Below are 56,944 nucleotides of genomic sequence, written 5' to 3'. Positions count from 1 at the left end.
CCTGCCGCTCGCGTCGACGCAGGCCGACGAGGACGTCGCGGGCGAGGAGGAGCCGGAGGACGTGCCGGACGCGCTGGTGGCGCTGCTGCCGGACGTCCCGACGGTGTGGTGGCGGCACGACGAGCTGCGCGTGGGCGGTGCGCAGGTCGGCTGGTGGGTGGTCGGTGCGGGCGCCGACGCGCACGTCCACGCCGAGCACGTCGCCGGGCTGGCCGCGGGGCTGGCCTGGGCGGCGGGCCGGTGGGGTGCGCGCGGCGCGGTCGAGGCGCTGCTCACGGACCCGGACGACGGCGACGCGGCGCTGGGCCTCGTGCTGGGATGAATCGCCCAGGAGGGCATGAACTACCGATAAAGGTCACGCTCGGGTAACGTCCGCGTGTGCCCGTCGCCCGTCGCCGCGAGATCCGCCGCTGGCGGCAGCGTCGAGCCCACCGACGTCGCCGGGTGCGGCTGGTCGGGTCAGCGGGAGTCCTCGTCGTCGCGCTGGCGCTGATCCTGCTCGCCGCGCCCGGCGCGTACGCGCCCGGCGTCGAGGTCACGGCGGCGTCGGCGCCGGGCGACCTCGTCGACCGGCTGCAGGACGCGGCCTCGCGCCTCGCGGAGCGCAGCCCGGAGCCCGAGCCGACGACGCCGCTGCCGGCCACGAGCTCGGCGGTGCCCGAGACCGCACCCGAGGCCGCGCCCACGACGCCGGCGGACGCCGCGCCCGCCGACCCCGACCCCGCACCCGCCGCCGCCCCGGCGCCCCAGCCGCAGGCGGCACCGGCCCAGCCCGCCGCGGCACCGTCCGACGCGGGTGCGGCCATGTCCGCCGAGATCGTCGCGCTCACCAACGCCGAGCGTGCGGCGGCCGGGCTCCCCGAGCTCGCCGGCTCGGCGTGCGCGACGCAGCAGGCGGCGGCGCGGGCGGGCCTGCTGGTGGCCGAGGGGCGCTTCGAGCACGACCCGCTGGGCCCCGTCCTCGAGGCGTGCGCGGCGCGCACGGTGGGGGAGAACCTGTCGCTCGGCTACGCGTCGGCGCAGGCCGCGGTCACCGGGTGGATGAAGTCGCCTGGGCACCGCGAGAACATCCTGCGCACGTCGTTCTCGCAGATCGGCGTCGCGTGCGAGCAGGGCGGCCGCGGCTGGCTCTGCGCCCAGGTGTTCGTGGGCTGAGGCGGCCTCAGCCGCTGATGTCCTCCTGGCCCGGGCGGATCATCGCACCCGTGCCGTCGGCGGACAGGTGCCCGTTCCTGCGGGCCCACAGCACGCCGATGAGCCCCAGCACGGCACCTGCTGCGCACATGGACGGCCACCTGCCGGGGACCACGCCGGTCAGCCACAGCACGCCCGTGACCAGCAGCGCGACGGTCCACACGGCCGTGCCGACGCCCATGACCCGCGCAAGGTCCACGTCGATCGGCGGGGGCGGCGTGCGCTGCGGGTGCATCAGGGTGGACAGGACGGTGGGCACGGCCCCGATCGTAGTGCGCGGCGGCCGGTGTCCTCGGTGGGGCGACGTGCTGGGTGCGGCACCGCGCTCAGTGCAGCAGCGCGGACGCCAGCGTCTCGACGGCGGGCGCGAGCTCGTCGTACGACGCCCGGTAGACGGCGTCGGAGCCGCCGATGGGGTCGGCGACGTCGGTCGGCCCGGAGCCGGCGACGTGCCGCACGCCGGCGGCCAGGGCCGGCAGCGCGCGGACCCGGGCGCCGGGCGTGTCACCCGCGTCGTGCAGGGCCTGCGGGTCGACGTGCGCGACGAGCCGCGCGAGCTCGAGCAGCGTGAACGTGCGGCGCACCGCGCCCGGCACCAGCTCGACGATCTCGGAGCGGTGCGTGCGCGTCAGCGCGATGACGAGGTCGGCCTCACGGATCAGGTCCGCGGTGAGCTGCCGCGCGGCGAACCCGTCGGTCTCGGCGCCCGCGGCTGCGACCAGCGGGACCATCGGCGCCGACACCGCGTGCCCCACGACCGCACGCGTCCCGGCGGAGGAGACCTGCACGTCCGTCCCCGCGAGGCGGGCTGCGAGCAGCCGCTCGACGGCGGGGGAGCGGCAGATGTTGCCGGTGCAGACCGTGAGGATCCGTGCGGGGGGCTCGGTGGAGGTCATGGGGCCCGATGATGCCTGATGTCGAACGTCGGACCCGCACGCGCCAGGCGTTCGGGTGACCGCCGTTACGATCGCCTGCAGAACGACCGGTTGCCGAGCGACGGCCGCCGGGCGACGGAGGGGGAGGGACGCGCGTGGCTCATCCCGGTTGGGGACCGGAGTGGACGACGCAGCAGATCCCGATCGTGCCCGAATCGTCCGTCAAGCCGCGATCGTCCACGGGGCGGTCGTCGAAGCGGCGGCTGTTCGGCAAAGGTCCGGGCAAGGGCCGTGGCCGACGCCCCGCCCGCACGCCGTCACGTCGACGCAGGGGGCCCCAGCAGATGTCGACGGTCGAGATGGTGCGCGCCGCGCACCCGCACCGCCGTGCCGTGTGGCTGACGGTGATCGGGCTCGCGTTCGTGCTGGGCGGGTCGGTCGCATGGCTCGGGTGGTCGGCGATGGAGGCGCGGGACGCGCTGTTCGCGGCCCGCGCGGAGGTGGGCCAGCTGCAGGAGCAGGCACGGCTGGGGCGGATCGACGAGGCGCGGACGACGCTCGAGGACGTGCAGCGCCACGCGTCGCTCGCGCGTGAGCGGACGTCGGGGCCGCTGTGGGCGGTCGCGGGGGCGCTGCCCTGGGCGGGGCCGAACGTCCAGGCGGTGCGCGCCGTGGCGGGTGCCGTCGACGAGCTCGCGACGCATGCGCTGCCCCCGCTGGTCGAGGCGACAGCCCTGGTCGACCCCGCTGCCCTGCAGCCGGTGGGCGGTCGGATCGACGTGCAGCCGCTCGCCGACGTCGCGCCGCAGATCGCCGGCGCGGACACCGCCATCACTGCGTCGCTCCAGCGGATCGAGGACGTGGACACCACCGGGCTGATCGACGCCGTCGCCGACCCGGTCACCCAGCTGCGCGGGCAGCTCGCCGACGTCGCCGCCGACACCGCTACCGCGTCGCGAGCCGCGGCGCTGCTGCCGGCGATGCTGGGTGTCGACGGGCCACGCACCTACCTGGTCCTCGTGCAGAACAACGCCGAGCCGCGCGCGACCGGCGGCATCGCCGGGGCGGTGCTGCTGCTGCGGGCGACCGACGGGCACCTGGAGGTGCTGGAGCAGCGTCGCGGGGGTGAGCTCGCGGGGCTCCCGGAGCCGGTGGTGGCGCTGAGCGACGCAGAGAAGGACCTGTTCGGTCCGCTGCTGGGCACGGACATGCGCGACGTGAACTTCACACCCGACTTCCCGAGGTCGGGGCGCATCGCCAAGGGCGTGTGGGAGTCGCAGGTCGGCGGCGTCATCGACGGGGTCCTGTCGGTGGACCCCGGTGCGCTGGCGCTGGTGCTCGACGCGACAGGACCGGTGCCCCTGCCTGACGGCAGCCAGCTGACGGGCGACAACGTGGTGCCGATGCTGCTCAACCAGGTGTACCTGGAGCTGGAAGACCCGGCCGAGCAGGACGCGTTCTTCGCGCTGACGGCCGCAGCGGTGTTCGGTGCGGTCGCAGGTGGTCAGGGCGACGCGACGGGTGTCGTCGACGCGCTCGCCGAGGCGGCGCGGCGCGGCCGGCTCATGGTGTGGTCGGCTGACGAGGACGAGCAGGCGCGCCTGAGCGGCACCGTGCTCTCCGGTGAGCTCCAGGGGCGTCGTGGCAACGAGGCCGTGGTCGGGCTGTACCTGAACGACGGCACCCAGGCGAAGCTCGGCTACTACCTGCAGGCAGACGCGTCGGTCGAGGTGACCGAGTGCCTGCCCGACGGGAGCCAGCGCGTGCGTGTCGAGGCGACCTTCATCTACGAGCCACCGGCCGACGTGCTCGACCTGCCGCCCTACCTGCTGGGGTTGGACGGCATCGTGCCGCTGGGTGAATTCCGGACGAACGTCCTGCTCTACGTTCCCGCCAACGGCAAATTGGACGCCGTTCGGGTGAATACTGAGGCAGCGTCCTTGCACGCCCAGGTCCACGACGGCCTGTCGGTCGGCGCTCTGACCTGGGACTTTACCCCCGGAGCGACATACAGGCTCGAAGCGGACATCACGACCGGTCCCGGACAAGATGGGGCGGTCCTGCTCCGGACGTCGCCGTTGGCGGCAGGTTTCGATCATGTTGCCGCTGTTTCCAAGTGTGAAGGGGCGCGATAGCCTCGTCGTGCTGCTAGAAGGCCGTATGTCACACTGGCGGCACACCACGCAAGACTTTCTGGGGGAGATCATCCGTATGAAGATCAGCCGTACGGTCGCCACGGCCGCCATCGCAGGAGCGCTCGCGCTCGCTCCGACCGCCGCGTTCGCCTACGGCGCGTCGGACTACACGAACACCGGCACCGCGTCGGACACGACGCCGGCCGTCGGCCAGAGCTTCACCATCACGGTCCAGGGCCCGGGCAACACGCCCGTCGTGCTGACCATCACGAGCAACCCTGCGTCGATCCCGGACTCGGCGATCAGCATCGCGGGAACGCGCTCGGCCACGAAGACCACGAACGCCGCCGGCTCGGCCGTGTTCACGGTCACGCTCGCGCAGGCCGGCACCTACACCGCCGTCGTCACCGACGGTGTGTCGGGTGAGGTGCTGAGCACGCAGACGTTCACCGTGGCCGCTGCCACGGGTGGTACCGCCACGGCGAGCGGGAGCGGTCTGGCTGTCACCGGCTCGAGCACCCTGCCGATCGCGCTGGGCGCGGGCGCGCTGGTCCTCGTCGGTGCTGGCGGCGTCGCGTACGCCAGCAAGCGCCGGAAGAGCGCTGAGATCTGACAACACGGCACGGGAGGCTCCCGCAGCGTAGCGCTGCGGGAGCCTCCTCACGTTGGGGGCACACTGCCTGCACTCGCGGTTGGGTTTCGTCACCGCGCGGCTCGGGCGCGAAGGCGTAAGGAAATGGCGGGAGCTGGGATGGAACTGCGGGACTACTGGGCTCTCCTGCGGAGGTCGTGGCCAGCAATTGTGGTTGTTGCGGTCCTCGGCGGCCTCGGCGGACTTGGCGTGAGCGCCCTGACGACGCCGACATACGCCGCCTCGGCTCAGATTTACGTGTCGGTCGCTACAGGCGATTCGACGAGCGACCTGCTGCAAGGGTCGAGCTTTACTCGGCAGCAGGTCGTCTCCTACGCCAACCTCGTCGACAGCCCGCTGGTTTTGCGCCCGGTCATCGACGACCTTGCCCTCGATACGCGAGTCGACACTCTTGGCGAGAGCATTGTTGCTGAGTCCCCCCTCAACTCGTCGTTGATCAATATCACGGTCAGAAACGAATCGCCTGCGATTGCGGCAGCGATCGCAAATGCGGTCGCGAGCGAGTTCAGCACCGTTGTCTCGGAGCTTGACAGGCCGGAAGGCAGCGAGAGTTCGAGCGTCAAGATGACGACGGTGCGGGAGGCGGTCTCACCAGAGTCACCGGCTACCCCGCGCACCAAGATAAATGCTGCGCTCGGCGTGATTCTGGGGGCCGCTCTCGTGGTGGTCATTGGTGTGCTGCGGCAGGTGCTCAACACGAGGGTACGCAACGAATCTGATATCGCGAAGGTCACGGACATCGCCGTCGTCGGGGCTATTCCGCTGGACGAGGACGCTGTGAAGCGGCCACTCATCCTTCAGGCGGATCCTCGCAGCCCGCGGTCTGAGGCTTTTCGCAGATTGCGAACAAATGTGCAGTTCTTGGGTGCGGGAGGTGGGCCGGCGCTTTTTGCTGTCACGTCCTCCGTGCCCGGGGAGGGTAAGACGTCGACGATTGTCAACCTCGGTATTGCTCTCGCAGACGCAGGGCAGCGGGTCATGCTGATCGACTGTGACCTCCGGCGCCCGGCCGTGGCGAGGTACTTGGGTATCGAGGGCTCCGTCGGCCTGACCACGGTCCTGATCGGACAGGCCACAGCGCGTGAAGTCGTCCAGCCATGGGGCAATGGCCGACTGGATGTTCTTCCATCCGGCGAGATCCCACCGAACCCGAGCGAGCTGCTCGGCAGTCCACGAATGCAGGCGCTGCTGCGTGAACTGTCGTCTGCGTACGACGTGGTGCTACTTGACACCCCTCCGCTCCTGCCGGTCACCGATGCGGCAATCCTCTCGAGGCTCGTGGGAGGCGTGCTCATGGTTGCCCGAGCCGGACGAGTTCATCGAAATGAACTACAGCAGGCCCTGACGAGTTTGGCAGCGGTTGACGCTTCCGTGCGGGGTGTGGTGCTCAATGGTCAATCGATCAAGGACAGCGGCGCTTACGTCTACTACGGTTACCGAGCCTCGGACTCGGTCCCTATTAGGGCAGCAGCCACGCCTGGCGGCCAGGCCCCCCGTAAGGGAACCGGCGAGTGGCCGCGTGTGGGGCCACCGGGAGCAGATTCGGACGCTCTAGGTAGCTCAGGCGAGACAAATCCATTCTCGGACCGTGCGCCAGATCCAGTCGGCACCTTTGCCTCCCCGCACCACCTTCGACGAGGTTCGAGGGGAAAGTAGGATGCTCGCGATAGCAGCCTCTGAAGCCGCTCGTTCTGCAGTCACGCGGCTCGTCCCTAACTCTGCAGCCTCGCATAGTAGATCCGCGCGGATGCCGGGGAGTGTCAACGGTGACGTCGTCAACTGAGCGGGCAGGGCGGGCGGCGGAGGCCGACAGAAACAACCGGGCATCTGACTTCGACACGGTCAGGTTTCGAGTTCTGTTTGGGGCCCTCGGTGGATTACCCACGTTGGCGCCGGCCCTGCCGGCTTCGGCTGTGGTGGCGCTAATCTCGCTACCGTTGCGACGCATTGCCCGTCCGCCACGCCAACTCAGGTACCTTGTGCTGCTCGCGTTGATCGGAGTAGCTGCATTCGTTACGAGCGCGGTGTTGAACAGCACCGCTGTGTCGTCGAGTGGTGTCGGTAACTTCTTCGTCGTAGCATTGTTTCTGGCTTCTGGCTCGGTTGTGCTAAAAGGGCAGTCGGAAGCAGTGCAGTATGTCACATCGCTGGCGTGCGGAACAAGTGCATACTACATTTTGGCGTATGTTTTCGGTTTTGGTCCGGTTAACATCCAGTCGGGATTCGCCGAACTGTGGAAGTATGGACTGGCATATCCTATGGCGATTCTGGCCACCGCGTTGGCGTGCAGGAGTCGGCGAAGGCTCGTGCTGGCTCCAGCGGTCCTAGTTTTTCTAGGTTGTGTCGGGCTGATTCTCGACTACCGTTCGTTCGGTGTCGTTTGCTTAGTCAGCGCCGCGGGGACGTTGGCCAACTCCATGTCCCCGAAGGCTGCCGTCAGGCTCGTGGTGGTAGGCGCGCTTGCGGCTTGCCTCGCTATCGTTGTGCCGGCGATGATCGCGGCCGGCATCTTCGGTGATGCCGTGCGCGAGCGCACGTTAGCCCAGGGCAATATCAGCGGACCAATGCTGCTGGCAGGACGGACAGAGCCCCCGCTCTCGCTCGCGGCGATCAGTGAGAGGCCGGTCATCGGGTGGGGAGACGCTCAGCAGATCGGTAACAACACCGTGTCGCGCGGCGCGGCGCTTGCTTGGTCTCTTGGCATGCAGGATCCCAAAGCGTACCTTCCGTTCTGGATTAGGAATGGAGGTGCAATTTCCCTTCATTCTGTTCTTTTTGGATCGTGGGTGGAGGGCGGAGTGCTTGCGGCGGCTCTGCCGATAGCCCTTCTTTGCCTCTTCGCGACGGCGCTCGTGCGAGCGCGTGGTCGATGGGGCGCGGTTGTTATGCTCGTGGCGTCCTCGGGCATTTGGAACGTAATCTTCTCTCCGTGGTCTGGAAATCTGTCGGTACAATTGGCCGGCCATGCGATCGTCGCGGCTTATGCCTGCGCGCCTTCGAAGCCTCGCGTCCAGCAGCGCGGCGGCGTCGGTGACTTCTCTGTCGACGGGGTGGCCGGGGAACCAGGGGCATAAGGCGTCGGGTGAAAGGCAGTCGGTGCGGACATGTTGATCGACGTGACGTGTCCATTGCTACGCAAGGGGCGCCTAAGCGGCACCCGCGCCTGACGGCGACCGCCACGGGTCTTCAGTGGGCGGCCCGGTCTACGCTTAGTGCGAGATGTTTCGACGAAGTAGTAGATAGGTTGCAAGGATGATTGCTTGACTCAGAATTGGTGCAAGCCAGATCAGCGAATGGTCGAGGCGGATGATTGTGGCAAGGACGCCGAGGTGCGTAGCGCTCCCGACTCCTGCGGCAATAGCCAGACGCCGACTGCGCCCGGCCGCCACGAACTCTGCCTGGTATCCCTGAGAGACTGCGGAAAGACTGGCTCCAATGCACACGCCGATGATGAGGGACTGAGCCTCGTAGTATTGCGGGCCGAGGACCCGGGTAAGAATCCAGGCCAGGGCCGGCGATGAAGCTGCAATAAGCAGACCGAAACCGATGGATAGGCGACGCACGACGGCGAGCTGGCGTACCCGGTCGTGCTCAACCCGCGTGTGGGCGATGGCAGGTGCGAATACGGCCACCATCGAGGACACCAGGATCCCCAGAGGGCCGCCGACCCGAGAGGCAACGCCGTAGATCGCAGCGGAAGGCGCGCCGCCGATGAGGCGCACTATCGTCACGTCGAGTTGTTGCAGGCCCACCAGTGCCGACGACAGCCAGTACCCCCTGCTCTGGCGGATGTAGCCCATCGTGATAGGTGTGCGCGTGAGGTACAGATCGCGGTCAATGACGATGTACCCGGTGATCAGCAACGCTGACGCCAGGCCGACGCCCGTGGAGGGGCTCTGTGAGAGAGCGAGCGATCCGAGGGCTGCGCAGAACGGGAGCGCGCGTTGCGTGACGATCACGGCGGCCGACGAGGAGAACCGCATGCGGCCTGCGCGATAGTTCTGAGCCATGTCCGCCGCCGCGTCGCTTGCCGCCAGTGCGACCGCCGCCAAGGCCGCATTCGACGAGACGGTGGACGACAGGACTGTGGCCAGTGCGCCCCCGGTCAGGAGAGTTGCGAGAAGTCGGATCCGCATCATGGAGCTTGCCGCTTGGACCGGTTCCGCAAGTGCGCCGATACGCAGGATGACGGTCGAGAATCCGAAACCTGCGAGCACGAAGACGGCGGTCGACAGCGTGAAGCCCAGCAGGTAGGCAGAGGTCTCCGCCTTCGTGGTCTCGCGCGCGATGAGCACGAGGAGACCAGCCTGGAGGAGAGCGCCAAAGACCCGGGCACCTACACGGCTGGCAAGTCGGCTGACGACGGACCGCCACCCGGGGTTCGATGCCGAGTCGGGCACGGTCGTCACGGCCGGACGCCGCCGGGTGCGTCATCGAGTGCCAACATGGCTCTCGCGAAGTCCGCTGATCCGGCGAGAAGCGCCGGCGTCGGTCGCATACGCTCTGCCGCCTGGATGCCTTCGGCCAGGGACAGTTCGTCCAGGCGGGACCAGGTGCCGCAACGCAGCCGGCGGACGTCGCCCCTGAGTGACCGCGCACCCGCCGCCGCGACCGGGGTCCCGATGGCAGCGCACATCCCCAGGATCCCGCTTGGCCCCTCGCTCGAGTGCGCGACGACGACCACGGCCGTCCGCTCGATCAGCCATGCGAGCTCCGAGTCCTCGAGCGACCGGTCGACGATGTGGACGGTCGTCCCGGAGTCCGAGAGCTGGGCCAGGGACTCCTGGCAGCGTTCGAGCTCACCCGGCTCGAACTTGCCGCCGACGACAAGTGCCGTCACCGAAGGCGTGAGACACAGTGCGCGCGCGATCAGGTCGAGGTTCTTGCGGCGGGTGATGTGCCCAACAACGCCGACCACTTTCCCGCCCTCGGGGAGCACTTCCAGCTCTGGGGGCATCGACATCGGCTGCAGCTCGGAGTCGATCGGATCGGGAACCGCCGGGAACATGCCCATCCGATACCGAGATGTCCTGGTCCTGGGGCAGGCAGGCGCCAGGACCCGCGTCCGGATGCCCAGTGCTTGGCAGAGCAGGATGAGGGCGCCTTTGGCCGCGCGGCGTGCAGGGCCGCCGGCCGATACGGACGGTGCTCGCATGACGAGGACCGTAAGTCGGCGTCGGGCGCGCCGGGGGACCAGCGACATGTAGCGGGGCAGGTGTGAGAGCAGTTTGTCCCCTTCGAGCACCAGAACGTGGTCGTGCTCGTCGGAGATCGCTGCGTCGCGGACTGCTCGTGCACGTGCGGACCAGTGGTCGGGCTGGAGAGGATCACCGAGTGGTCCCAGGTCGATCTGCTCGTAGGGCGCATCCGACCCGACCCCTCGCACGAGTTCCTCCGACGCGAGAGCCTCGCTCGACGTAGCGAGGGTCCCTGGCGCACCGGTGGCGGCTAGATAGTGGAGGAGGTGACCGCAGTAGTGCATCCGGTGGCCCCGGAAGTTCGGCTCGTATATCAGGACGCGTGACGGTGTCGTGCTCATCCGACGGCCTGTCGATCATGTGACTGGCGGGGACTGAGCGTTGACCGGCAGCCGGCGAGCAGACCGCGCGCACCAGCTATCGCCAGGTGGGGTGACCGGGGCAGCCGCAGCACTGTGAGGCCGGTGCGTGCGACCAGCGCGATCGGCAGCCGCCACGGGAGCCAACGTCTGAAGAAGATGATGGCGCTTCGGTTGGCATGGAGCGCCGTGGTGGCCGAGCGTGAGCTCCCTCTGCGTGAGCCGGTACTTCCGCCGCCATCGTGGCGGATGGCCGCGGAGGTCAGGACCGGGACAACTGTCGATCGACCGTTCAGCCGCATACTCACGTCGGGCTCTTCGAAGTAGAGGAAGTAGTCGGAGGCGAAGCCGCCGATCTTGGTGAAGCGGTCGATGTGGACGACTACCGAGTTCCCGTTCGCGAAGGACACGGTGCGGGGTCCAGGACGCGGCCGGACACGCCCCGTCCAGAGGCTGAGGTGCGACACGCCGTCACGCACCGAGTCGCCGGCCTGGACTCGCGTGGCCCAGAGCACCGCGTCGCGGGCGGAATCCACATCGCGCCAGAACTGCGGGAAGTCCAGCTCCATGACCTCGGCATCGGGGTTCAGGAGCCACGCGTATCGGTGGCCGTCCCGCTGGGCGCACCGGATGCCCTCGTTGCAGCCCGCGCCGAACCCGAGGTTTCTACCCGGCTCGACCACGACGGTGGACACATTGCGCGCCACCGGCAGGCTCGACAGCCAAGCATCGAGGTCCTCGGACGGCGAGTTGTTGACGACGTACATGCGGAACGTGCCTCTTGTCGCGGCGAGGGACCGGTGCAGGTTGCTCACCAGGCCCGCACTGTTGTAGTTCACGACTACGACCGCCAGCGTGCGCTCAGGTGTCATGAAGTCAGCTCCTCTAGCAGGTCGCGTGCCTCGCGGCCGCGACGGGTCCAGGAGTTGGCTGTCGCCAGCGCGTGTCGTCGCTGGACATCCTCGCTGCGAAGCTCCGTGTCGACGATCTGTGACACGACGGTCGAGGCGAAGTCGTGGGGGTCGGAAAGCAACACATCGGGAGGGGTGGTTGTGCTCATGCTCGGCAGGCGGGTCGACACGACGCTCATGCCGGAAGCCAGGTACTCGAAGACTTTCAGAGGGAACACCCCGGCCGTGTAGTCATTGATCTGGTACGGGATGAGACCGACCTGGCACGTGCTGAACAGATCGGCCAGGCTCCCCGTGGCGAGGTTCCCGACGTAGTCGACGTGCCGGTGGGCGAGAAGCTGGTCGATGTCGCGGCGGGCGTTCGTTCCATCGATCGACAGCGGGCCGGCGAGCACGACGTCAACTCCTGCGTCGGCAACGGCACGGATAAGTGAAAAGTCGACCTTGCTGGGCGTGAGATTCCCCGCGAAGACCGCTCGAGGGGTGCGTTCGGTGCCGTCGCGGAGGAACACGGTGACGTCGGCGACGTTCTGCCAGAGTTGCGTGTCGACTCGACCCAGCCGCACCAGGTGATCGCGAACGCCGATGCTGCTCGCGATGACCACGTCGGCCCGGTCCAGCATCCGTCGCTCGGCATCGAGGATCGCTGAGCGCGGCATGAGCGGTTGCTCGTGGATGAGGTCCACCGAGTGGTAGACGACATGGTCGAAGCCCTCGTCCAGCCCGTAGGTGAGGGGCGAGAACGTCCAGAGCACCTGAGCTTGGTGGGGAATCCCGATCCTGGCGACGAGTCGCCTGTTCAACTGCCTGGCCAGAGCGTTGTCATGGTACGGAACGATGATGGGCTTGACGACGCTGATGCCGTCGGGAGTCGTCGACTCCGTGTTGCTGTCTCGCCGCCTGAACCGGTTGATGATTCGCCGGACGTCCGAAACATGGGCCTGGGGCCTGCGGAGCCCGAACGACTCGATGTAGGTGACTGGCATGTGCGGCGCGAGCTCGGCGGCCAGGTACTGCTTGTTGGTCCACACTGCGCTGTGGAAGTCCGCCGTGGACAGGATCACCACTGGTGCTGCGGTCACTCGCTACGCCAATCTGGAGGCGACGAAGGTCCGGATCTCGTCGACGAACCGTTCCGACGAGAAGCGTTCGGCGCTCTGTGCAACGGCTTCACGGTCCAGGGACACTACACGCTCGAACTGACTTCTCACGTCGGATGCACTTGAGAAGTCGACGAACGCGCCGGAGACGCCATCGATGACCGTCTCAAGGCTTCCCCCTACGGCGCGGGCCATGACAGGCGTTCCCAGCGCCATCGCTTCTACCGGCATGATGCCGAAGTCCTCGACGGGCGGAAACACCAGTGCCAGCGCGCGCGTGTACAGCGCGAGCAGAAGGTTGTCTGAAGGGTTGCGGACGACGTGCGTCGGCACCGTCGCCGCCGAGGCGCGCGCCTGCAGGCGCTCGCGGTCCGGTCCGTCGCCGGCGATGACGACGGGAGTGGAGAGCATCTCACCGACGCCGATCACAGTGTCGAGCTGCTTGTAGGGCACCATTCGCGACGCACCCAAGATGAAGTCCTGAGGGAGTTGTGCCAGCACCTCTCGGTCGACCGCGGAGAGCTGCTCATCAAGGTCGAACGACTGCAGCTCCCGTATGCGCACGGGCGGGTAGACGACGTCGGCCTCTAGCCCCCAAGACCTGCCGATCCTCTCGCGAACGTACGACGAGTTCGCGATGTGCGCCGTCGTCTCACGTGCGCGACGGGCGTCGAGGCGCTTGAGGTAGTTCACGACTGCGTCGGGGACGCGCGCGGCACGTTCGTCGTGCTCGCTCGCCCAGAGGTACCGGGCCGGGCTGTGGACGTAGACGAACTTGGGGATCGACACGCTCGGGTGCGACACGTGGTGCGCGAAGGCGTGAGAGCTCACGAGCGCCCAGTCGGCCTGCTTCATCGCGGCGACTCGACGCCACGTGAGAGCCATAGCGGGGAGTGCCAGGCCCTTGTGCTCGCGCAAAGGTGTCCTGGCGAGCCAGGACTCTGTTGCCGGCCCCACGGTCGCCCCGCCGGTGTCGTCCCAGAGGCAGTAGCGGGCGGCCGCAGGAAAAGCCCGTGCCATGGCCGCGAACACCGCCTCCGAGCCCCCACGCCGTGCGATCCATTCGTGGACAAGCAGACCGTTCTTCACCGGTGAGTCAACCTCTGTCACTGGATTTAGCGCGCCTCTCCCTGGCGGAGGATCGCGGTGAGGGTTCTGGCAAGGATGACGATGTCACCAAAGAGCGTCCAGTTCTCGACGTATGCCACGTCGAGTCTCATCGACGTTCGAGCGTCGAGGTTGGACCTGCCTGATACCTGCCACAGGCCGGTGAGGCCAGGCTTGACGAGAAGTCGCCGGTGCGCGGCACGGTCGTAGGTTGCCACCTCGGCTTCGATCTGCGGGCGCGGTCCGACGAGGCTCATCTCTCCACGCAGCACGTTGATGAGCTGGGGAAGCTCGTCGAGTGAGTAGCGCCGCAGCACGCGTCCGACCTTGGTGATGCGTGGGTCGTTCTTCGGCTTGTAGAAAACGCCGACCTGATCGACGCCTTCCGCAGCAAGAACCTCTGCCAGGCGCGCGTGCGCCCCCATCTGCATCGATCGGAACTTCAACATCCGGAAAGTCCTGCCGTCTTTCCCGATGCGCTCCTGCACATAGAAAACCGGCCCGCGGCTGGTGGTCTTGACGAGGACGGCGAGTGCGAGGAGGACGGGGGAGATCAACACAGCAATCAGTGCTGCCCCGATCCAGTCGAAAAGGAACTTGACGATGTATTTCGAGCCGCGGAACTGAGGTGCATCCACGTACATCAGGGGCAACCCGTTGACGGGCTGCATGAGGACGCGGGGCCCCGCCACGTCGGTGAGTGCGAGCGTCAGGGCGAGATCGACGCCGGTGCCCTCAAGGTCCCAACCGAGCTGGCGGACGGCCTCGCCTGTCATGGCGTCGGAACCGGCGACAGCGACCGCTGCGACTCCGTACTGCTTCGCAAGAGAAGCCGCTTGCTTGTGGTTCCCCACGACCGGTACGCCGTTGACGTCCTTGACCGAAGGTTCCGCACCTTCAGGTACGCACACGCCCACGACCTTGTACCCCGCGCGTGGGTTCCGGTGGAAGTCCTCGATCAGCGAGGCTGCCTTGTGCCACGGGCCGATGACGAGCACGGGGTACCGGTCCAGCCCGGCGTCGCGTCGGCGGTGCAGGAGCCGACGCCAGCCGGCGCGCGTGGCGAGCAGCAGGAGAAGGCCCAGCGGGGCTGCGATGCCCAGGTAGCCGCGGCCGATGTCCATGCGGAACAGGAACCCGATCACGGCGACCGCCGCGAACAGGTGCCACGTCACCTCGAACACGCGTGAGAACTCACCCGGCCCGGAGCCGAGCAGCCGACGGTCGCGCGTCCGCCCGACCGTCAGAACGGCGAACCAGGCGAGGAAGAGGGTCACGGAGACCGCCAGGTAGCTCGGGGAGAACTCACCTGACACCTTGACGTGGCCGTCCAGCGGGAACCTCACCGCATACGCGAGAGCCACGGCGAGCCCGATCGACAGGGCGTCGGTGACCGCCACGCGGTAGGCGTGGGCGGTGGACCAGGTGGGCGAAGCGACGTGGGCTGCCGCGGACACCGACTGCTCACGTTGGTGCGTGTGTGCGCGTGCGTGAGTCGTCGGCGTCATGCGATGGATCCCCCGGGTTTCGCAGCCAGCATGACCTGCGTCTCGGACGCGGGCCGTCAAGACTTGACAATGCCGCGTCCACGTCACCCTGTCGAATGTGGACATTCAACCTATGTAGTGCATCGTCGCAGGTCACGCGGGTGCAAGCGATTGCGGAGCGGCCGCAAATTTAACCTATCGGACACATGTTCAGCATTCTCGGCGGTCAGGACGTCCGGCCCCTGTCGCTCGCTGCCTCACCTGGCGAACAACGCTGCCTCGGAGCCCCTCGCCTCTGCCACACTGCGCCTCATGTCGACAACTCCTTCCCCCCAGGAGACGCGCGACGACGCACCCGCGGCCCCCCGCAGCGCCGTCGACCGGTTCTTCAAGATCACGGAGCGTGGCTCCACCGTCGGGTCCGAGATCCGCGGTGGTCTCGTCACCTTCTTCACGATGAGCTACATCATCGTGCTCAACCCGCTCATCATCGGGACCCTGCCGGACAGCACGGGGGAGTTCCTCGGCGGCGGTGACGCCCCGAACCTCGCGATGATCGCCGCGGCGACCGCGCTGGTCGCGGGCGTCCTGTCGATCCTCATGGGTGTGGTGGCGAACTTCCCCATGGCGCTGGCCGCGGGCCTCGGCCTCAACGCCGTCGTCGCGTACACGGTCGCGCAGCTGCCCGGCATGACGTGGGCGGACGCGATGGGCATCGTGGTGCTCGAGGGTCTGGTCATCCTCGTCCTGGTGCTCACGGGCTTCCGCGGTGCGGTGTTCCGTGCCGTCCCGCGTGAGCTCAAGGTCGCGATCGGCGTCGGCATCGGCCTGTTCATCGCGCTCATCGGGTTCGTCAACGCGGGCTTCGTGCGTCAGGGGCAGGGCACGCCGCTCGAGCTGGGGTCCGGCGGCTCGCTCGCCGGCTGGCCCGTCGCGGTCTTCGTCATCGGCCTCATCGCCGCGATCGTCCTCATGGTGCGCAAGGTGCGCGGCGGCCTGCTGATCGCCGTCATCGGCACCACGGTGCTCGCGCTGATCGTCGAGGCGATCGCGAAGGTCGGCGGCGCGGGCGAGGAGAACCCGGGAGGCTGGCACCAGAACGTGCCCAGCGTTCCCGACTCCCTGGTCGACCTGCCGGACCTGTCGCTCATCGGCCAGTTCTCGCTGTTCGGCGCGGTCGGCAAGATCGGCGTCCTCGCGGTCGTCGTCCTGGTGTTCTCGATCCTGCTCGCGGACTTCTTCGACACGATGGGCACGATGGTCGCCGTCGGCCAGGAGGCCAAGCTGCTGGACGAGGAGGGCAACCCCCCGCGCAGCCAGCAGATCCTCGTCGTCGACTCGCTCGGTGCCGTCGCCGGTGGCATGGGCTCCGTCTCGTCGAACACCGCCTACGTGGAGTCCACGTCCGGTGTCGCCGACGGCGCCCGCACGGGCCTCGCGTCCGTCGTCACCGGCATCGCGTTCCTGCTCGCGACGTTCCTGTCGCCGCTGGTCGCGATGGTCCCGTCCGAGGCGGCCGCGCCCGTCCTCGTCGTCGTCGGGTTCCTCATGGTGTCGCAGGTCGCCGACCTGGACTGGAAGTCGCCCGAGGTCGCCATCCCGGCGTTCCTCACGCTGGCGCTCATGCCGTTCACGTACTCGATCAGCGTCGGCATCGGCGCGGGCTTCATCGCGTTCGTCGTCGTGAAGATCGCGCTCGGCAAGATCCGCGCGATCCACCCGCTCATGTGGGTCGCCGCGCTCGCGTTCGTCGTGTACTTCGCGCTCGGGCCGATCCGGGACCTGCTCGGCGTCTGACACCCCACGTCACGGGGCCGCGGTGCAGACGCACCGCGGCCCCGTGTCTGTCCCACCGGCGGCCCGGTGGGCACGAGCACGCGAAGGCGCGCGTCCCTCTGCGCCTAGCATGGACGCGCCCACGCGAGACGTGGGCGTCAGACCAGTGGTCCGCCCCGCGTCGTGCGGCGTCAGGGGGGCGACACGACGGACGGGGGAGAACGTGGCGCGAAAGGCGCTCATCACAGGCATCACCGGGCAGGACGGGTCGTACCTCGCCGAGCTGCTGCTGGCGAAGGGCTACGAGGTGCACGGCCTGATCCGACGGGCCTCGACGTTCAACACCTCACGCATCGACCACCTCTACGTCGACGCGCACGATCCTTCCGCTCGCCTGTTCCTGCACTACGGCGACCTGAGCGACGGCTCGCGGCTCGTCACCCTCATCTCGGACATCCGCCCCGACGAGGTCTACAACCTGGCTGCGCAGTCGCACGTGCGGGTGTCGTTCGACGAGCCCGAGCACACGGCGGACACCACAGGGACCGGGACCGTCCGGCTGCTGGAGGCGGTCCGCCTCTCAGGCATCACCACCCGCTTCTACCAGGCGTCGACCTCGGAGCTGTACGGCGCGACCCCCCCGCCGCAGAACGAGGACACCCCGTTCTACCCGCGCTCGCCCTACGGTGCGGCCAAGCTCTACAGCTACTGGATCACCAAGAACTACCGCGAGGCCTACGGGATGTTCGCGGTCAACGGGATCCTCTTCAACCACGAGTCACCGCGCCGGGGCGAGACCTTCGTGACGCGCAAGATCACGCGCGCTGTCGCGGCGATCAAGGCGGGGCAGCAGGAGCACATCTACATGGGCAACCTCGACGCGGTGCGCGACTGGGGCTACGCCGCCGAGTACGTCGAGGGCATGTGGCGCATGCTCCAGGTCGACGAGCCCGAGGACTTCGTGCTGGCGACCGGCATCCCGTACACGGTGCGGGACTTCCTCGAGATCTCGTTCTCGCACGCCGGCCTCAACTGGGAGGACCACGTCAAGTTCGACGAGCGGTACCTGCGTCCCACCGAGGTCGACGCGCTCATCGGCGACCCGAGCAAGGCCGCGGAGAAGCTGGGCTGGAAGACCACCGTGGAGCCGTCCGACCTCGCGCGCCTCATGGTCGATGCGGACATCGCGGCTCTCAACCAGCCCGGGGGGCGGTGGATCGACACGGTCGACCTGCCGTCGTGGAGGACCGCATGAGCGCGCCCACGTCGGAGCAGACCTTCGTACCCGGCGCCCTCGACCGGTCCGCGCCGTTCTACGTCGCCGGGCACCGCGGCCTCGTCGGGTCGGCCGTGTGGCGCACGCTCGAGAAGGAAGGCTTCAGCCACCTCATCGGGCGCACCTCGGCCGAGCTCGACCTCAAGGACCGCGCTGCGGTCTTCGACTTCTTCCGCGAGCAGCGCCCGCGGTACGTCGTGCTGGCGGCGGCGAAGGTCGGCGGGATCGTCGCGAACAACACCTACCCCGTGGACTTCCTGTCCGAGAACCTGCAGATCCAGCTGAACGTGCTGGACGCCGCACTCGAGGCCCGCACCGAGCGGGTGCTGTTCCTCGGCTCGTCGTGCATCTACCCGCGCCTCGCGCCGCAGCCGATCGTCGAGGACAGCCTGCTCACGGGGCACCTCGAGCCGACCAACGACGCGTACGCGATCGCGAAGATCGCGGGCATCATGCAGATCCAGGCGGTCCGGCGGCAGTACGGGCTGCCCTGGATCTCGGCGATGCCCACGAACCTCTACGGCCCGGGCGACAACTTCTCGCCCACCGGGTCGCACGTGCTGCCCGCGCTGATCCGCCGGTACGACGAGGCACGGACTGCCGGAGCGCCGAGCGTGACGAACTGGGGGACCGGCACCCCGCGGCGCGAGCTGCTCCACGTCGACGACATGGCCGCCGCGTGCCTGCACCTGCTCGAGCACTACGACGGCCCGTCGCAGGTGAACGTCGGCACCGGCACGGACGTGACGATCCGCGAGCTCGCCGAGACGGTCGCGCGCGTCGTCGGCTACGAGGGCGAGACGCAGTGGGACACGTCGAAGCCCGACGGCACCCCGCAGAAGCTCCTCGACGTCAGCCGCCTGGCCGACGCCGGGTGGCGCGCGTCCATCTCGCTCGAGGACGGGCTGCGCTCGACGGTCGAGTGGTACCGCGAGAACGTCGGGGCGCTGCGGACGTAGAGCACCGTCTCCTCACCCGGTCGTGCGCGCGCGCCGGGTGCGCACGCGTGCCACCACCATGAGCACCAGCACCCCCACCGCCGCCCCCAGCGTGTTCATCACGACGTCCTGCAGCGTCGGGTAGCGCGTCGGCAGCCACCGCTGCACCGTCTCGATGAGGCCCGACGTCGCCGCACCCAGCAGCACCACGACCCACCAGGGCCGGCGCAGCAGCAGACCTACGAGCACACCGAACGGCACGAACATCACGACGTTCGCGGCCGCCTCGATCCCCTCGAACGTCACCGGCAGGCCCGTCGCCTCGAGCCACGCGATGAAGTCGCGCGCCAGGCCCAGCGTCGCGTCGTCCTGCGGTGCCGGGCGCAGCGTCACCAGCCCCACGGCCACGAGGTAGACCGCCAGCGCCACCCGCAGCCACGTGCGCGCGCGTCCTGTGACCGGGGTCACCCTGGGAGGCGTCGCGCCACCGGTACGCTTCGCGAAACGTCGTCCTGCTGCGGGGGAGTTCACGTGCGTATCTCGGTCATCGGTTGCGGGTACCTCGGGGCGGTGCATGCAGCCAGCATGGCGTCCCTCGGCCACGACGTGGTGGGGATCGACGTCGACGCGGGCAAGGTCGCCCGCCTCGCGGCGAGCACGGCCCCCTTCTACGAGCCCGGTCTGCCCGAGCTGCTCGCCGAGGTCTCCGGCACGGGCCGCCTGACGTTCACCACCGACATGGCGCAGGCCGCCGGTGCGCAGGTGCACTTCCTGTGCGTCGGGACGCCGCAGAAGCACGGCGAGTTCCGCGCCGACCTCAGCTACGTCGAGTCGGCCTTCGAGGCGCTGCGTCCGCACCTCGCCCCGGGCGACGTCGTGGCCGGCAAGTCCACCGTCCCCGTCGGGACGGCCGAGGACCTGGCCGCACGCCTCACCGGCTCCGGCGCCGTGCTCGTCTGGAACCCGGAGTTCCTGCGCGAGGGCTTCGCGGTCCAGGACACCCTGCACCCCGACCGGCTCGTCTACGGCCTGCCGACCGACGACGAGGGCGTCCCGACGCCCGAGGGCGACGCGGCCCGCGCCCTGCTCGACGAGGTCTACGCGACGCCGCTGGGGGAGGGCACGCCGCTCGTCGTCACCGACTACGCGACCTCGCAGCTCGTCAAGGTCGCCGCCAACTCGTTCCTCGCCACCAAGATCTCCTTCATCAACGCCATGGCCGAGCTGTGCGAGGCCACGGGCGCCGACGTCACGAGCCTGGCCGACGCCATCGGCTACGACGCGCGCATCGGCCGCCGGTTCCTCAACGCCGGCCTCGGCTTCGGCGGCGGCTGCCTGCCCAAGGACATCCGCGCGTTCATGGCGCGCGCGGGGGAGCTGGGCGTCGACCAGGCGCTGTCGTTCCTGCGGGAGGTCGACGCGATCAACATGCGCCGCCGCGTCCGCATGGTCGACCTCGCGCGCGAGGTCAGCGCCGGTTCGATCGTCGGCAAGCGCGTCGCCGTGCTCGGTGCGGCGTTCAAGCCCAACAGCGACGACATCCGGGACTCGCCGGCGCTGTCCGTGGCCGCGCAGATGCAGCTCCAGGGTGCGCACGTCACGGTGACCGACCCCCAGGCCGTCGAGAACGCGCGGGTCAAGTGGCCCGACCTCAAGTACGCGGCCAGCGCGCTCGAGGCCGCGCAGGACGCCGACGTCGTCGTGCTCGCCACGGAGTGGGACGAGTACCGCGACCTCGTCCCCGACGAGCTCGGGGAGGTCGTCGCGCACCGCGCGATCGTCGACGGTCGCAACGTCCTGGACCCCAAGGCGTGGCGCGCGGCCGGCTGGACGTACCGGGCGCTCGGGCGCCCCTGACCTGCGCGGCGGCTACGGGCCGACGAGCAGCAGCGAGCACAGCGCCTGCTCGCCGTCCCACGTGCACGCGGCGGCGGCCTGCGTGAACGTGGGGTCCTCCAGGTTGGCCCGGTGCCCGGCGGACCCCATCCAGGCCTCGACGACGTCCGCGGCGGGTGCCGCGGCGCGCGAGAGGTTCTCGCCCGCGGTCGACAGCGGCGCGCAGGCCGCGAGCACCGGGTCGAGGGCCGCGTGCTCGAGGTCGGCGCCGACGAGCGCCTGCGCGCGCTCGGCCGCGGACGGCTGCGCGCAGTCCGCGGTTTCCCAGGCCGGCAGCCCGGCGGCGACGTGCGCGGCGTTCGACTCGGCGAGCAGGTCGGCCGCGTAGCTCTCGAGGTCCACCTCGCCGGCCGCCCACGTGGTCGTCGTCGTCGCGTCCGTCGCGTCCGTCGGGCCGCCCGTCCGCGTGCCGAGCACGACGGCCGCGATCGCGAGCGCCGCGCCGGCCACGAGCAGGACGACCGCGGCGACGTCGCTGCGGCGCCGACGCCGGGCGGACGCGTCCGGTGCCGGCGCGTCCAGCTCGTGCGCGGTCACCACGACGTCCGTGCCCAGTGCGTCGCGACGTCGTACCGGTCCCACCGCGCCGCCATCGGGCCCTGGCCCTGGATCGCGTTGACGAGGACCGCGGTCTGCCGCAGCGTGAGGCCCACCAGGCGCGCCCGCTCGAGCATCTGGCCGTCCGGTGCGGCGGTGCGTGGGCGCAGCACCGGACCCGGGGTGCGGAGCTGCCGGGCCGTGGCGCTCGACGTCGACAGGACCGTGACCTCGTTGTGGGCGGCGTGCTCGATCGTGGTCAGGAGGACGGCGCTGTCCTCGGCGGCGATCCGCGCACCGGCCTCGAGGTGAGGATCGAGCAGGATGGCGTCGATCGGCAGCTCGTCGAACGCGGCGAGCGGCTCGCGGCCCGAGCCGTAGCGGGTGAGCACGATCCGGTGCCCGCGGGTGCGCAGGACGCGCAGCGCCTGCTGCACCTCGTCGAGCGCGGCGAGCCACGCCGCGACGCCGATCCACACGCCGGGAGGGCTCCGCTCGGCGAGGATCTCCGCGAGCACCTCCCGCGCTGGCCCGGTGCCGGACAGCACGGCGGACGCGTCCCACAGGAGGGGGGAGTCGTCGGTACGGGCGGCGAGGATCTGCGGGAGCGCCTCGTGGGCCGCGACGGCCGCGTCCACGCAGCGCGGCGAGCGCGTGAGGGCCATGAGGGCCTCGGCCCGCTCCGCCTCGGCGTCGTCGAGGCTCTCGGCCTGCAGGCGCACCTGGGTGCCGAACCGTCGGCCGGTCGTGGCGTCCCACAGCGGGCGCATCCGGGCGGTGCCGGACGCCCAGTGGTCCTGGTCGGGCAGGACGCCGCCGGGCAGCACGAGCCGCTCGATCGCCCGGGCGACGACGTCGGACGAGTGGCGCGAGGGCCCCTGGGCGGCGGACACGCACGGCACGGCGCCGGCGTCGCGCGCCACCTGCACCCGCAGCTCGGGCAGGCGGCTGCGGATGACCTGCGCCTCCTCGGCCGTGGTCATGGCGAGGTAGGCGACGGCGGCCTCGCCGATCGCGACGACCGTGCCCGGCGGGTCGGCCCACCGCTCGAGGTCGCGGCAGAGCACGCGCTCGGCGACGTCGAGGCCGCGTGCGCGCCCGGGGAGACCGTGCGTCGTGGCGGTGTCGTACGCCATCGTGACGACCGTGAGGACGGCGTCCTCCGCGCGCATGCGCGGGCAGTCGGCGTGCAGGGAGACGGCGGTCGCACGGCTCGTCACGGGATCGATGGTCGATGCCATGAGGCCCTCGACCACGAGGGCGTCGTTGGCGATGCCCCAGCTCGGTCCGTGCATGTGCGCTCTCCCCCCCGGGGCCATGACTCTGGCGTATGACGCTGTCACGTGCAAGGCGCGACGGGTGATATCACCTCCGTGGCCCGGATCACAGGTCATGACTCTGGGTAATGACGTAAGGTAAGGACTTGTGTCCACCCTAGCCCAGCCCCCCGCCGACGCCCCGGTCATCGGGGGCGCCGTCTCACCGGATCTCGCCCTCGCGGCCGAGCTGCGCGTGACGCTGGGCCGGGCCACACGTCGCATCAAGGCCGAGCGCGGCGAGGCGGGCCTGTCGGACCCCCAGTTCAACGTGCTGGCGATCCTGCTGCGCGAGGGACCGACCAGCCCCGGCCGTCTCGCCGAGCACGAGCGCATCGCCGCCCCGGCGATGACCCGCACGGTCGGCTGCCTCGCCGACCGCGGCCTCGTGAGCAAGACCGAGCACCCCACCGACGGTCGTCAGGTCGTCGTCACCCTCACCGAGGAGGGCCACGCGGAGGTCGTCGAGACCCGTCGCCGTCGCGACGCCTGGCTGTCCGCCCGCCTCGCAGGCCTCGACGCCGCCGACCGCGCCGTCCTCGTCCAGGCTGCCGAGATCCTCCGGAGGATCACCTCGTCGTGAGTGCCACCTTCTCGTCCCTCTCCTTCCGCAACTACCGCCTGTGGTTCGCCGGCGCGCTCGTCGCCAACGTCGGCACGTGGATGCAGCGCGTCGCGCAGGACTGGCTGGTCCTCACCGAGCTCTCGGACGAGTCCGGCGTCGCCGTCGGCATCACCACGGCCCTGCAGTTCGCGCCCACCCTGTTCCTCTCCGCGTGGGCCGGGCTGCTCGCCGACCGCTTCGACCGCCGCAAGCTGCTCATCGCCACGCAGGTGGGGCAGGGCGTGCTCGCGGCCGGCCTCGGCCTGCTGGTCCTGTCGGGCCACGCCCAGCTCTGGCACGTGTACGGGTTCGCCGGCCTGCTCGGCATGGTCACGGCCATCGACGGGCCGGTCCGCCAGACCTTCGTCGCCGAGCTGGTCCCGTCCGGGCGCCTGTCCAACGCCGTCGGGCTCAACAGCGCCTCGTTCAACGCCGCACGGCTCATCGGCCCCGGCCTGGCCGGTCTGCTCATCGCCGCCGTCGGCAGCGGCTGGGTGTTCCTCATCAACGCCGCGACGTTCGCCGCGACCATCGTGTCGCTCCTCGTCATGCGCCGCAGCGAGCTCTACCCGATGCCGCACGCGTCGCGCGCCAAGGGCCAGATCCGCGAGGGCATCGCCTACGTGCGCAACCGCTCCGACATCATCGTCATCATGGTCGTCGTCGGCGTCGTGTCGACGTTCGGCCTGAACTTCCAGCTCACGAGCGCGCTCATGGCCCGCACCGAGTTCGGCCGCGGCGCGCAGGAGTACGGCATCCTCGGCTCGATCCTGGCGATCGGGTCGCTGACGGGCGCCCTGCTCGCGGCCCGCCGGGAGCAGCCGCGCGTGCGCCTCGTCATCGGCTCGGCCTTCGCGTTCGGCATCACGACCGGCGTCATGGCGCTCATGCCGACCTACACGTCGTTCGCCGTCGCCTGCATCCCCGTCGGCTTCGCGTCGCTGACGATGATGACCGCCGCCAACACCAGCATCCAGATGACCACCGACCCCAAGATGCGCGGGCGGGTCATGTCCCTCTACATGATGGTGTTCCTCGGTGCGACGCCCGTGGGCTCGCCCATCGTCGGGTGGATCGGTGAGACGTTCGGTGCCCGCTGGTCCATCGGGGTCGGGTCGATCAGCGCGCTGCTCGTCTCGGTCGGCGCGGCCTGGTGGGCCCGCCGGCACTGGGACGTGCGCGTGCGCTACAGCGTCACGTCGCGCCCCCACGTCGAGGTCACGTACCCCGAGGACCGCACGCCCGCGCCCGACGCCGACGGCCTGCTCGAGCCCACGGCGGCGGGGGAGCGGCGCGCGGCCGACGCCCCGGCGCGCGTCCGGGCCCAGGACGCGGCCGACGCCCAGCACGCCGCCTGACCGCGCTCGCCCACGGCGCGCGAGCCCCGGGGAACGGGTCAGGCGCGCGGCTGCGAGGGTGAAAGCCCGGGACGGCGCGATGTCCGGTACGTCCGGTGTGCCACGATCGTCCCCGTGACGGGGGCGACGGGGGCGACGATCGAGCTGGACGACGGGGACGACGCGGACGACGGGTCGCGGGTCGCGCCCGATGGCGCCGAGCCCGGCCCCGTCGACCCCGGCGCGGCCGCGACGGGCCGTCGCCACCTGGTGAGCCGGGTCGCCGTGGTCGTGCTGGTCCTCGTCCTGCTCGCGGCCGGCTGGGTGGCCTTCCGCGCCTGGCAGGCGGCGTCCGCGCTGCAGGACGCCCGCGCGCTGCTGGGGGACGTCGAGCTCGACGCGTCCTCCGTCGGCACCGTCACCGACGCGCTCCCCGAGCTGCGGGCCGCCACCGGGCGTGCCGCCGCGGCGTCGTCCGACCCCGTGTGGCGCGCGGCCGAGGCGCTGCCGTGGGCCGGTGACCAGCTCGAGGCCGTGCGCGTCGTCTCGACGTCGCTCGACGACGTCGTCACCGACGCGCTGCCCGCCGTCACCGACCTGCGCGCCCTCGTCGACGGCGGCCTGCGCCTGCCCGACGGCCGGTTCGACGTCGACGCGCTGCGCGACGTCGCGGCGCGCGTCTCGACCGCCGCCACCACCGCGTCGGCGGCGCACGCCGCCGTCGCCGCGCTCGACCCCGACGCGCTCGTCGGGCCCCTGGCCGGCCCCGTGCGCCAGGTGCAGGACGCGCTCGCACGCATCGACGGCAGCCTCGGGCCCGCCGGGGACGTCGCCGGCGTCCTGCCCGGCATGCTCGGCGCCGACGGCCCGCGCACCTACCTCGTCCTCGCGCTCAACACCGCCGAGCTGCGCGCTGCCGGGGGCATCGTCGGCACGGTGGTCGCCGTGCGCGCCGACGACGGCGCGGTGACCATCGTCGACCGCCGCTCCACCCTCGACCTGTGGGCGCTGCCCGACCCCGTCCTGCCGCTGACGTCCGAGGAGCTCGACACCTGGGGCGTGCGCCTGGGCAGGTGGATCCAGAACTCCGTGCTCACGCCCGACTTCCCGCGCACGGCCGAGCTGGTCGCGGCGCGGTGGGCGCACTCCGTCGGCGGCACGGTCGACGGCGTGGTCGCGACCGACCCGGTCGCGGTGGCCGGGCTCGTCGGGGCGACGGGCGGGGGCCCCGACCCGGGCGGCGGCGTCCTCGACGCCGACGGCCTCGTCGACGCGCTGCTGCGCGACTCCTACCAGCGGTACACCGACCCGGCGGTCGCGGACGCGTACTTCGGCGAGGTCGCCGAGAGCCTCGTCGCCGCCGTCGGCGCCGGTGCGGGGGACCCGCAGGAGCTGCTGCTCGCCGGGCGGCGCGCGGTCGACGAGCGGCGCGTGCGCATCTGGTCGGCGCACCCCGAGGAGCAGGAGCGGCTGGGCGCGACCGTCGCCGGCGGCGCCTTCACCTCGTCCGACCTCTTCGCCGGTCAGCCGGGGCTGTTCCTCGACGACGCGACGCAGGGCAAGCTCGGCGCGTACCTCTCGACGTCCGTCACCTTCCGGGACGCGACCTGCACCGGGCCCGCGCCGAGCGTCGACGTCGTGCTGGGTCTCGACTTCCGCCCGCCCGCCGGCGTCGAGGCCTGGGGCGTGTTCGTCACCGGCGTCCCGGGCCCCGACGTGCCGCTCGGCACGCTGCTCACCACCGTCTCGGTGTGGTCCGCCCGGGGGGCGCCGCCGCTGGTCACGACGCGGGACGGCGAGCCGGTCACCGGCCTGGTGACCACCGTCGCCGGACGTACCGTTCAGCAGGTCGCCTCACGCCTCGCACCCGGGCAGACGCAGGAGGTCGTGGTCACCGTGCCGCTCGACGACGGTGCCGTGACGCTGTGGAGCACCCCCACGCTGACGTCCCCCGGCGCCGTCACCTTCACGTGCGGCTGAGCGTGCACCCTCCCGGGTGAAAGAGTCCGATCTGTCCGGATTCACCCGAATGTCGGTAGGATTCGACGGCTCCCGAGGTCAAGATGAAGAGGACGAAATGTCCGATTCTACGTGGGAGCCAGCATGCGCGCGTTCATCAAGGTCTGCGCCGTCGCAGGTCTCGTCCTGGCGGCCACGGGGCTCGGCCCGGTCGCGACCGCGGCGACCTCCCAGCCCTCCGCGCCCGCGGCTGACGGCTGCACGCGGAACACCGACGAGTACGGCGGCGAGCTGCCCTGCGAGGTCGACGTCACCGTCCTGACGCCCGTGTGCGACAACGACGTCCCGAAGCTGCGCTACGCGGTCACCCCGGTCGGCACGGACAAGACCACCGTCACCATCGCGTTCGCCAACCCCGGCGGTGCCGACGTCGTGTACGCCGACCAGCCGCTGTCCGGCACCGTGCTGTGGCCGGGCGCCGTGGTCGACTCCACCGGCGCGGGCGTCGACTGGCCCGGCTGGCGTCTCGAGGGCGGCACGTGGGTCGTCGGCGACGAGTTCGACTGGGTCCGCCCGTCCGTCGAGGTGTCCTTCCAGGTCAACCCGTCGGCGTCGGCCGTGGTCGCCTACCCGCCGTCGAGCCCCGTGTGCCTCACGGCGCCGCCGCGCTCCGACGTGCTCGCCGCAGACGACGACGCACCCGCCGTGCCGGCGGCCGTCGCGGGCGAGCGCGCCGAGGTCCTCTCGGCGACCGGCTCGTCCGCCGGTCCCCTCGCGCTCATCGCGGGCGGGCTGGTGCTCGCCGGTGCGGGTGGGGTCCTGGCCGCACGGCGTCGCCGCTCCTGACGCTCAGCCGAGGCGCTGCACGACGTGGTCGACGCACGCCGTCAGCGCCAGGACGTCCTCGGGGTCGACCGCCGGGTACATGCCCACGCGCAGCTGGTTGCGGCCCAGCTTGCGGTACGGCTCGATGTCCACGACCCCGTGGCGCCGCAGCACGGCCGTCACGGTGCTCGCCTCGATCTCGGGCGCGAGGTCGATCGTGCCGACGACGGGGGAGCGCAGCGCCGGGTCGGCGACGAACGGCGTCGCCCAGTCACGGCTCTCCGCCCAGGAGTAGAGGTGGCCCGACGACGTCGCGGTGCGCTGCGCCGCCCACGTCAGGCCGCCCTGCTCGAGCATCCAGTCGACCTGCTCGGCGAGCAGCACGAGCGTCGCGAGCGCCGGGGTGTTGAGGGTCTGGTCGGCGCGGGAGTTCGTCACGGCCGCCGTGAACGACAGGGACTCGGGGACCCAGCGGCCCGCGCCCTCGATGCGCGCGGCCCGCTCGATCGCCGCCGGGGACGCCAGCGCCAGCCACAGCCCGCCGTCGGACGCGAACGACTTCTGCGGCGCGAAGTAGTAGACGTCGGTCTCGCCGACGTCGACCGTGGTCCCGCCCGCGGCCGACGTGCCGTCGACGAGCACCAGGGCGCCCGCCTCGCGCGATCCCGGGACCCGGCGGACGGGCGCGATCACGCCCGTCGACGTCTCGTTGTGCGGCCACGCGTAGACGTCGACGCCCTCGGTGGGCGGCGGCACCGCCACCTGCCCGGCCGGCGCCGTCGTGACGTGCGGGACGGCGAGGAACGGCGCGCGCGTCGTCGCCGCCGCGAACTTCGCCCCGAACTCCCCGAACCGCGCGTGCGCCGCACGGTCCTGCACGAGGCACAGCGTCGCGACGTCCCAGAAGAGCGTCGACCCGCCGTTGCCGAGCACGACCTCGTAGCCGTCGGGCGCACCGAGCAGCGTCGCCAGGCCCTCCTTCACGCGCGCGACGAGCCGGCGGACCGGCGCCTGGCGGTGTGACGTCCCCAGCAGCGTCGTGCCCACGGCCGTCAGGGCCTCGAGCTGCGCCGGGCGCACCTTGGACGGGCCGGACCCGAAGCGCCCGTCGCGGGGCAGCAGGTCGGCAGGGATCGTCAGGCGGGAGATGGCGTCGGCGTCGGGCACGAGGCGAGGATAACGACGCGGGCCCGCCGCCCGGGCGCCCATCCGCCCAGCCGTGGCCGACTACCCTGGGCGCAGCACGCGGCGCGGGTGTCCCCGGCCGTTCGACGCGACGTGGGAGGCCGAGCGGTGAGCGACCTGATCGACACGACCGAGATGTATCTCAAGACGATCTACGAGCTCACCGAGGAAGGCATCACGCCGCTGCGGGCCCGGATCGCGGAGCGTCTGGGCCACTCCGGCCCGACCGTCTCGCAGACGGTCGCGCGCATGGAGCGCGACGGCCTCGTCGTCGTCACGGGCGACCGTCACCTCGAGCTGACGGGGGACGGGCTCGGCAAGGCCGTGCGCGTGATGCGCAAGCACCGGCTCGCCGAGCGCCTGCTCACCGACGTCATCGGCCTGGACTGGCCGCACGTCCACGAGGAGGCGTGCCGCTGGGAGCACGTCATGAGCGAGCGGGTCGAGAAGCGCCTGGCCGCGCTGCTCGACCACCCGCACTTCGACCCGTACGGCAACCCGATCCCCGGGCTGGACGAGATCGGGGAGGAGCGCACGCCCGTGACGTTCCTCGACGGCGTCGTCCCGCTCACGGCGCCCGGTGCCGCGGCGGACGGCACGGCCGTCATCGCCCGCATCGCCGAGCCGCTGCAGGTCGACGTCGAGCTGCTCACGCGGCTCGCGGACGCGGGTGTGACGCCCGGTGCGCACGTGACCGTGGAGCGGGCCGTGGGCGTCGTGACGGTGGGTGTCGCGGGTGCCGGCACGGTGCTGGACCTGCCCTACGACGTGGCGCGGCACATCTTCATCGGGGCGTGAAACCCGCCACCACGCGGCCTGTCCGCTTTGTCGCGCCTGCATGCTCTGGTGCGCCTTCGCACCTGCGTGTCGTCGGCGTGTCGCGCGGCGCGTCGGACGGTCGTCCATGATCCGACCGAGATCTTCGTGACCATCGCGTGACAATCGCGCAGAGGGTCATGTACGTTCGTCCTGCTTCTCGGAACCCTCCTCCAGGAAGCCCTCGAGCGGAACGCCGAACCCTGCCGCCGCTCGCAGGTCCGTACGACTCGCCGGCAGGGGCGGGGGAACCACATTGTGGGCACCGGAAGATCGGTGTCCTTGGGGTGAAGCCGGGAACACGGCGCGACAGCAGTGCACGCAGGTGCGCAGCAGGTCGCGACGGACGACCGGCCGGGTGTTCTCCCACCCGAACCCGACAGCTCACCTCGTAGGCGACAGGAGAGGCAACTCGTTGTCCGAAAGCATCAACCGGGCGCGCCACCGCGCCGCGCGGCGTCCTTCGACGCCGCTGACCGAGCTCGCGAACGCTGCCTCCGAGCAGATGGGCACCGTCGGTCGACGGTCCGCCGTCGTCGCGGCCTCGTCCGGGCTCATGGTCTCCATGATCGCCGTCCCGTCCTACGCGGCCGACCGTGACAGCGCCCCGGCGCTCGCCGCCGTCGACACCTCCGCCCTCGCCGCCTCGGCTCGCGCGGTCCTCAACACCTCGCCCGTCGTGGCCTCGCCCGCCGAGGCCGTGTTCACGGTCGACGCGCCGGTGATCACCGCCGAGAAGCCGACGCCTCCGCCGGAGCCCGTGCGCACCACGCGTGCCGCGGCCCGCACGGCCGAGCGGGCAGCGACCACCTCGTCGTCGTCCTCCTCGTCCTCCGCTGCCGTCGCCAGCAACCCGGTCCCGCAGTCGGTCGCCGGCAACGCGGTGCTCGAGGTCGCGGCCCGCTACGTGGGCGTCCCGTACGTCTCCGGCGGCGCCAGCCCCGAGGGCATGGACTGCTCCGGCTTCACGTCGTACGTCTACGCGCAGCTCGGCATCACGCTGCCGCGCACGTCGTCCGCCCAGCGCAACGCCGGCACGGTCGTCTCCCGCGCCGACGCGCAGCCCGGTGACCTCATCTGGAGCCCTGGCCACGTCGGCATCTACGCCGGTGGCAACCAGATGATCGACGCTCCCCGCCCGGGCAAGACGGTCCAGTTCCGGGCCATCTGGCAGAGCAACCCGACCTTCATCCGGATCGGCTGACCCGACCCGTGCCACGAGGCCCCGACGACGTCCGCGTCGCCGGGGCCTCGTCGTCTCTGCAGGCCCCTCGATCGGACCTCCGCGTTCGCCTCTGCTGACAAAGCACGTGCGCGTACCCTGGTCCCGCATCCACGCTGTTCCTTCTCGTGCGGACCGGCAGCCAGCCGGTCCGACCCCCGAGGTCAGGAGTGCACCGTGCTGACGACCGCCGGCGACCAGGCCCCCCATCACGACGTCGAGCGCGCCCCGGTGCCGTCACGCGCGCTCCTGCTGAACGCGAGCGGCGACCCCCTGTGCATCGTGACGCTGCACCGCGCCGTGGCGCTCGTCATGACCGGCAAGGCCACGGTGCTGGAGTCCGACGGCCGCGTGCTGCACGCCCCGCACCTGCAGATGCCCCTGCCCGTGGTGCTCGTCCTCACGCGCTACGTGCACGTGCCGCACCGCCGGCCCGTGCCGCCCACACGGCGGACGGTGCTGCAGCGCGACGACCACCGGTGCGCGTACTGCGGCGGCGGTGCCGACACGGTCGACCACGTGCAGCCGCGGTCGCGCGGCGGTCGGCACGAGTGGACCAACGTCGTCGCGGCGTGCGTGCGGTGCAACCACCGCAAGGCCGACCGGACCCTGCACGAGCTCGGCTGGGAGCTGCCCTTTCGGCCCCGCGCACCGCGGTGGTCCGTCACCGTCGGCGGCGCCGCGGGGCGCGCCGAGCCGGCGTGGTCGCCGTACCTCGTCGCCTGACCGCGGCGGGGCGGCCTCGCGGGTCCTGGTCCGCTGACGTGCTCGGTTGTGCCACGATGGCCGGGAACCGGACACCGGCACGGCGCGACGGGGCGCCGGTCGCGACATGGAGGTCGGCATGACGCGCGAGAGCGAGATCCTCGTGGGGGTCGACGGGTCGGCCGCTGGGCTGCACGCGCTCGACTGGGCGGCCGCGGAGGCCCGTACCCGCGGCATCGGTCTGCGGCTGGTCGTGGCGTACTCGCTGCCGTCGTTCACCGCGGCGTCGCTCGACGGCGGGTACGCCGCGCTGGACGACGAGACGATCCGCGCCGGTGCCCAGGCGGTGCTCGACGAGGCGCTCGCACACCTGCGGGACCCGGGGGTGCCCGTGCACGGGCGCGTGGTCACGGGTGACGCGGCCGGCGTGCTCGTCGAGGAGTCCCGGCACGTGGAGCTCGCCGTCGTCGGCACCCGGGGGCGCGGCGGCTTCGCGGACCGGCTGCTCGGTACCGTCTCGTCGGCGCTGCCCGCGCACGGGTGGTGCCCCACGGTCGTCGTGCCGCTGCGGGGCGCGGACGGTCAGCCGCTCACGGACGGCGAGACCCCGCAGGTGCGGCCGGTGCGGCGCATCGTGGTCGGCGTCGACGGGTCGCCACCGGCCGAGCGCGCTCTGCGCGCCGCGATCCGCGAGTCCCAGGCCTGGGGGGCCGAGCTGTTCGCCGTGACGGGCGTGCCGATCGCCTCGATGACGGGCGCGCTGGCGTGGCTGCCGTCCGCGGTCGACCACGAGCAGGTGCTCACCGACATGGCCGAGGGCCTGGACGTCGTGGTCGACCGTGCGCTCGCCGACCACCCGGGCGTCGTGGTGCAGCGCCGCGTGCTCGACGGCACGGGCGCCGAGCTGCTGACGGAGTTCTCCGCGGCGACCGACCTCGTGGTCGTCGGCTCGCGGGGGCGCGGCGGGTTCGCCGGCCTGCTGCTCGGCTCGACCAGCCAGGCCGTGCTGCACCACGCGCGGTGCCCGGTCATGGTCGTCACGACGCGCGGCGACGACGCGACCGCGGACTGACGGCGGACCGACGGCTGCCTGAGCAGATGTCCCGTCCGCCCGATCTGCACGAAGGTGCAAGACAAGTGACCATATGTGCCCCCGATTGCGGCACGAACGCTCAGGTCGGACGCTGCAGGTGCCGATGACGTCGTGAGAAGCGACGACCCAGGGGGGACCGATGAGCGGACGGCAGGACACGGGCGCGCGCCGTCAGGGCGAGCCGACGGCCAGGACCGGCCCCGCGAGCGCACCACCCGCGCCCGACGCGCCCCCCGTCGCAGGTGCCGCGCCGCCCCTCATCCCGACGCAGGCCGGTCACGTCGTCTCGGCCCCCGTGCCCGTCGTGCGCGCACCGCACGCAGCCGCGTCGCCGGCCGCGCCCGTGGTGCCCGCGCCGTTCCGGACCGGTGGTGCGCCCGTGGTGGCGCCCGAGGCCGACCGCGGACCCGCCACGCAGACCGAGCTCGAGACGTCGCCCGAGCCGGTGCAGCAGCCCGCCCCCGCCCGCCCACGGGCGCGGCAGGTCGTCGCGCTGCTGACGGCCGGCGCGGTGCTCGTCGCCGCGGGTGGCGTGTGGACCGTCCAGCAGGAGCGTGCCGAGCGCGCCGACGCCCGGCGCGCCGCGCAGACGCGCGTCGAGGGCGCCTACCTGGCGGTGGCCCCCGAGCTCGCCGCCGGCCGCGTCGACGGCCTCGTCGCCGGCACCGCCGTCGTCGCCGCCCTGCGTGCGGACGTCACGACGGCCGGTCGCGCCGCGCTGGACCAGGCCGGTGCGACGCTCGCAGCGGCACCGCAGGCCGGTGACGGACCGCGCGGGGCCCTGCAGAGCGCGATCGACGGCGCCCGGGGCAGCCTCGACGCCCCCGCCGTCTCCCTGACGTCGCTGCGCACGACGACCGCCGCGCTCGCGGCTCCGCAGCAGGGCGTCGTGGACGCGCAGGCGGCGTGGCAGGCGGCCGAGGACGCACGCATCGCCGCCGAGGCCGCCGCGGCCCAGGCGGCGGCCGCCGCACAGGCAGCCGCCCGCACCGCTCCGCGCGGCTCGTCGAAGGGCACCACGACCCGCCGCTCGACGGGCACCGGCACGAGCACGGGCGCCGGCACCAGCACGGGCGGGTCGTCGGGCTCGGCCCCCGCACAGGACTCGGCACCGGCCGGGCTCCCCACCGCAGGCTCCGAGGCCTCCTCGGGCGACGTGGGCGCGGCCCTGAACGCCCACCGCGCGGCCAACGGGCTCGGCGCGCTGTCGATCGTCCGGTCCGGCTCGCGCGTCGAGCACGCGATGCAGATGGCCGCGTCGAACAGCATCTGGCACTCCGGCACCCGCGCCGGCTCGCCCAAGGCGCGTCCCGAGATCGTCGGCCGCGTCAGCCCCGGCAACGCGACGCGCATGATCGCCGCGTACGCGGGCTCGAGCGGCCACAACCAGCAGATGCTGGGCGGCTACTCGACCGCCTACATCGGCGCCGTGTCCTACGACGGCTGGCTCTACACCTCCATCACCTTCGGCTGACCGAGCCCACCCACCCCGTCCTGCCGCGAGATCCCCCCTTGGTCGTGAGAGAGCAATCCAGTCAACCCGGTGGTGTGCCGGATCGCTCTCTCACGGGGGTGGGGGGTCCCGTCCTGGCGTGAGAGAGCAATCCAGTCAGCCCGGTGGTGTGCCGGATTGCTCTCTCACGGGGGTGGGGGGTTCCCGTCCTGGCGTGAGAGAGCAATCCAGTCAACCCGGTGGTGTGCCGGATCGCTCTCTCACGGGGGTGGGGGGTTCCCGTCCTGGCGTGAGAGAGCAATCCAGTTCGTCGATCCGGAGCTGGATCGCCCTCTCACGACCAAAGGGGGTGGGTCAGGCGGCTGTGAGGGCGGCGGTGAGGTGGGTGAGGGCCTCGTCGAGGTCGGCGGGGTCGATCGTCAGCGGCGGGGCGAGGCGGATGGTGCCGCCGTGGGTGTCCTTGGCCAGGACGCCGCGCGTGAGCAGGCGCTCGCACAGCTCACGCCCCGACGCGGGACCGCCCGGCACCGAGGGGGCCACGTCGAGCCCCGCCCACAGGCCGATGGTGCGCATGCCGGACAGCAGCTCGCGGTCCATGAGGTCGGCGAGGTGGTCGGCGACGAGCTCGCCGAGGGTGCGGGCGCGGGCCTGCAACGTGCCGGGCGTGAGCAGGTCGACCACGGCGATCCCGACGGCGCACGCGAGCGGGTTGCCGCCGAACGTGGAGCCGTGCGTCCCGGCCGTGAGCACCTCGAGCACGTCGGCGCGGCCCACGACCGCGGACACGGGCAGCACGCCGCCGCCGAGCGCCTTGCCGAGGGTCACGAGGTCGGGCTGCACGCCGAACCGCTCGCACGCGAGCGTCGAGCCCGTGCGCCCGAGGCCCGACTGGATCTCGTCCGCGATGAGCAGCACGCCCGCGTCGTCGCACGCCGCCCGCACGGCCGGCAGGTACTCCGCCGACGGCACGACGACGCCCTGCTCGCCCTGCACCGGCTCCAGCAGCACCGCGACGGTGGTCTCGTCGATCGCCGCGGCGACCGCAGCGGCGTCGTCGTACGGGACGGTCACGAACCCGGGCGTGAACGGCCCGAAGCCCCGGCGCGCGTCGGGGTCGGACGAGAACGACACGATCGTCGTCGTCCGGCCGTGGAAGTTGCCGTCGGCGACGACGATCGTCGCGCGGTCCGCGGGCACGCCGCGCACCTCGTACCCCCACTTGCGCGCGGCCTTGATCGCGGTCTCGACGGCCTCGGCGCCGGTGTTCATCGGCAGGACCAGGTGCGACGTGCCCGCGAGCAGCGGCCCGACGAGGCCGACGAGCGCCTGCGCGAACGGCTCGAGGAGCTCGTGGTCGAACGCCCGGGACGTGAGCGTGAGGCGGTCGAGCTGCGCGTGCGCGGCCGCGACGAGCGCCGGGTGCCGGTGCCCGAAGTTCAGTGCCGAGTACCCCGCGAGCAGGTCGAGGTAGCGCCGCCCGTCGGTGTCGGTCACCCACGACCCCTCACCGGTCGCGAGCGTGACCGGCAGCGGGTGGTAGTTGGGTGCGAGCGCGGAGGCCGCGACGGCGGGACGCATGGTCACTCCCGGATCTCGAGCGTGCAGCACTTGGCCCCGCCGCCGCCCTTGAGCAGCTCCGAGGTGTCGACGGGGATCGGCTCGTAGCCGCGCTCGCGCAGCGCGTCGGCCAGGTGCGTGGCGCGCGGCGCGACGACGACGTGCTGACCGTCGGAGACCGCGTTGAGGCCGAGCGCGGCGGCGTCGTCGTCGGTCGCGAGGAGCGCGTCGGGGAAGAGCTGCTCGAGCACCGCGCGCGACCCGGGGGAGAACGCCGGCGGGTAGTACGCGATCTGCGGGTCGCGCGGGTCGGACGAGAGCACCGCCAGCGCGGTGTCGAGGTGGTAGTAGCGCGGGTCGACGAGCTCGAGCGAGACGACCGGCCGGCCGAACAGCTCCTGCGCCTCGGCGTGCGCGGTGCGCTCGGTGCGGAACCCGGTGCCGGCCAGCAGCAGCCCGCCGGCGACGAGCATGTCGCCCTCGCCCTCGTTGGTCGCGGCGGCCGTGTGCGTCACGTAGCCGCGGTCGGCGAACCACTTCTGGTAGGCCGGCCCCTCGGCCTGCCGCTCGGGGTACCGGAAGCGCGCGGAGTACACGACGCCGTCGACCATCGTCGCGCCGTTGGCGGCGTAGACCATGTCGGGCAGGCCCGGCACCGGCTCGATCGTGTCGACCGTGTGGCCCAGGCTCAGGTACGTGTCGCGCAGCGTGCGCCACTGCTGCACCGCGAGGGCGGTGTCGGTGGTGCGCGTGCGGTCCATCCACGGGTTGATCTCGTAGGACACCGTGTAGTGGCTCGGCTCGCACATGAGGTAGCGACGGGGGGTGGCGCCGGGGGCGTGCGCGGTCATGGGACTCCTCGGGTACGGGCCGCCGGGGGTGGTGCGGCTCGTCCCCGAGCGTACGGTCCCCGCGACGCACGACCGCGTGCAGAGCCGTCAGCGGGCGGTGAGGTCGGCGGCCGCGCGCCGCAGGACGACCCGCAGCATCGCCCCCAGCACCGGCGCGGTCAGCCGCGCCGTGAGCGCGCCGGGCAGCGGCCCCGCGAGCGGCACGTGCTCCGACCACGTCACACGGCACGTCGTCGGCGACGTCGCCAGCACGGTCACCGTCGCCGACCCCAGCAGCAGCGGCCCCCGCTTGGTGAACACCGCGACCCCGGGCCCGTCCCCGGCCGCGTCCCCGGGCGGCACGTACCGGGTGATGACCATGCGGTCCACGAGCCCCGGCCACCCGCGTCGCGCGCCCGGCCCGGACACGGCGACCACCCGGGTGCCGAGCCGTGGCGGCCCGTCCGTGCGGACCCGGGTCATCGGCACCCACGCCGTGTGGCGTCGCGCATCGGTCAGGGCGCGCCAGGCGACGTCCGCGGGGACCGGCAGCGCACGCGTCACCGAGGCGGTGCCGGGGCCGGACGCGGGTTCGGCGCCGGGGACGCAACCAGGGGTCATCGCACGATCCTCCCGCGGGGTAGCGTCGGGCGCATGCAGACGCGAGTGCTGGGACGGACGGGTCGTGAGGTCGGGGTCGTGGGGCTGGGCTGCTGGCAGCTCGGCGGGGACTGGGGTGTCGTCGCGGACGACACCGCGCTGACCGTGCTGGGTGCGGCCGTGGACTCGGGCGTGACGTTCCTCGACACGGCCGACGTGTACGGGGACGGCCGCTCCGAGCGGGCCATCGGCGCGTTCCTCGCGTCGCGCCCGGACGTCGCCGAGCGCGTGACGGTCGCGACGAAGATGGGCCGACGTGCCGACCCGCACGAGCCCGCCGCGTACACGTACGACGCGTTCTGCCGCTGGACGGACCGCAGCCGCGAGAACCTGCGCACCGACACGCTCGACCTGGTGCAGCTGCACTGCCCGCCGACGCCCGTCTTCAGCAGCGACGAGGTCTTCGACGCCCTCGACCGGCTCGTCGAGGACGGCCGCACGGCCGCGTACGGCGTCTCGGTCGAGACGGTCGACGAGGCGCTCGCGGCCATCGCCCGCCCGAACGTCGCGAGCGTGCAGATCATCCTCAACGTGTTCCGCCGCAAGCCGCTCGAGCGGGTGCTCCCCGCGGCGCTCGAGGCGGGCGTCGGCATCATCGCGCGCGTGCCGCTCGCCTCGGGCCTGCTGACCGGCAAGTACGACGCGAGCACGCAGTTCGCCCCCGACGACCACCGTGCCTACAACCGCAACGGCGAGGCGTTCGACGTGGGCGAGACGTTCTCGGGCGTCCCGTACGACGTGGGCGTGGCCGCGGCGCAGGAGGTCGCGGCGCTGACCCCGTCGGGCATGACGACGGCGCAGCTCGCGCTCAAGTGGGTCGTGCAGCAGCCGGGCGTCTCGGTCGTCATCCCCGGTGCGCGCACGCCCGCGCAGGCGCAGGCCAACGCGGCGACCGACCGGTTCCCGGACCTGGACGACGCGACGCTGGCCTCGCTGGAGCGCGTCTACGACGACAGCATCCGGGAGCACGTCCACACCCGCTGGTGACCACCCACCCGCGCCGAGCGCGGTAGACACACGCCGAGCGCGGGGGACACGACCCCCGCGCTCGAGCGCTTCCTGCCGCGCTCGGCGGGGGCACGCGTCAGGTCAGCGGCGGCGGCCCAGGAGGCGGCGGTGGCGGCCGGCCGCACCCGCGGGCGCCGCGCCGTTCACCTGGCCGGCCGGCACGACGTTGCCCGCGTCGACCTCGACGAGGCGGGGGAACGTCGCCGGCGGCGGCCCGAACGCGAGGCGCGCGCCCTTGATGACCGACTGGCCCAGCGCGCGACCACCGGCCACGCCGATCGCGGCGCCGATGCCGTAGGGCGCCAGCCGGCCCAGGGCCAGGCCGCCGAACTTCGCGGCCTGCTTGCGCACGAGCCGGCGCGTCAGCTGGTTGTTGACCTTCTTCACCGTCCCCATGGGCATGCGCGTGAGCAGCAGCTTGCCCACCCGGATGGTCGCGAGGTCCGTCGTGTCGCCGATGACCTTGGTGCTGGACTCGCCGAGCAGGCTCGTCAGCAGCAGGGCCTTGCGGCGCTCGGTGTCGGCGACCTCGATGCCGTGCACCGACGCCACCGCCAGCGAGAACGCCGCCGAGGCGCCGAAGAACGTCGCGACGTCGCTCACGGTCAGCACCGTGGCCAGTCCCGTCCCGACGACGGGGGCGGCCGCCGCCGCACCGACCGCGCCGCCGGCACCGGCGACGACGAGGAGGAACTCCTTCTCCAGCAGGTGGACGATCTGCTCGGGCGTCGCATGGGGGTTCCTGCGCTTGACGCTCTCGACGTGCGCGTGGATGGTCGCCGAGGGGATCGTCACCGCCTTGTCGAGGGCGGCCTGCACGAGGCGCGGCATCTCAGCGCTCCCCGGTGACGGTGAGCGTCGTCGTCGCGCCGTGCTCGAGCGTGCGCCCGACCGTGCAGTGCTCCGCGACCGCGCGGTGCACGACCGTCAGGAGACGGTCACGGGCGGCGTCGTCCAGCGCGGACAGGTCGACCTCGAGCACCTCGGCGAGGGCCGGGTAGCGGTCCTCGGTGGGGTGGGCCAGCCCGCCGACGCGGATCGTCACCGGCACGTCGTCGCCGAGGCGCCGCGCGAGCGCCGCGTCGGACGACAGGCCCGTGCACCCGCCGAGCGCGATCTTCAGCAGCTCACCCGGCGTGAAGGAGTCCGGGTCACCCAGCGAGCCGATGCGCACCTCGCCGCCGCGCGAGCTGCGTCCCACGTACTGCCGCTTGCCGGTGCGCTCGAGCCACAGCGCCGTGTCGTCGGCGTTGGCCAGCGGGTCCTGGTCGGTCGTCATGCGCCCGATCCTCGCACGCACGCACGGGCCCCGCCCGGGCGGACAGGCCTCAGGCGACGGTGAAGATCAGGAAGGCGATCACGAAGCCCATGGTGCCGATGATCGTCTCCATCACGGTCCAGGTGCGCAGCGTCGTGCGCACGTCCATGCCGAAGAACCGCCCGACCAGCCAGAAGCCCGAGTCGTTGACGTGCGAGGCCATGACCGACCCAGCGGCGACCGCGAGCACGATGGTGGCGAGCTGCACGGGGCTGAAGTCACCGCTCGCCACGGCCGGCTGGATGAGGCCCGCCGTCGTGATGAGCGCGACCGTCGCGGAGCCCTGCGCGACGCGCAGCACGGTGGAGATGAGGAAGCCCGCGACGATGACCGGCAGACCCAGGTCGCCCAGCGCGTCCTCGAGCGCCCCGCCGATGCCCGACGCCCGCAGCACCGCGCCGAACATGCCGCCCGCGCCGGTGATGAGGATGACCGAGCAGACCGGGCCGAGCGCGGACTCCAGCAGCCGCTCGACGGTCGCCTTGTCCCGCCCCCGGCGCGCACCCATGACCCACGCGGCCACCAGGACCGCGATGAGCAGCGCCACGGGCGTCGACCCGACGGCCCGCACCACCTGCACCCACACGGCGTCGCCGTCGACGACGCCCGCGCTGCGCAGCGTGTCGAGGCCGGTGTTGAGGAAGATGAGGACGAGCGGCAGCAGCAGCACGCCCAGGACGGTGCCGAGCGACGGCGGGTTGTCGGGCGCCTCCTCCTCTGCCGTGCCCAGCAGCTCCGGCACCGGCAGCACCCAGCGACGTCCCGCCCACTGCCCGTACAGGTAGGAGCTGACGTACCAGGTCGGCAGCGCGACGACGAGGCCGAGGAGGATCACCAGGCCGGGGTCGGCGCCCAGCAGCTCGGAGGCCGCGACCGGGCCCGGGTGCGGGGGGACGAAGACGTGCATGACCGAGAACGCGCCGGCGGCCGGGAGGCCGAACGTCAGCACGGAGCCGCCCAGGCGCCGCGCGACCGCGAACACGATCGGCAGCATGACGACCAGGCCCGCGTCGAAGAAGATCGGGAACCCGAAGATGAGGGACGCCACGCCCAGTGCCAGCGGCGCGCGCTTCTCGCCGAACCGCCGCACGAGCGTCTCGGCCATGACCGAGGCGCCGCCCGACGTCTCGACCATCCGGCCCAGCATCGCGCCCAGCCCGACCAGCAGCGCCACCGACCCGAGCGTCGTGCCGAAGCCCGACGTGATGACGTCGACGACCGAGCCGGCCGGGACGCCGGTCGCGAACGCGGTGAGCACCGAGACGAGGATGAGCGCGAGGAACGCGTGCAGGCGCAGCCGGATGATGAGGAACAGCAGCAGGGTGATGGCGGCGGCGGCGATGCCGAGCAGCGGTCCTGCTCCGAGCGTCTGCTCCCAGTCCTCCGGTGGCACGGCGTCCCCCTCTGCGTCGGCCCGCGGGCGCGGGTGGTGGGTCGGGTCAGTCCTGCAGCGCCGCCAGGGTGCGGTCGGCGACGGCCTGCGGCGGGACGTCGACGACGACGGTCACGCCGTCCTCGTCCGTGCCGAGCGGCTCCAGCGTGCTCAGCTGCGACGGCAGCAGCGTCGTGGGCATGAAGTGGCCCTCGCGGTGCGCCATGCGCTCCTCGAGCAGGTCGGTGGGCGCGGTCAGGTGGACGAAGCGCACGCGGCCCTCGGCGGAGCGCAGCACGTCCCGGTAGGAGCGCTTGAGCGCCGAGCACGTGACGACCGACGGGCGACCCGCGCGGGTCTGCTCCGTGAGCCAGTCGCGGATCGCCTCGAGCCACGGCCACCGGTCGTCGTCGTCCAGGGGCGTGCCGGCCGACATCTTGGCGATGTTGGCGGCGGGGTGGAACTCGTCGGCCTCGGCGTACGGGCGTCCCAGGCGTTCCTCGAGGATGCCGGCCAGGGTCGTCTTGCCGGACCCGGCCACCCCCATGAGCACGAGGTGCTCCACCGCTGCGGCCTGGTCGTGCGTCGTCGCGTCGCCCACGGGGACACTGTGGCGGAGACGTGCCGGCTCGGCCACCCGGGGCTGCGCGAACACCGCGCGGGGTTCCTGTGAAGGTGGCGTGAGAAGGGCCCCGCCGGGAACACCGCACGCGCTCGGATCGTTCCGTTGGGCAGGATGAAGAGACGATACGAAGAACTCGAGACCGAGGACGGCAAGGTCGTCCGCTACCAGCGACACGAGAACGGCGGCGGCCTCGTCGCCAAGAGTGCTCAGGTCCACGAGACGGCGTACGTGGCCGACTCCGCATGGGTCGACCCCGGCGCCGTCGTCGAGGCCGGCGCGTCCGTGGGCAAGTTCTGCTGGGTCGAGCCGGGGGCCGTCGTGCACACCCGCGTGCGGCTCGGCTCGCACGTGCACGTGGGCCGCGACGCGGTCGTCGGGCGCGGCTCGCGCCTGGGCGCGCGTGCCGACGTGGGTGCGGGCGCGCGGCTCGACCCGGGCATCGTCGTCGAGCCCGAGGCGAAGATCGCCGAGGGTGCGCACGTCGAGCGCCACGGCTTCCCGCCGCACGTGCTCGCGGCCTGAGACCCGCCCGGCGCCTCGGCGCCGGGTGCCTGCCACGTCACCCGGGAAGCCGTCACGCGGCACCGGGCGACGCGGCAGGATGTGCGCATGCGCAGCGACATCTTCGACCAGAAGAACCTCGAGGTGGAGACCGGTCAGCGGTTCGTCCTCCAGAACCCCAAGATGCTGAAGGTGACCCTCGGGGAACCGGTCGTCGCCGCCAAGGGGGCGATGGTCGCCTACCAGGGCAGCGTGCAGTTCCACCACAAGGGCGCCGACTCGCTGGCGAAGTTCGTCAAGCGCGCGATCTCGTCGGACGACCAGGCGCTCATGACGGTCTCCGGCCAGGGCGACGTGTTCTTCGCGCGCATGGCCGAGAACGTCTTCCTGATCCAGCTCGAGGGTGACGCGATCAGCGTCGGCGGGTCCTCGCTCCTCGCGTTCGACGCGACCCTGCAGTGGGACCTGCACCGCACGCGCGGCGCCGGGATGGCGACCGGCGGGCTGTTCAACACCCTGATCCAGGGGCACGGGTCCGTCGCGCTGACGTCCGACGGGCAGCCCGTCATCCTCGACTGCTCGCAGCAGCCGACGTTCGTCGACCCCAACGCCGCGGTGTGCTGGTCGGCGAACCTCACTCCCGACGTCGTGTCGAGCATGAACATGACGTCGCTGCTGCGGGGCGGGACGGGCGAGGCGTTCCAGTACAAGTTCCACGGGCCGGGGTTCGTCGTGGTGCAGCCGTCGGAGGGCTTCTCGGGCGTCGCGCAGTCGGGCTGACACGTGTGACCTGAACGGGTGGACTTGCCCGTTTCAGGGGGTGAAACCCGACATCGTCGTGCTTGTGACGTATGCCCGGGTGTCACCCTGTGTGCCAGACGCCGGCCGACGAGGGCTGACGGCGGGACGCTGGGGGGCGGCCGGGATGGCGACTGCACGACTTCGAGGATCCGACCGGGCGGCGGTGGCGGCCGCGGTCGTCACAGCGGCGGTGGCGGTGCTCGTCGCCACGCCGGCCCACGCGGGCACGCCCGCCGGTGCCGGTACGGGGGCGCCCGCGCTCGTCGGCAGCGGGGTCGAGCCCGTGCACCTGGACGTGCTCGGCCACAGCGCGGCCGCGCACCGGGTGAGCGGCTCCGGCGTCGTCGTCGGCGACGCCCACCTCGACGGGGGAGGCCTGCGCGCGTTCCGCTGGGAGTCCGGCGAGGCCGCGCTGCTGCCCGGCTCCGACGACGACAGCAACGCGGTCGACGTCAACGACGGCGGCCAGGTCCTCGCGCAGACGTACCGCGACGACGGGTCGGCCGGCGCGGTGCTCTGGCACGCGGACGGCAGGGTCGTCGACCTGGCGCCCGCACCGGCGAGCGCCTACGCGTGGGACCTCGACGAGAGCGGCCGCGTCGCACTGAACGTGTCCGACCCGAGCTCGTGGTCCACGCACGCCGCCGTCTGGCAGGACGGCACGCTCACCCTGCTCGACGACGGCGGCGCCGCGAGCTACGTGGGCGAGGCCGGTGCGCTCAACGAGCGCGGCGACGTCGCGGGCACCGTCGTCGCCGACGACGGCTCGCACGCCGTCGTCTGGCGGGACGGCGCCGCGACCCGGCTGCCGACGCCCGACGGGGCGCAGTCCTTCGCCGAGGGCCTCAACGAGCGCGGTGACGTCCTGGGCAGCGTGCAGCAGGACGCCGTGATGCGGGCCGTCGTCTGGGAGCGCGGACGCCTGCGCTACCTCGTCCCGGACGCCGTCGAGCGTCAGGTCTTCCACGACCTCAACGAGCGCGGCGTCGCCGCGGGCGCCGTCGGGAACGACCGCGAGACCATGCGGGCCGCGCTCGCGGACAGGCGCGGGGTCGCGGCGCTGCCGACGCTCGGCGGTCCGACGGGCACGGCGTACGCCGTCAACGACCGCGGCGTCGCCGTCGGGTCCGCGACGACCGGGCCCGACACCGCCTACGGCCAGGCCGTCGCCTGGGTGCGCGGCCGGGCCGTCCCGCTCAGCGCTCAGGTGGACGGCGTGGAGCCGGTCAACAGCGCGGCCCTCGACGTCGACGAGCGCGGGCGGGCCGTCGGCTACGTGCAGCTGCGGGACCCGGACGGCAGCGTCAGCTTCACCATGCGCGCCGTGCTGTGGGAGGTCCCGGCGGGCAGCTGACCGGGTGCGGGCACCGCTGTGCCGGGCTCGCGGCCCGCGGGTGGCGTGGCAGGGTCGGGGCATGCTGCTCACGTTCGGGCACGGCACGCTCGCGCAGGACGACGTCGTGCGCCTGCTGCGCGAGGCCGACGTGCGTCTCGTCGTGGACGTGCGTCGGTTCCCCGGCAGCCGGCGGCACCCTCACGTCTCGCGGGAGGCCCTCGCGTCGTGGCTGCCCGAGGCGGGGGTGGCCTACCGGTGGGAGGAGCGCCTCGGCGGTCGTCGCTCGCACGTCGACGGCGACGTGGACGCGTGGTGGCAGGTCGCGGCGTTCCGCGCGTACGCCGCGTACACCCGCACCGACGAGTTCCGCGCCGGCATGGCGGCCCTGCTGACGGACGTCGCGCGGCCCGCGAGCGGGCGCGTCGCGGTGATGTGCAGCGAGGCCGTGTGGTGGCGGTGCCACAGGCGGATCGTCAGCGACGTCGCCGTGCTGCTCCACGGGGTCGACGTGCAGCACCTCGCCCACGACGGGCGCCTGACGCCGCACTCGCCCGCGCCGGGTGCGCGCGTGACACCCGCGGGGCTGGTGTACGACGCGCCGAGCGGGTGACCGCCGGGCTCAGCGGCCCAGCAGGCGCTGGAGCCAGCCGCGCGACGGCTCGATGAGCCCGGGCGTCGCGGCCGGGGGCGGCGGCGGGGGTGCGTCGACGGTCGACGGGGCGGCGGGCGCGTCGGAGACGGCAGGCCCGTGCCGCAGCGTGTCGCGGACCTGGTCGAGGAGCGCGTCGACCTGCTCCATGTCGTACCCCTCGCGGAACCGCGTGGCCTCGAAGCGCACCGCCGCCACGTCCGCCGCGGTCACCGGGTCCGCCGCGGGGACGCCGGTCTGCGCCGCCCGCAGCGTCGTGACGACCCGGTCGAGGAAGTCGTCGACGGCGTCCTGGGCGTAGCCGTCGCGGAACTTGGTGGCCGCGAACTTCGTGTTCAGGACGTCGTCCGCGGTGAGCATGCGCAGATCGTGCCACGGCTCGGCGCGTCACCAGGGCGTCCCCGCGCAGGATCACCCGAGGTACCCGGGTGCAATCGGCGCCGCGTCGTCCATGCTGGGGCCCCCATACCCCAAGGATGTGGAAGGACGACATGAGCGACGACGTCGGCCGCGAGGACCTCCCTCTGCCGGACTACCACCACCTGCCCCTCGGCCGCCTCGGTCAGCGCATCCGCACGCTCGACGCCGACGACGTCACCATGCTGCGTCGCTACGAGGAGGCGCAGGGCCACCGGCTGCCCGTGCTGCACGTCCTGGACAACTGGCTGCACGAGCTCGCCGACGGCGCCGAGCCGTCCGACGCAGCCCCGGACGCCCCCGCTTGACGGTCGCCACCGGTCGCCGCCCGGTGAGTGGTCACGTACGTGACCACTCACCGGGTGCGCAGCCGAAGGAGTGACCACTTCCCGGCTGCGGGGTGGGCGCAGGGCCCGTCGGGCCGGTGGGGGAGTCGGGGTCAGTGGTCGTCGAGGGCGGTTGCCAGCTTGCGGCGGGAGTCGACGCCGAGCTTCCGGTACACCTTGCGCAGGTGGTAGTCGACCGTGCTCGCGCTCAGGAACAGGCTGGCCGCGATCTCCCGGTTGGTGGCGGGGCCCGCTGCGAGCCGGGCGATCGCCGCCTCCTGGGGTGTCAGCGGCTCGCTGACGGCCGCCGAGGTGCGCCGTCGGACGGTCGCGCCGGTCGCGGCCAGCTCGCGCGCGGCGCGGGCGGCGAAGTGGGGCGCGCCCATCGCGGTGAACAGGTCGTGGGCCGTGGCGAGCTGCACCCGGGCGTCCTTGCGCCGGCTCTGCCGCCGCAGCCACTCGCCGTAGAGCAGGTGGGTCCGGGCGACGTCCGTCCGCACGGGCAGCGGTGCGAGCACGGACAGCGCGTGCTGGAAGTGTCGCTCGGCGTCGTCGCCCGCCACGATCCCGCGGCTGCGCGCGTGCAGACCGGCTGCCCAGGCCGTGCCGCAGGCCTGCGACCGTGCGCCGAGCCGCGCCAGGGCCGCCGCGGCGAGGTCGTCGCTGCCGCTGCGGTGGGCCGCCTCGACGATCTCGACGAGGATCCGGCCACCGGGGATCAGGTCGCGCTCGAACACGGGCCGCACCGCGGCGAGGGCGGCCTCGTAGTGGCCCAGGCTGTTCTCGAGGATCGCCAGCGCGTGGCGTGAGCTGTCGTCCCAGTAGCCGGCGCGCACCTCGGAGAGCGCGAGCGAGTGGACGGTCTCGAAGTGGGCCCGGGACGTCGCCTCGTCGTCGCGCCATACCCGGAACTCGTGGTTGAGGACCAGGCTCCACACGATGCTGCTGTCGCCGATCGACCGTGAGATCTCGCTCGCCTCGGCGAACAGGGCGGCGGCACCGTCGAACCGGCCGTCCCAGAACTCGTACTGCGCCTGGCCCGTCAGGGTGAAGCGCAGGGGGTCGGGTGCGCCGCGGGCCCGTTGCTCGTCGACGAGCCGGCTCGTGAACCGGCGGTACGTCTCGAGGTCGAGCAGCTCGACCGCGAGCATGCCGCCGACGCCGATCCACAGCGTGAACGCGCTCGGCAGGTTCGGCCGCATCAGCGACGCCAGCGCGGTGCGCATGGCGGGGACCGCGGCGGAGAAGCCGCCGAGCAGGCGCTCGGACAGCGCGCGGATCACGTCGGCGAAGACCGAGGACTCACCGGGGTCCAGGGACGCGAGCGCCGCGGTGGCGAGACGGTCGACGAGCCCTGGCGGGGCGAGGTGCGAGGCGGTCGTCGCCATGAAGAGCGCCTCCGCGTACGTCATGCGCGACAGCTCGGGGTCCAGGGCCTCGAGCGACCGCGCCGTCTCGACGAGCGTCACCAGCGCGTCCGCGGGGCGGCTGATGTAGGTGAGCGCGGCGTGCAGCCGCCGGCCGTGCGCCCGGACCAGCGGCTCGGCGTCCGCCACCCGCACCTGCTCGAGGAGCGCGCCCGCCTCGCCGGGCGCGCCCGCGACCAGGAAGGCGTCGGCCGCGGCCTGCGTGCGCCGCGCGTGGTCGCGGGGGTCGGACGTGAGCTCCGCGGCGCGCGACATCAGCGCGGCCCGGGCGGCGTAGCGGCCCCGTCGCTCGGCCTCGAGGCCCCGGGCCTCCAGCGCTGCGGCCACGTCGGCGTCGGGGCCGGTGACCGCACGGGCGCGGTGCCACACCCACGCGTCGGGCTCGGCGTCCGGGTCGGTCACCTGCGCCAGGAGCGCGTGGGCGCGCCGACGTCCCGCGGGCGCCGCGCCCCGGTACACGGCCGAGCGCACGAGGGGGTGGCGGAAGGTGACCGTGGCGGTGACGTCGACCAGCCCGTCGTCCTGCGCGAGGTCCAGCGCGTCCCCGCCGAGCCCGGCGATCGCACCGGCGCCCACGACCGTCGCCAGGTGCGCCGCCCCGGTCGCCGCGGCGGCGATGAGCAGCATCTGCTGCGTGGGCGCGGGCAGCGCGCGGACCCGTTCGAGGTACAGCTCCTCGAGCCGCGCACCGATCGGCAGCGGGTCCGGCAGGGGGATCGCCCCCGCGAGCTGCCCGGGTGACAGGTCGCGCGCGAGCTCGACGACGGCGAGCGGGCACCCCTGCGTGCCGACCGCGACGCGGCGCCCGACCTCGGGGTCGACCACGGCGCCGGTGGCGACCGCGAGGAGCTCGGTCGTCGCCTCCGCCGACAGCGGACCCAGCTCGACGCACGGGATCCCGTCGAAGGAGGACGCCGCGGCGCCCTCGGGACGCGCGGCGAAGACGATCGCGAGCGAGTCGGCCTGGATGCGTCGCGCGACGAAGACGAGGGTGTCCAGGGACTCCCGGTCCAGCCAGTGGGCGTCGTCGATGACGATCAGCTTGGGGCGGTCGGGCTCCGTCTCCGCCAGCAGCGTGAGCGTGGCCAGACCGATGAGGAACCGGTCCGGCGTCCCGGCGTCCGTGAGCCCGATGGCCGCACCGAGCGCCTGGCGCTGCGGCCCCGGCAGCTCGCCGTAGCCATCCATGAAGGGGATGAGCAGCCGCTGCAGCGCGGCGAACCCGAAGTCGGCCTCGCCGGCGACCCCGCGCAGCTCGCGGGTGCGGACCCCGGCGGCGCGGGCCTGCGCCGTCACCTCCGCCAGGAGCGCCGTCTTGCCCATGCCCGCGTCGCTGCGGACCAGCAGGGCCCCGCTGCGGCCGGAGCAGACGACCTCGAGGAGGTCCGTCATGCGGGCGAGCTCGGCCTCACGGCTGCACAGCCTCACGGCGCGCTACTTCACGGCGTCCGGTGCGGGGGGTGAGGCACTCGTCACGGATCGGGAGTGTACGCAGGCCGTGTTTCCGGTGGCTACGCCCGTGCGGTCGCGTAGTCGTGCGACGGGTGCCGCGGCCGCACGACTACGCGGGTGCGGGACTCGACGCGGGCCCCCCGCGGCAGACGATCGGTGCACATCCACGGGAGGGGGCGACGACGATGACGACGACCGCGATCACGACGGCGACCACGTCGCCCTGGGCCTCGGGACGTCCGAGGAGAGCCCATGACCGACCGCACGCGCGGCACGGACGCACCGGCCGGCGCAGGCACTCGTCCCTTGGTCCGGTTGGCCGAGCTCGGCCTGCGCCTGCCGCACACACCCGCCCCGGTGACCCCCGACGTCCCCGCGCTGCGGGTCGGCATGCGGGTCGTCACGTCGAGCCACCTGCCGCTGGTCGACGGCAGCCTGCCGGCGACGGGCCGGGTCGGGGACGGCGTCACGGTGCCGGAGGCCGCGACCCTGGCCCGCGTGGCGGCGGTCAACGCGCTCGCCGCCGTGCACGGCCAGGTCCCGCTCGACGACGTCGTCCGCATCGTCCGGGTGGTCGGCTACGTCGCCTCCGCCGACGCGTTCACGCAGCAGACGGTGGTCGTCGACGGCGCGTCCCACCTGCTGCTCCACGTCTTCGGTGAGTGCGGGCGGCACGTCCGCTCCGCCGTCGGCGTCGCCTGGTTGCCGCTCGGCTCGCCCGTCGCGGTCGAACTCGAGGTCGAGGTGCGGCCCTGACACCCCTGCTCCTGCCCACCCACACGCTGGGGACGCATCCGGCGCCCCCTCGACCGAAGGAGAAGCACCATGAGCCACACGTCGAAGCAGACCATCGTCCTCGTCCACGGCGCCTACGCGGACTCGTCGAGCTGGAACGGCTCGGTCACGGCGCTCCTGGAGGCCGGCCACCACGTCATCGCCGTCGCGAACCCGCTGCGGAGCATCGAGGGCGACGCCGCGTACCTGCGCAGCGTCCTCGACAGCATCGACGGCCCCATCGTCATCGCGGGCCACTCCTACGGCGGCGTCGTGATGAGCCACGCGGCCGACGGCCACCCGGGGGTCACCGCGCTCGTCTACGTCGCGAGCTTCCTGGCCGAGCCGGGGGAGACCCTGGTCGACCTCGTCACCAAGTTCCCGGGCGCGCGCCTCGGCGACGCCGCGCAGCCGGTGCTGTACCCGACCCCGGACGGCAGCATGGCCCCCGAGCTGTACATTGACCAGGCCCGGTTCCACGAGCTGTTCGCCGGCGACGTCGACCCCGAGGTCGCCCAGCAGATGGCGGTCACCCAGCGCCCGCTCGCGCTGGCCGCGTTCGAGGCGCCGTCGACGCGCGCGGCCTGGAAGTCGATCGAGTCCTGGGTGGTCGCCGCGCAGCAGGACCTCGCCGTGCCGGCCGGGCTGTCGCGCTTCATGGCCGACCGCGCGGACGCCCACCTCGTCGAGGTCGACGCGTCGCACGCCGTGACGGTCTCGCAGCCGGGCGTCGTCACGGACGTCATCCTGCAGGCGGCGGAGAAGAGCGCGCGCTGAGGGGTGTGGGTACGGAGGGGGCGGACGGCCGGGACCGGGGTGCACCGGTCCCGGCCGTGCGGTGTGGGCCGATGTTGGTCCGTCGACAGGTTGTCGGTCAGCGCCTCTCGGGTGCGCGCCGGTCGGTACGCTCCGCGGATGGAGATGCCGCTCGTGCCCGCGTTCTACGACGTGGTGTGGTCGATCGCCGTGCTGCTGGTGCTGCCGCTCACGGTGGTCGCGCTGATGCGCTGGAGGTCCCAGGACCGGCCGACGCGTGCTGCCCTGCTGTGGGTGCTGGTCATCCTGCTGCTGCCCGGGCTCGGTGCGGCGGTGTTCCTGGCGGTGTCGTCACGGGGCCGCACGGCGGGGTGACGGCCGGACTCGGAGCGGCCGCGCGGTTCGGTCTTGCGTCGCATAACGTCTACACGTAACGTTACGTGTAGACGGTTGGCGACATGCCAGGAGGTGGAGATGGACCGCACCGCGGCACTTCCCCCCCACGCCTTCACCCTCGAGGAGGCGGCCGCAGCGGGGGTCAACGCACGTGCGGTCCAACGTCTCGCGGCGGACGGACGGCTCGAACGACTCGGCCGCGGGCTGTACCAACGCCCGGAGACCGCCGGCTACGACACCGACCTCTACGCTGCCGCGACCCGCGCGCCCGACGCCACCCTGTGTCTGATGTCCGCTCTCGCGCACCACGCGCTCGTCGACGCCATCCCCGGGCGGATCGACCTGGCGCTCCCGCGCGGCACCCGGCGCCCCGCCGTCGTCGACACCGTCCGATGGCACATGTTCGACGCCGCCACCTTCACGCTCGGCCGCACCACGACCCCGATCGCAGGCACGGACGCGACCGTTGGTCTGTATAGCGCAGAGCGGTCCATCGTCGACGCGTTCCGGCTGCGTGGCGAGATCGGGTACGAGACCGGCATCGACGCGCTCCGGACGTGGCTCCGCCGACGCGGCAGCTCACCGGCCGCGCTGCGGAGCATCGCCCGCACCCTGCCGAGGGCGCAGGGACCGCTCCGAGAGGCGTTGAACTACCTCACATGAGACCCGCTACGGGCTCCTGGCGCTAGCTCCGTGCCCGCCCCGCTACCCTGGGACCCGCGTCGGTGCGGGTCCTCGCGGTCCCACGGACGCCGCATGGGACCGGAAGTGCCGTGATCGAAGACCCTGACGACGTGACGTCCGAGCCTTCGGCGCAGCTCGGCTCGGGCCCACGCGCCTGTAGCTCAGGGGATAGAGCACCGCTCTCCTAAAGCGGGTGTCGGCAGTTCGAATCTGCCCAGGCGCACGGTGTTGGTGCAGCTCAAGGGGTGTGTGGCCGCTGCGCGCGAGTCCGTCGCGGTGGTGGCAGGGCCTCGTGGTCAACAGGATCGTCCGGATCGGACTTGCTGCCCCAGCGCTCGTGTGGCCGTACGGTCGCCAGGCGTTTCGGGGTGCGGTCGACTCGCAGCCTTCAACACACACGTCGCTTACTGAAGGCTAAGCGGCTAGGTTTCAATAGTGACCACGGTGGTTGAAGCCTGATGAGCGACCGGCAGACGGACGTCGAACCCAGCGCGGGTGACGACGCAGCGTGGCCCGCGCTCACCACCGAGCCCCGCGACTGGACATCGAATCTCGATGACGGGCGCCTCAGCGTCTGGGAACGCCAGCGGATCTCGCGCCCCTACCAGGCGTCGGTGCTGCCACCGATCGCGCACCGTACCCCGCGCATCAGCAGCAACGTGCACGCCCTCGTCGATGACGCGACCTCCGATGTCGCGCGGTTCGACAGCGAGGTCGCAACGATGCCTGTCCCCATGCCCGCGGTCCTGCTCCGCACCGAGTCGGCGTCCAGCTCCCAGATCGAGCACCTCACGACCAACGCCCGCAACCTCGCCATGGCAAGTCTCGGAGTGGGATCCGAGCAGAACGCCGACCTCGTGGCCGCGAACGTGCGCGCCATGAATGAAGCCCTCACCGTTGGCGACGACATCACCCCCGACACGATCCTCGCCGTCCACCACGCCTTGCTCGCCGTCTCCGCCCCGGACGTCGCCGGCCGATGGCGCGCCGAACAGGTGTGGGTGGGCGCCTCCGCGATCAGCCCGCACGGCGCCGACTTCATCCCCCCGCACCACGAACGCGTGCAGGCTGCAATCGACGACATGGTCAGGTTCGCTGAGCGCGACGACATCCCCGCACTCACGCACGCAGCGCTCGTCCAGGCCCAGTTCGAGACCATCCACCCGTTCGTCGACGGCAACGGGCGCACCGGCCGTGTGCTGCTGCAACAGGTTCTGCGCCGCCGGGGCCTGACCCGCCACACGACCGTGCCCGTCTCCGCCGGCCTCTTGCGCGATCCCGACCGCTACTTCCGCGCGCTCACCAGCTACCGGGAGGGCGACCCCGACCCCATCGCCGAACAGGTCGCCCACGCGGCACTGGCCGCCACCGTCAACGGCCGCCACCTCGCCGACGACGTCATGGCCCTTCGTGCTGCATGGCAGGACCAGGTCAGGGCCAGATCCGACTCGGCAGCGTGGCGCCTCGTCGACGCGCTCTTCGCCCAGCCCGTCGTGAACGCGGGCTACGTCGCAGCGACGCTCGCCATCTCCGACCGTGGTGCCCGCAACGCGATCGAGGTCCTCGAGAAGGCTGGTGTCCTTCAACCGTCGACCTCGGCGCTACGGCACAAGGTCTGGCAGGCGCCGCAGATCCTGACCGCGATGGACGCGTTCGCCGCCCGTGCTGGGCGCCGCGCCTGACGCGACACGATGGCCTGCCGACCCGGACGGTGGCAGGGCGGTGACGCCTCCCGCATCGCCAGGCGCAGCTGACCGAGCACGTGCAGCAGCGCCCCGGCGACCCGCTGCTCGACGAGGTCGAGCGCCGGCACGAGGATCCGGGATCTCGCCAGGGCGCCCGGTCCTGTCCCGGAGGTAGGACCAGGACACTCCGGGCTGCCTCGTCATGCCGACGTCATGCCCGTCGCAGACTCGACGCCTACCGACACGGGTGCGAGCTCAGGCCTCGTCGAGCATGCGGACGATGTCGGCACCCGACGCGACGACGACCGCCTCGTCACCGAGCCCCTCGGGCAGGTGAGCGCGCACGGACTCGTCGAAGATCATCGGCGGCACCCCGGGCGCCATGAGCGTCATGTCACCCGTCGCGGCGACCTTCGCGATGAGGTCCCAGGCCAGCCGGCCGCTGACGTGGTTGACCATGAACCCGCTGCCCGGCTCGCCGATCCCGTAGAGGTCGGCGGTCCCGTCGTCGAACTGGAGCTGGGCGAAGTCGGACTCGGGCTCGGTGCTCTTCACGTACGGGTCGATGAGCGCGCGGAGCGCGTCGCTGTCCGTCACCGCCAGCTCGCCGTTCACCATGCGCTGCGCGAACACGTCGAAGCTCATGACGGGAGCGTCTCACCGGATGGGCGGTCGCCTCAAGGTGACTCCCAGGTGCTCGGCGCTGGGCGCGACGATGTCGGGCCACGAGGTGTCACGGACGCGGCGCGCCTCACGCAGAAGGCTCACCCGGCCAGCGTCCGCACCGGCGGGCCGAACATCTCGCGCACGGTCGCCGCGAGCAGGTCGAGCGCCGCGCCGAGCCCCAGCTCGTCCTGGGACCACGCCTCGAGGACGCTGGCCAGGGCCCCGCGGATGCCGTACCCGACCGCGTCCGCGACCGCGCGGTTGCGCGGGCCGGTGTCGGTGGCGGAGGCCAGCACGTGCGACGCGACCAGCTCGGCCCAGCCGGAGACCAGCGGTCGCGCCCACGCGGGCGGGACCGTCGGGTCCTGCGCGAGGACCTGCAGGCGCAGCCGGTAGAACTCCCGGTCGGCGTCGTCGTACCGGATCGAGGCGCGGACGGCGTCGATGACCTGCTCGAGCGCGTCCGCGCCCGCCGGGGCGTCGCGCAGGTGCTGGGCGACGACCTCCTGGTTCGCGGTGTAGTCGTCGCCGAGGACGTCGAGCTTGGTGGGGAAGTAGCGGAAGAACGTGTTGCGCCCGATGCCGGCGGCCTGGGCGATGCGCTCGACGCTCGTCGCCGCGTAGCCGTGGGTGGCGAACTCGCGCATCGCGGCGTCGCGGATGGCGCGGTGGGTGGTCGCACGGGGTCGGCCGGGGCCCGGAGGAGAGGGCGGCTCGGGGGCGGTCACGGCGGGTTCTCCTCGTGGCAGGTGAGGCCGACCTTATCGGGACGATGGGCCTGAGCCGCGGTTTCGGGACGCCAGTACGTTTCCAGTACCGAAAAGCCGGGCCCGTACGAAGGAGTGCGTCATGCTCTACCCCCACCTGTTCTCGCCGCTGACCGTGCGGGGTGTGACGCTCAAGAACCGGGTCGACTTCCCGGCCATGGCGACCAAGATGGGTGCCGACGGCGGGTACGTGACCGACGCGCTCATCGACTACCACGTCGCCCGCGCCCGCGGCGGCTGCGGCCTGCTCACCGTCGAGGCGACGTCCGTGCACAAGCCCACGGCGCCGCGCAACTTCATGTCGATCGCCGACGACTCCTACCTCGAGGGCTGGATCCGCTTCAACGAGGCCGTCCACGCCGCCGGTGGCAAGACCTGCATCCAGCTCTGGCAGGGCGGCATCATCACGCCCGGCCAGGACCCGGCCACGTACGCCGTCATCCCCAGCGACATGCCGGTCGCCCCCGGTGTCGTCCTGCCCGGGGCCACCGTGGAGACGATCGCGGAGGTCGTGCAGGCGTGGGGCGAGGCGGCCGCGCGCGCGGTCGCGGCGGGCTTCGACGTCCTGGAGTTCCACGCCGGCCACAACTACTCCCCGGAGATGTTCCTCTCACCCGGGTTCAACCACCGCACCGACGAGTACGGCGGCAGCGCCGAGAACCGCATGCGCTACCCCCTGGAGTGCATCGACGCGATCCGCGCCGCCATCCCGGACGACGTCCCGCTCATGATGCGGGTCTCCGCGGGCGACGACGGCGTCCCGGGCGGCAACACCGTCGACGACGTCATCGCGTTCGCCACGGTCGCGCGCGAGCACGGCGTCGACATGGTGAACGTGTCCCGCGGCACCGTGATGAGCGTGAACCTGCAGGTCCCGACGATGGACCACGACCGCGGCTTCAACGTCCACAATGCCGCCAAGTTCAAGGCGGACACGGGGCTGGTCACCGTCGCCGTCGGCCGGATCAACGACCCGCAGCAGGCCGAGGAGATCATCGCCTCGGGCCAGGCGGACATGGTCGTCATGGGTCGCGCCCAGATCGCCGACGCCGAGTTCTGCAACAAGGCGATGGCGGGCGAGGAGTGGCGGATCATCCGCTGCATCGGCTGCAACCAGGGCTGCTTCGACCGGATCGCCGCCGCGAACGCCTCGACGTTCCCGCACATCTCGTGCCTGCAGAACCCGGCCGTGGGACGCGAGGCGGAGTTCCGGATCCCCAAGACCGACAACCCCCGCACGATCCTCGTCGCGGGCGGCGGCATCGGTGGCATGGAGGCCGCCGAGCGCCTGCACGCGCTGGGGCACAAGCCGATCCTGTGCGAGGCGTCGGCGCGGCTCGGCGGGCAGTTCTACATGGCCGGGCTGGCCCCGCGGAAGCAGGAGATGAGCGACGCCGCGCTCAGCCGCGCCAGCACGCTCGAGCACTTCGGGGTCGACGTGCGGCTGAGCACGCCCGTGACGCCCGACCTCATCGACCAGGTCGCCCCGGACGAGGTGATCATCGCGATCGGCTCGACCCCCATCACGCTGGACCTCGAGGGCTCCGACCAGAACTCCGTCATCGACACCGAGACGGTCCTCACCGGCTACTCGCAGCTCACGGGCGACGTCGTGGTCATCGGTGGTGGGCTCGTCGGCCTCGAGGTCGCCGAGTACCTCGCCCAGAACGACCCGCGGGTCACCTCCGTGACGGTCGTCGAGATGGGCTCGGAGGTGGGCCGCGACCTGGGCACGCTGCGCAAGCAGGAGGTCCTCACGCACCTCGCCCTGCACGAGGTCGCGACGGTCGTGGACACCCGCTGCCTGCGCATCAACGCCGAGGGGGTCGTCGTCGAGCACGACGGCGAGGTCTCGACCATCCCCGCGACCGGCGTCGTCGTCGCCGTCGGCTCGCGCTCCCTGGACACCACCGAGCTCACCGACCACTGCCTGGCCAGGAGGATCCCGTTCCACATCATCGGCGACGCGCGCTCGCCGCGGCGCGCGATCGACGCCGTCGCCGAGGCCGCGGAGGTGGCGATCTCGGTGCGGTGACGCGTGCCGGCAGCGACGCGGCCGGGGAGACGGTCGAGCTCTCGGCGTGACGCCAGGTCCTCGCACGTCTCCTCGCCCGGTCGCCAGCACATCCACTGCCCGGCCGCGACGCCGGTCAGGCAGGCGATCTCGGGTCCGGTGGAGTCACGAGGCCCGTCGACGCACGGCGATGCGGGTGCCGACGGCGATGTTGACCGCCCCCACGACGAGCGGGAGCATCCCGTCGGCGCCCCCGGGGGTCGCCGCGAGCGCGGCGCCGCCGGCGAGGGCGACGGCCCCGCACACGAGGTACGTCCACATGCGCCTGCGCGACGGCGGGAGCAGCATCGCCTCGCGCAGGTCGAGGTGCGCCGGCACGGGCGGCTCACCCCGCGGGCCGGGCGGTGCGCTCGGCCACGGCGAGGCGAGGACGTCGGCGGGGTCGGTCGCGAACCCGGGGTCGACCGGCGTGCTCGGCAGGCGGTCGAACCAGTAGCGGTCGACGAGGTCACCGATCTGCTCGGCGGTCACACCCCGGCTGACCACGACGACCACCTCGCGCTGCTCGTGGATCACGTCGTCCACGCCCCCGACCTGCTGGAGCATCGCGACGGTCCCCGCGACCAGGCGCTCGTAGGGGTGCGCGGCGACGTCCGAGAACCCGAGCTCGGTACGCAGCCGTCCGTCGCCCAGGGTGGTGACGCGCTCGATCCAGTACACGGGCTCGCCGGCGAGCAGGCCGGGCAGTCTCTCCACGTCTGACCATCGGCACACGGCACGTCGTGCCTGAGTCCGCGCCCAGCAGGTCGCAGCATGCGGGGAGCGTGGTTCCTTGACGTCCCCCGTGACCCTCCTTACGGTGTCACCCACTCGGCCTAGTGAACGTTCCCCGTCGACGATGACGTCGCCACCCGCCGGAGGACCGCAGGACCTTCCCCCAGGCGGTTGCTGATCGATCGTTCGCGGC

Annotated in this window: 55 protein-coding genes, 1 tRNA gene and 1 riboswitch (1 of these 57 cut by a window edge); of the genes, 32 read left to right on the top strand and 24 right to left on the bottom strand. The window is 72.2% G+C overall.

Annotation, left to right across the window (positions count from 1 at the left end; translation table 11 throughout):
* On the top strand, positions 1–322 hold the final stretch of the coding sequence (locus H9657_RS02890) for a sacsin N-terminal ATP-binding-like domain-containing protein (RefSeq protein WP_191780167.1). It extends 2,792 nt beyond the left edge of the window; only the last 322 of its 3,114 coding nucleotides appear in the window; the start codon falls outside the window, past its left edge; the stop codon is at positions 320–322.
* Between the two features lie 56 nt (positions 323–378).
* A complete protein-coding gene (locus H9657_RS19515; RefSeq protein WP_191780166.1) occupies positions 379–1,155 on the top strand; it encodes a CAP domain-containing protein in 777 nt (258 codons plus the stop codon).
* A gap of 7 nt (positions 1,156–1,162) precedes the next feature.
* Here the strand turns inward: H9657_RS19515 and H9657_RS02880 are convergent, their stop codons facing one another.
* Positions 1,163–1,453: a DUF2530 domain-containing protein gene (locus H9657_RS02880; protein WP_191780164.1), complete on the bottom strand. Its 291-nt coding sequence runs from the start codon at positions 1,451–1,453 to the stop codon at positions 1,163–1,165.
* Between the two features lie 67 nt (positions 1,454–1,520).
* On the bottom strand, positions 1,521–2,090 hold the full coding sequence (locus H9657_RS02875) for an arsenate reductase/protein-tyrosine-phosphatase family protein (RefSeq protein ID WP_191780162.1): 570 nt from the start codon (positions 2,088–2,090) through the stop codon (positions 1,521–1,523).
* A gap of 323 nt (positions 2,091–2,413) precedes the next feature.
* Between H9657_RS02875 and H9657_RS02870 the strand changes: the two genes are divergently transcribed.
* From H9657_RS02870 to H9657_RS02855, 4 genes are all read left to right on the top strand, one after another.
* The gene (locus H9657_RS02870) at positions 2,414–4,204 is read left to right on the top strand and encodes a DUF4012 domain-containing protein (protein WP_191780160.1); all 1,791 of its coding nucleotides are present in this window, start codon (positions 2,414–2,416) and stop codon (positions 4,202–4,204) included.
* A gap of 76 nt (positions 4,205–4,280) precedes the next feature.
* A complete protein-coding gene (locus tag H9657_RS02865; RefSeq protein WP_191780722.1) occupies positions 4,281–4,817 on the top strand; it encodes an immunoglobulin domain-containing protein in 537 nt (178 codons plus the stop codon).
* Between the two features lie 123 nt (positions 4,818–4,940).
* Positions 4,941–6,512, top strand: a complete 1,572-nt coding sequence (locus H9657_RS02860) for a polysaccharide biosynthesis tyrosine autokinase (protein WP_318241245.1) — start codon at positions 4,941–4,943, stop codon at positions 6,510–6,512.
* 323 nt (positions 6,513–6,835) lie between these two features.
* A complete protein-coding gene (locus tag H9657_RS02855) occupies positions 6,836–7,930 on the top strand; it encodes a hypothetical protein (RefSeq protein WP_191780156.1) in 1,095 nt (364 codons plus the stop codon).
* A 135-nt stretch (positions 7,931–8,065) separates the two neighbouring features.
* On the opposite strand, the gene H9657_RS02850 is transcribed toward H9657_RS02855, so the two are convergent.
* The 6 genes from H9657_RS02850 to H9657_RS02825 form a co-directional block, all read right to left on the bottom strand.
* Positions 8,066–9,151 (bottom strand): lipopolysaccharide biosynthesis protein, encoded by a 1,086-nt coding sequence (locus H9657_RS02850; protein ID WP_225214526.1) that lies wholly within the window; start codon positions 9,149–9,151, stop codon positions 8,066–8,068.
* A 110-nt stretch (positions 9,152–9,261) separates the two neighbouring features.
* Positions 9,262–9,864 (bottom strand): hypothetical protein, encoded by a 603-nt coding sequence (locus H9657_RS02845; protein ID WP_225214525.1) that lies wholly within the window; start codon positions 9,862–9,864, stop codon positions 9,262–9,264.
* Positions 9,865–10,391: 527 nt separating this feature from the next.
* Entirely contained in the window at positions 10,392–11,285 is an 894-nt protein-coding gene (locus tag H9657_RS02840; protein WP_191780150.1) for a glycosyltransferase, read from the bottom strand.
* A complete protein-coding gene (locus tag H9657_RS02835) occupies positions 11,282–12,388 on the bottom strand; it encodes a glycosyltransferase (RefSeq protein ID WP_191780148.1) in 1,107 nt (368 codons plus the stop codon). The genes H9657_RS02840 and H9657_RS02835 overlap by 4 nt, the downstream gene beginning before the upstream one ends.
* A gap of 21 nt (positions 12,389–12,409) precedes the next feature.
* The gene (locus H9657_RS02830; RefSeq protein ID WP_225214524.1) at positions 12,410–13,279 is read right to left on the bottom strand and encodes a glycosyltransferase; all 870 of its coding nucleotides are present in this window, start codon (positions 13,277–13,279) and stop codon (positions 12,410–12,412) included.
* Positions 13,280–13,539: 260 nt separating this feature from the next.
* Entirely contained in the window at positions 13,540–14,931 is a 1,392-nt protein-coding gene (locus H9657_RS02825) for a sugar transferase (protein WP_318241244.1), read from the bottom strand.
* 399 nt (positions 14,932–15,330) lie between these two features.
* Here H9657_RS02825 and H9657_RS02820 point away from each other — a divergent pair, with 399 nt between their 5' ends.
* The 3 genes from H9657_RS02820 (at position 15,331) to H9657_RS02810 (ending at position 19,029) form a co-directional block, all read left to right on the top strand.
* Positions 15,331–16,815 carry an NCS2 family permease gene (locus H9657_RS02820; RefSeq protein ID WP_191780144.1) on the top strand — a complete coding sequence of 495 codons (1,485 nt, stop codon included), beginning with the start codon at positions 15,331–15,333 and terminating at the stop codon, positions 16,813–16,815.
* Positions 16,816–17,017: 202 nt separating this feature from the next.
* Complete coding sequence (gene gmd, locus H9657_RS02815) at positions 17,018–18,049, top strand: GDP-mannose 4,6-dehydratase (protein ID WP_191780142.1); 1,032 nt, start codon at positions 17,018–17,020, stop codon at positions 18,047–18,049.
* Positions 18,046–19,029, top strand: coding sequence for a GDP-L-fucose synthase family protein (locus tag H9657_RS02810; RefSeq protein ID WP_191780140.1), 984 nt, complete (start codon positions 18,046–18,048; stop codon positions 19,027–19,029). Before gmd ends, H9657_RS02810 begins: the two co-directional genes overlap by 4 nt.
* A gap of 12 nt (positions 19,030–19,041) precedes the next feature.
* Here H9657_RS02810 and H9657_RS02805 read toward each other — a convergent pair whose 3' ends face one another.
* The gene (locus tag H9657_RS02805; protein ID WP_318241243.1) at positions 19,042–19,476 is read right to left on the bottom strand and encodes a VanZ family protein; all 435 of its coding nucleotides are present in this window, start codon (positions 19,474–19,476) and stop codon (positions 19,042–19,044) included.
* 63 nt (positions 19,477–19,539) lie between these two features.
* Between H9657_RS02805 and H9657_RS02800 the strand changes: the two genes are divergently transcribed.
* Positions 19,540–20,865 carry a UDP-glucose dehydrogenase family protein gene (locus tag H9657_RS02800; protein WP_191780136.1) on the top strand — a complete coding sequence of 442 codons (1,326 nt, stop codon included), beginning with the start codon at positions 19,540–19,542 and terminating at the stop codon, positions 20,863–20,865.
* A 12-nt stretch (positions 20,866–20,877) separates the two neighbouring features.
* Here the strand turns inward: H9657_RS02800 and H9657_RS02795 are convergent, their stop codons facing one another.
* Together H9657_RS02795 and H9657_RS02790 are read right to left on the bottom strand one after the other, a co-directional pair.
* A complete protein-coding gene (locus H9657_RS02795; RefSeq protein ID WP_191780135.1) occupies positions 20,878–21,441 on the bottom strand; it encodes a CAP domain-containing protein in 564 nt (187 codons plus the stop codon).
* On the bottom strand, positions 21,438–22,736 hold the full coding sequence (locus tag H9657_RS02790; protein WP_191780133.1) for an EAL domain-containing protein: 1,299 nt from the start codon (positions 22,734–22,736) through the stop codon (positions 21,438–21,440). Before H9657_RS02790 ends, H9657_RS02795 begins: the two co-directional genes overlap by 4 nt.
* A gap of 130 nt (positions 22,737–22,866) precedes the next feature.
* Between H9657_RS02790 and H9657_RS02785 the strand changes: the two genes are divergently transcribed.
* From H9657_RS02785 to H9657_RS02770, 4 genes are all read left to right on the top strand, one after another.
* A complete protein-coding gene (locus tag H9657_RS02785) occupies positions 22,867–23,340 on the top strand; it encodes a MarR family winged helix-turn-helix transcriptional regulator (RefSeq protein WP_318241242.1) in 474 nt (157 codons plus the stop codon).
* Complete coding sequence (locus tag H9657_RS02780; protein WP_191780131.1) at positions 23,337–24,719, top strand: MFS transporter; 1,383 nt, start codon at positions 23,337–23,339, stop codon at positions 24,717–24,719. The genes H9657_RS02785 and H9657_RS02780 overlap by 4 nt, the downstream gene beginning before the upstream one ends.
* 114 nt (positions 24,720–24,833) lie before the next feature.
* Positions 24,834–26,678, top strand: a complete 1,845-nt coding sequence (locus H9657_RS19510; RefSeq protein WP_191780129.1) for a DUF4012 domain-containing protein — start codon at positions 24,834–24,836, stop codon at positions 26,676–26,678.
* A gap of 123 nt (positions 26,679–26,801) precedes the next feature.
* The gene (locus H9657_RS02770; protein ID WP_191780126.1) at positions 26,802–27,503 is read left to right on the top strand and encodes an LPXTG cell wall anchor domain-containing protein; all 702 of its coding nucleotides are present in this window, start codon (positions 26,802–26,804) and stop codon (positions 27,501–27,503) included.
* A 3-nt stretch (positions 27,504–27,506) separates the two neighbouring features.
* Here the strand turns inward: H9657_RS02770 and serC are convergent, their stop codons facing one another.
* The gene (serC, locus tag H9657_RS02765) at positions 27,507–28,649 is read right to left on the bottom strand and encodes a phosphoserine transaminase (protein ID WP_404813130.1); all 1,143 of its coding nucleotides are present in this window, start codon (positions 28,647–28,649) and stop codon (positions 27,507–27,509) included.
* Positions 28,650–28,775: 126 nt separating this feature from the next.
* On the opposite strand from serC, the gene H9657_RS02760 reads away from it, so the two are divergent.
* The 5 genes from H9657_RS02760 (at position 28,776) to H9657_RS02740 (ending at position 33,977) form a co-directional block, all read left to right on the top strand.
* Positions 28,776–29,465 (top strand): metal-dependent transcriptional regulator, encoded by a 690-nt coding sequence (locus tag H9657_RS02760; RefSeq protein ID WP_191780122.1) that lies wholly within the window; start codon positions 28,776–28,778, stop codon positions 29,463–29,465.
* A gap of 202 nt (positions 29,466–29,667) precedes the next feature.
* Positions 29,668–29,895, top strand: a riboswitch (cyclic di-AMP (ydaO/yuaA leader).
* 3 nt (positions 29,896–29,898) lie between these two features.
* Positions 29,899–30,687, top strand: a complete 789-nt coding sequence (locus H9657_RS02755) for a C40 family peptidase (RefSeq protein WP_191780120.1) — start codon at positions 29,899–29,901, stop codon at positions 30,685–30,687.
* 198 nt (positions 30,688–30,885) lie between these two features.
* The gene (locus H9657_RS02750) at positions 30,886–31,431 is read left to right on the top strand and encodes an HNH endonuclease (RefSeq protein WP_225214563.1); all 546 of its coding nucleotides are present in this window, start codon (positions 30,886–30,888) and stop codon (positions 31,429–31,431) included.
* 118 nt (positions 31,432–31,549) lie between these two features.
* Positions 31,550–32,482, top strand: a complete 933-nt coding sequence (locus H9657_RS02745) for a universal stress protein (RefSeq protein ID WP_191780115.1) — start codon at positions 31,550–31,552, stop codon at positions 32,480–32,482.
* Positions 32,483–32,642: 160 nt separating this feature from the next.
* On the top strand, positions 32,643–33,977 hold the full coding sequence (locus H9657_RS02740; protein WP_191780113.1) for a CAP domain-containing protein: 1,335 nt from the start codon (positions 32,643–32,645) through the stop codon (positions 33,975–33,977).
* Positions 33,978–34,310: 333 nt separating this feature from the next.
* On the opposite strand, the gene rocD is transcribed toward H9657_RS02740, so the two are convergent.
* The 3 genes from rocD to H9657_RS02725 form a co-directional block, all read right to left on the bottom strand.
* Positions 34,311–35,534, bottom strand: a complete 1,224-nt coding sequence (gene rocD, locus H9657_RS02735; RefSeq protein ID WP_191780111.1) for an ornithine--oxo-acid transaminase — start codon at positions 35,532–35,534, stop codon at positions 34,311–34,313.
* 2 nt (positions 35,535–35,536) lie between these two features.
* On the bottom strand, positions 35,537–36,364 hold the full coding sequence (gene ddaH / locus H9657_RS02730) for a dimethylargininase (RefSeq protein WP_191780108.1): 828 nt from the start codon (positions 36,362–36,364) through the stop codon (positions 35,537–35,539).
* Positions 36,365–36,451: 87 nt separating this feature from the next.
* Complete coding sequence (locus H9657_RS02725) at positions 36,452–36,964, bottom strand: SRPBCC family protein (RefSeq protein WP_191780106.1); 513 nt, start codon at positions 36,962–36,964, stop codon at positions 36,452–36,454.
* A 33-nt stretch (positions 36,965–36,997) separates the two neighbouring features.
* Here H9657_RS02725 and H9657_RS02720 point away from each other — a divergent pair, with 33 nt between their 5' ends.
* Complete coding sequence (locus tag H9657_RS02720) at positions 36,998–37,990, top strand: aldo/keto reductase (RefSeq protein WP_191780104.1); 993 nt, start codon at positions 36,998–37,000, stop codon at positions 37,988–37,990.
* 102 nt (positions 37,991–38,092) lie between these two features.
* On the opposite strand, the gene H9657_RS02715 is transcribed toward H9657_RS02720, so the two are convergent.
* Genes H9657_RS02715 through H9657_RS02700 form a run of 4 tightly spaced genes read right to left on the bottom strand, consistent with a single transcriptional unit; the run spans position 38,093 to position 41,302 of the window.
* Positions 38,093–38,842, bottom strand: a complete 750-nt coding sequence (locus H9657_RS02715) for a hypothetical protein (protein WP_225214522.1) — start codon at positions 38,840–38,842, stop codon at positions 38,093–38,095.
* 1 nt (position 38,843) lies between these two features.
* Positions 38,844–39,290: an OsmC family protein gene (locus tag H9657_RS02710; protein ID WP_191780102.1), complete on the bottom strand. Its 447-nt coding sequence runs from the start codon at positions 39,288–39,290 to the stop codon at positions 38,844–38,846.
* Positions 39,291–39,339: 49 nt separating this feature from the next.
* Positions 39,340–40,722 carry a GntP family permease gene (locus H9657_RS02705; RefSeq protein WP_191780100.1) on the bottom strand — a complete coding sequence of 461 codons (1,383 nt, stop codon included), beginning with the start codon at positions 40,720–40,722 and terminating at the stop codon, positions 39,340–39,342.
* Positions 40,723–40,768: 46 nt separating this feature from the next.
* Positions 40,769–41,302: a gluconokinase gene (locus H9657_RS02700; protein WP_318241241.1), complete on the bottom strand. Its 534-nt coding sequence runs from the start codon at positions 41,300–41,302 to the stop codon at positions 40,769–40,771.
* A 135-nt stretch (positions 41,303–41,437) separates the two neighbouring features.
* Between H9657_RS02700 and H9657_RS02695 the strand changes: the two genes are divergently transcribed.
* From H9657_RS02695 to H9657_RS02680, 4 genes are all read left to right on the top strand, one after another.
* The gene (locus H9657_RS02695) at positions 41,438–41,848 is read left to right on the top strand and encodes a transferase (protein ID WP_191780098.1); all 411 of its coding nucleotides are present in this window, start codon (positions 41,438–41,440) and stop codon (positions 41,846–41,848) included.
* An 87-nt stretch (positions 41,849–41,935) separates the two neighbouring features.
* Positions 41,936–42,607 (top strand): AIM24 family protein, encoded by a 672-nt coding sequence (locus H9657_RS02690; RefSeq protein ID WP_191780096.1) that lies wholly within the window; start codon positions 41,936–41,938, stop codon positions 42,605–42,607.
* Positions 42,608–42,752: 145 nt separating this feature from the next.
* A complete protein-coding gene (locus H9657_RS02685; RefSeq protein WP_191780816.1) occupies positions 42,753–43,982 on the top strand; it encodes a hypothetical protein in 1,230 nt (409 codons plus the stop codon).
* Positions 43,983–44,043: 61 nt separating this feature from the next.
* On the top strand, positions 44,044–44,574 hold the full coding sequence (locus H9657_RS02680) for a DUF488 domain-containing protein (protein ID WP_191780094.1): 531 nt from the start codon (positions 44,044–44,046) through the stop codon (positions 44,572–44,574).
* Positions 44,575–44,583: 9 nt separating this feature from the next.
* Here H9657_RS02680 and H9657_RS18870 read toward each other — a convergent pair whose 3' ends face one another.
* Positions 44,584–44,973 (bottom strand): DivIVA domain-containing protein, encoded by a 390-nt coding sequence (locus H9657_RS18870; RefSeq protein WP_318241240.1) that lies wholly within the window; start codon positions 44,971–44,973, stop codon positions 44,584–44,586.
* 131 nt (positions 44,974–45,104) lie between these two features.
* Between H9657_RS18870 and H9657_RS02670 the strand changes: the two genes are divergently transcribed.
* On the top strand, positions 45,105–45,338 hold the full coding sequence (locus H9657_RS02670) for a hypothetical protein (RefSeq protein WP_191780092.1): 234 nt from the start codon (positions 45,105–45,107) through the stop codon (positions 45,336–45,338).
* 131 nt (positions 45,339–45,469) lie between these two features.
* On the opposite strand, the gene H9657_RS02665 is transcribed toward H9657_RS02670, so the two are convergent.
* Complete coding sequence (locus tag H9657_RS02665) at positions 45,470–48,211, bottom strand: AAA family ATPase (protein ID WP_191780090.1); 2,742 nt, start codon at positions 48,209–48,211, stop codon at positions 45,470–45,472.
* Positions 48,212–48,487: 276 nt separating this feature from the next.
* On the opposite strand from H9657_RS02665, the gene H9657_RS02660 reads away from it, so the two are divergent.
* From H9657_RS02660 to H9657_RS02635, 6 genes are all read left to right on the top strand, one after another.
* On the top strand, positions 48,488–48,991 hold the full coding sequence (locus H9657_RS02660; RefSeq protein WP_191780089.1) for a RidA family protein: 504 nt from the start codon (positions 48,488–48,490) through the stop codon (positions 48,989–48,991).
* A 69-nt stretch (positions 48,992–49,060) separates the two neighbouring features.
* Entirely contained in the window at positions 49,061–49,786 is a 726-nt protein-coding gene (locus tag H9657_RS02655) for an alpha/beta fold hydrolase (protein WP_191780087.1), read from the top strand.
* Positions 49,787–49,924: 138 nt separating this feature from the next.
* Positions 49,925–50,140 (top strand): PLDc N-terminal domain-containing protein, encoded by a 216-nt coding sequence (locus tag H9657_RS02650; RefSeq protein WP_191780085.1) that lies wholly within the window; start codon positions 49,925–49,927, stop codon positions 50,138–50,140.
* A gap of 99 nt (positions 50,141–50,239) precedes the next feature.
* Positions 50,240–50,824, top strand: a complete 585-nt coding sequence (locus H9657_RS02645; RefSeq protein ID WP_191780083.1) for a type IV toxin-antitoxin system AbiEi family antitoxin domain-containing protein — start codon at positions 50,240–50,242, stop codon at positions 50,822–50,824.
* A gap of 171 nt (positions 50,825–50,995) precedes the next feature.
* Positions 50,996–51,068, top strand: a tRNA-Arg gene (locus H9657_RS02640).
* A 235-nt stretch (positions 51,069–51,303) separates the two neighbouring features.
* On the top strand, positions 51,304–52,527 hold the full coding sequence (locus H9657_RS02635) for a Fic family protein (protein ID WP_191780082.1): 1,224 nt from the start codon (positions 51,304–51,306) through the stop codon (positions 52,525–52,527).
* Positions 52,528–52,785: 258 nt separating this feature from the next.
* Here the strand turns inward: H9657_RS02635 and H9657_RS02630 are convergent, their stop codons facing one another.
* The gene (locus tag H9657_RS02630; protein ID WP_191780080.1) at positions 52,786–53,175 is read right to left on the bottom strand and encodes a hypothetical protein; all 390 of its coding nucleotides are present in this window, start codon (positions 53,173–53,175) and stop codon (positions 52,786–52,788) included.
* Between the two features lie 119 nt (positions 53,176–53,294).
* Positions 53,295–53,924 carry a TetR family transcriptional regulator gene (locus H9657_RS02625; RefSeq protein WP_191780078.1) on the bottom strand — a complete coding sequence of 210 codons (630 nt, stop codon included), beginning with the start codon at positions 53,922–53,924 and terminating at the stop codon, positions 53,295–53,297.
* A gap of 121 nt (positions 53,925–54,045) precedes the next feature.
* On the opposite strand from H9657_RS02625, the gene baiCD reads away from it, so the two are divergent.
* Positions 54,046–55,998 (top strand): bile acid Fe-S flavoenzyme BaiCD, encoded by a 1,953-nt coding sequence (gene baiCD / locus H9657_RS02620; RefSeq protein ID WP_191780076.1) that lies wholly within the window; start codon positions 54,046–54,048, stop codon positions 55,996–55,998.
* A gap of 144 nt (positions 55,999–56,142) precedes the next feature.
* Here baiCD and H9657_RS02615 read toward each other — a convergent pair whose 3' ends face one another.
* Positions 56,143–56,733 carry a hypothetical protein gene (locus tag H9657_RS02615; protein WP_191780074.1) on the bottom strand — a complete coding sequence of 197 codons (591 nt, stop codon included), beginning with the start codon at positions 56,731–56,733 and terminating at the stop codon, positions 56,143–56,145.
* Positions 56,734–56,944: the final 211 nt, after the last annotated feature.

This window comes from Cellulomonas avistercoris, from assembly GCF_014836445.1.
Classification (GTDB): domain Bacteria; phylum Actinomycetota; class Actinomycetes; order Actinomycetales; family Cellulomonadaceae; genus Cellulomonas; species Cellulomonas avistercoris.
This window is presented reverse-complemented; position numbering and strand designations above follow the sequence as displayed.

Coding starts and splice junctions, on each gene's coding strand:
- H9657_RS02875 (WP_191780162.1), bottom strand. CDS start 2,090: ATGACCTCCACCGAGCCCCCCGCACGGATCCTCACGGTCTGCACCGGC.
- H9657_RS02870 (WP_191780160.1), top strand. CDS start 2,414: ATGTCGACGGTCGAGATGGTGCGCGCCGCGCACCCGCACCGCCGTGCC.
- H9657_RS02865 (WP_191780722.1), top strand. CDS start 4,281: ATGAAGATCAGCCGTACGGTCGCCACGGCCGCCATCGCAGGAGCGCTC.
- H9657_RS02860 (WP_318241245.1), top strand. CDS start 4,941: ATGGCGGGAGCTGGGATGGAACTGCGGGACTACTGGGCTCTCCTGCGG.
- H9657_RS02845 (WP_225214525.1), bottom strand. CDS start 9,864: ATGTTCCCGGCGGTTCCCGATCCGATCGACTCCGAGCTGCAGCCGATG.
- H9657_RS02840 (WP_191780150.1), bottom strand. CDS start 11,285: ATGACACCTGAGCGCACGCTGGCGGTCGTAGTCGTGAACTACAACAGT.
- H9657_RS02830 (WP_225214524.1), bottom strand. CDS start 13,279: ATGAAGCAGGCCGACTGGGCGCTCGTGAGCTCTCACGCCTTCGCGCAC.
- H9657_RS02820 (WP_191780144.1), top strand. CDS start 15,331: ATGTCGACAACTCCTTCCCCCCAGGAGACGCGCGACGACGCACCCGCG.
- H9657_RS02810 (WP_191780140.1), top strand. CDS start 18,046: ATGAGCGCGCCCACGTCGGAGCAGACCTTCGTACCCGGCGCCCTCGAC.
- H9657_RS02790 (WP_191780133.1), bottom strand. CDS start 22,736: ATGCACGGACCGAGCTGGGGCATCGCCAACGACGCCCTCGTGGTCGAG.
- H9657_RS02770 (WP_191780126.1), top strand. CDS start 26,802: ATGCGCGCGTTCATCAAGGTCTGCGCCGTCGCAGGTCTCGTCCTGGCG.
- H9657_RS02745 (WP_191780115.1), top strand. CDS start 31,550: ATGACGCGCGAGAGCGAGATCCTCGTGGGGGTCGACGGGTCGGCCGCT.
- H9657_RS02740 (WP_191780113.1), top strand. CDS start 32,643: ATGAGCGGACGGCAGGACACGGGCGCGCGCCGTCAGGGCGAGCCGACG.
- rocD (WP_191780111.1), bottom strand. CDS start 35,534: ATGCGTCCCGCCGTCGCGGCCTCCGCGCTCGCACCCAACTACCACCCG.
- ddaH (WP_191780108.1), bottom strand. CDS start 36,364: ATGACCGCGCACGCCCCCGGCGCCACCCCCCGTCGCTACCTCATGTGC.
- H9657_RS02725 (WP_191780106.1), bottom strand. CDS start 36,964: ATGACCCCTGGTTGCGTCCCCGGCGCCGAACCCGCGTCCGGCCCCGGC.
- H9657_RS02720 (WP_191780104.1), top strand. CDS start 36,998: ATGCAGACGCGAGTGCTGGGACGGACGGGTCGTGAGGTCGGGGTCGTG.
- H9657_RS02715 (WP_225214522.1), bottom strand. CDS start 38,842: ATGCCGCGCCTCGTGCAGGCCGCCCTCGACAAGGCGGTGACGATCCCC.
- H9657_RS02710 (WP_191780102.1), bottom strand. CDS start 39,290: ATGACGACCGACCAGGACCCGCTGGCCAACGCCGACGACACGGCGCTG.
- H9657_RS02695 (WP_191780098.1), top strand. CDS start 41,438: ATGAAGAGACGATACGAAGAACTCGAGACCGAGGACGGCAAGGTCGTC.
- H9657_RS02690 (WP_191780096.1), top strand. CDS start 41,936: ATGCGCAGCGACATCTTCGACCAGAAGAACCTCGAGGTGGAGACCGGT.
- H9657_RS02685 (WP_191780816.1), top strand. CDS start 42,753: ATGGCGACTGCACGACTTCGAGGATCCGACCGGGCGGCGGTGGCGGCC.
- H9657_RS02680 (WP_191780094.1), top strand. CDS start 44,044: ATGCTGCTCACGTTCGGGCACGGCACGCTCGCGCAGGACGACGTCGTG.
- H9657_RS18870 (WP_318241240.1), bottom strand. CDS start 44,973: ATGCTCACCGCGGACGACGTCCTGAACACGAAGTTCGCGGCCACCAAG.
- H9657_RS02670 (WP_191780092.1), top strand. CDS start 45,105: ATGAGCGACGACGTCGGCCGCGAGGACCTCCCTCTGCCGGACTACCAC.
- H9657_RS02660 (WP_191780089.1), top strand. CDS start 48,488: ATGACCGACCGCACGCGCGGCACGGACGCACCGGCCGGCGCAGGCACT.
- H9657_RS02655 (WP_191780087.1), top strand. CDS start 49,061: ATGAGCCACACGTCGAAGCAGACCATCGTCCTCGTCCACGGCGCCTAC.
- H9657_RS02650 (WP_191780085.1), top strand. CDS start 49,925: ATGGAGATGCCGCTCGTGCCCGCGTTCTACGACGTGGTGTGGTCGATC.
- H9657_RS02645 (WP_191780083.1), top strand. CDS start 50,240: ATGGACCGCACCGCGGCACTTCCCCCCCACGCCTTCACCCTCGAGGAG.
- H9657_RS02635 (WP_191780082.1), top strand. CDS start 51,304: ATGAGCGACCGGCAGACGGACGTCGAACCCAGCGCGGGTGACGACGCA.
- H9657_RS02630 (WP_191780080.1), bottom strand. CDS start 53,175: ATGAGCTTCGACGTGTTCGCGCAGCGCATGGTGAACGGCGAGCTGGCG.
- baiCD (WP_191780076.1), top strand. CDS start 54,046: ATGCTCTACCCCCACCTGTTCTCGCCGCTGACCGTGCGGGGTGTGACG.